The organism is Acinetobacter sp. SwsAc6 (genome assembly GCF_013391565.1).
GTDB classification, from domain to species: Bacteria; Pseudomonadota; Gammaproteobacteria; order Pseudomonadales; family Moraxellaceae; genus Acinetobacter; species Acinetobacter cumulans.
This window is the reverse complement of the sequence record NZ_JACAXE010000031.1, coordinates 1-47,703: the sequence shown is the minus strand read 5'-3', so window position 1 is coordinate 47,703 and position 47,703 is coordinate 1. Positions and strand designations below refer to the sequence as shown.

Genomic DNA, 47,703 nt, shown 5'->3' with positions numbered 1-47,703 from the left:
GTTCGTTTCCGTCTATCTCGTCGGTATGGGATGCATTCTAGACCATTTCGAAATCATTGCAAGCACTAATTAACGATATATTTCACGTATGTACTTTTTTTCTACAGAAATGATAAAAAAAGCGCTTTTTTATCTATTTTTTAACCATTTTTATTTAAAAAAACCTTTTATTAGGATTTTATTTTTCAAATTATCCATTTCACGCAAAATCATATTCGAGCTAATTTAGCCATAAAATGTATAAGTGATCAAAAAGACATCACATTCAACTATCAGAACGAGTTTTATATCTTCCCACGTGCTTCATAACATCAAATATTCAATCCATTTAAAGTTTTCACTAGACTAAAAACGCTTTGTTTAAATATTTTGAAGACATTGTGCTTTCAAGTCCTATTTTTAAAGCTCATATTTATTCTTCCCACAAATTTAATTTGCCACTCAATCTATACATCACATCCTTAATGCATCTATTCACGTATAGATATTTTTTAGGCTTGATTTGCATCTTATTCAGCTAACTTGATAGCAATAGACATTAAAAAAACAAAAGCATTTTAACGCCCATGTAGCCAAAACGCGTGAATCACCCTTTCTTCTTTATGCCTTCTGACTGACTCTATGTAGTCATCAAACATCGCTCAGCGACCGGTCGCTTACATACATGCGCCATCACTTCCAATACCGTCTGATGCTTGCCTTGATAATCCTCAGCACAAAACATCATTTTTGCCCGCATGGGTAAACGCTCATGAATAAAAGCAAACAGCTGATAATGCGCGCCAACATCCATATTTAAGAAGATTTCTTGTATTTGCTTATATTGTGCCTGTTTCACTGCTTCTGGCTGATATTGAAATAAACAACGCATCACTGCATCAATCTGTTCATCATTATTGTCTGTATTGTAATACGCCATGTCTCCCCCGCTTTTTTATTGATTTATTTATCTATAAAGCCAAAGCTTCTGCCTCAGAAGCTTTGATTGCACGATCTTCTAGCGTGCAGATCGCATGTGCAATCATCATATATAACAATGGTTCGATAAAAACCGCCATATTTTATCCTTAAGGCGCATAGAGCCGATTTATTTTTTTACATAGACTGCTTTTTATTTTTTGAACCCAAACTTATGCCTGTGCATTTCATCCCCCGCTTGATCCTACTACTGAGTGGCCTTGCGCTGATGGCATTTGGTGTCACGATGTCTATTCATTCCAATCTTGGCACATCGCCTATTTCGTCCGTTCCTTATAGCTACAGCTTCATCTTGAATATGAGTATTGGCACATTGACCGTGCTCATGCATATTCTGATGATTCTGATACAAATGGTACTACTCGGTAAACGGTTTCAATGGCATCAATGGTTGCAATTACCTGTAGGCATGATTTTTGGCACGTTCATTGATGTACTAATGTGGGCGACGCAAGGCTGGTCTATGCATGTTTATGCGCTACAAATAAGCGCCTGCTTATTCAGTTGCCTCATCACAGCCATCGGAGTATGCCTTGTCGTGAAAGCAAATTTGGTGTTTTTAGCAGGTGAAGGCTTATATGCTGCCATCTCACAACGCTTTGGCTTTGAGTTTGGTCGCTGTAAAACCTATGGTGATATTGTATTGGTGTTGATTGCAGTCATCAGCGCATGGTCTGTACTGGGTGAAATTATTGGAGTTCGCGAAGGCACAATCATTAGCGCACTGGCCGTCGGCAGTCTAGTTAAACAAATGCTACCCAAGTTCGGCTTTCTTCAGTTTAATGAATAACAAAAATAGCACTACGGTCCTCAGCAAGTCTGGGGATTTTCATTTTTAAGCGCTAAAATTATGAGTTTGCAGAAATTTAAGAAAATAAAAAGGAAGAGATCTCTCCCAAAATCCCTCCCTCGGAGTTGAATCTTTATTCGATCCATCATGTAGTTATTATAGTTATTCTGCAGTATTTAAAAAAAGTCCCTTGGGGAAGAGACTAATAAATTGTGGAGTAATTATTATCTGTACCCTCTAGATATGCTAAAAATTTCTAGATGAATAAATACTATACATAAGGTATATAAAATGCAAGTTATTCGGAAAAATTTAATTGTTGTTTTTATAAGGTTTTTTTGAATTTACTTATCTAATTTACTAATATAAATATTCAATAAAAAAAGCAAGCCGAAGCCTGCTTTTTAATTCAATCACTTATATCAACTTAAGCGCGCTATCAGTCTACAAATATCACTTTAGCAATGGCCTTTTTGCTCGATTGCACGATTAAAGTCACGTTCTCTTTCACAGAAAAAGAGGCGTCTACTTCTTTCCAATCGACTTTTACAGCACCACGTGCAACTGCATCTTTGGCTTGAGCTGCATTTTTTACTAGACCTGCCGCACGCAAAATTGATGCAATAAACATTTCGCCACCAAATTCTGCACGTGATACGGTCACTTCTGGCGTACCCTCTGGTAATTCACCTTCAGTGATTAAGTTACCCGCACCTTTATGTGCACTGGCAGCCGCTTCACTACCATGGAAACGTTCCACCAATTCCAATGCAAGAATCTTTTTCACTTCTTGTGGGTTACGGCCTTCCGCCACTTCTTTTAAAAGTTGCTGAATTTCTTCAATAGATTTGAAACTTAACAGATCAAAGTAACGTTCAATCAAAGCGTCTGGCATTGAAAGTACTTTTTGGTACATCGCACCCGGTGCATCAAATACCGCAATATAGTTGCCTAATGATTTAGACATTTTATTTACGCCGTCTAAACCTTCAAGAATAGGCACTGTAATGCAGACTTGTGCTTCTTGGTCATAACGACCTTGCAATGTACGGCCCATTAACAAGTTAAAGGTCTGATCCGTACCACCCAGTTCAACGTCAGCTTGCAATGCAACCGAGTCATAACCTTGTACCAATGGATACAAAAATTCGTGAATAGCGATCGGCTGATGATTGTTATAGCGCTTAGTAAAGTCATCACGCTCCAACATACGCGCCACAGTTTGCTGTGAAGCCAATTGAATTAAATCAGCAGCAGTTTTTTGACCAAACCATTCAGAGTTGAAAACCACTTTGGTTTTTGCTGGATCAAGAATTTTAAATACTTGTTCTTGATAAGTTTTTGCATTTTCCAAAACTTTTTCACGTGACAAAGGTGGGCGCGTTGCGCTTTTACCTGTTGGGTCACCAATCATCGCAGTATAGTCGCCAATCAAAAAGTAAACTTCATGACCTAAATCTTGGAATACTTTTAATTTATTAATTAAAACTGTATGACCTAAATGCAAATCAGGCGCTGTAGGGTCAAAACCCGCTTTAATTTTTAAAGGACGATTTTGCTTTAACTTCTTCAGAAGGTCTTCTTCAGAAATAATTTCGTGAGTGCCTCGTTGGATGAGGGCAAGTTGTTCTTCAGCCGGCAGGAAATTTGACATCTCAAAACCCAAATACATCAGTTATTCAATTTGTGCGATATACTAACACTTTTTCAGCACTTTGCAGGCTTAAGAATAATCATGACCGCGATCTATATTGGAGTAATGACGGGCACCAGCATGGATGGCGTCGATATTGCCGCTGCTTCTTTTGATCCCTTGCAACTACATGCCACACTCACCCTTGAGTTTGATCCCGATTTACGTGATGAACTGATGGCGCTCACCTTACCAAGTGACAACGAAATTGATCGCATGGGGAAAGCAGATGTCGCTTTGGCCACCATGATTGGTGAAGGCATTAATCGCTTAATTGCAGAAAATAATTTAGATAAAACCCAAATTAAAGCCATTGGCTCACACGGACAAACCATTCGTCACCGCCCTGAACATGGTTTTACCCTACAAATTGGCGACCCCAATATCATCAGTGAAATTACGCAACTCCCTGTTATTTCTGATTTTCGTCGCCGTGATATGGCTGCCGGTGGCCAAGGCGCGCCATTAGTCCCTGCCTTTCACCAAGATGTTTTCCAACACAATAGCATTCATCGTGTGATTTTAAATTTAGGCGGCATTGCGAACGTCAGCCTTCTACCCGCAGGTAATCCAGATGGCGTGTATGGCTTTGATACTGGTCCTGCAAATATTTTAATGGACGCTTGGTGCCATCGTTATACGGGTCAAGCTTATGATGAAAATGGCAATTGGGCGGCCTATGGTACGCCTATTCGTAGCCTACTCGATCGACTTCAAGCACACGACTTCTTTGCCAAAGAACCACCAAAAAGCACAGGCCGTGAAGACTTCAACTTAGAGTGGTTAGACGAACAAGTTGCTGATTGGCGTAGCGATCTTGAATATGATGAATTAGAAGATACACCTGAAAATATTCAAGCAACCTTAATGAAGCTCACCACCCGTGCAATTAAAAAAGCGATTTACCGCTCAGACATGCCTACAGGTGAAGTCTATGTATGTGGAGGTGGCGCGTATAACTCACATTTACTTGAGCAATTACGCTGGCGTTTACGCAAACACCAATGGACAGTACAAAGCACAGCCGATCTTGGTTTAAGTCCAACATGGGTAGAAGCAACTGCCTTTGCATGGCTGGCGATGCGCTTTGTTCAGCAACAATCTGGCAACCTTCCCGCTGTGACGGGTGCAAAAGGCTATCGCGTACTGGGTACAATTACCGCGGTATAAAAGCCAAAATATGGCATAAAAAAGCCTGCTGATGCAGGCTTTTTAAGTTAATGCGAAAAACTCATTTTAAAATGAATTTTGCGTTTTCAGTTCGAAATGCTTTTAAAACCACTTGCCCAGCACGACCCGTCGGACTTAAACCCAACTTCATTTGTTCTTGGCGAATCGCCTGACGGGTTTTATCACCAATTAAGCCATCCACATTGCCAATGTCATAGCCTTTATTGAGCAAATATTGCTGTATTTCACGGCGCTCTGCTCGTGAAGTCCCTGCATCATCTGTTGGCCATGCAGTACTAAACGAACCTTTACCCTGTAAACGATCTGACAAATGTGCAATTGCTAAGGCATAACTTTCAGCTGCGTTATAACTATAAATAGCATCGAAGTTTTTAAAGACTAAAAACAGCGGGCCATTTTCACCTGCTGGCATCATTAAACCGGCTTGTGAGCTTTCAGTTAGGTTGCCTTGAATGAGCGGTGAACCGTCTGCGCGTAATACACCACGATTGACCCACGATGCCAATGATTTTTTATTGCGTCGGCCTTCGCCCCCTAAATAAGTTCCTGCTGGCACTTTAACTTCAAAGCCCCAAGGTTGCCCTGTTTGCCAACCGCGCTTACTCAAAAAATTCGCTGTAGATGCTAAGGCATCAGGCACACTGGAGACCAAATCACGTCGACCATCGCCATCAAAATCAACAGCAAGCTCATCATAAGTGGATGGCATAAATTGCGTATGACCAAAAGCACCCGCCCATGAACCCTTTAATTGGTCTTCACGAACATCACCACGTTGTAATAAACGCAGTGTAGTAAAGAACTCGCCACGGAAAAATCCCTGACGACGCCCCTCACAACTTAAAGTGCCTAAAGCCTGTAATAAAGGATAAGAACCCGCTATTTGTCCAAAATTGCTTTCTACGCCCCACACAGCAACCACAGTTTCAGCAGGAACACCGTAAGCGCTCGCCACTCGGTTTAATACATCTTTATGTTGCTGAAGCTTTTGCAGTCCAACCTGTACACGCTCATCGTCAACCAATCCAGATAAATAATCCCAAATTGGCGTTGAAAACTCTGGCTGGTAATTGAGTTTTTCTAAAACTGAATAATCTGGACTTAAATTTTGAGTATAGCGGTCATAAGTATTACCAGATACGCCACTCGCAAGGGCTTGCCCACGTAATTGGCTCAAACATGCTTGAAAATTTTGAGTTTGGGCTGGAGATTGAAATTCAGTTGAAGCTGTAACGACTTTTTGCCCATTAATAATTAATTCAGCATGCGCTGTCGTCAATGCAAACAATGTGCTGGTACACAATAAAATGAAAGAACGCATATCCGCCTTATTTTTCTGGATTTGTATTTAATTCTTAGCTTAACACCAGATGATGTATTTTTATGAGGGAATACGTAACTTTTGAATTCATTTTTAAATTTAAAGTAAAGTTTCAATTTTAAATTCAAAAAACTTCCCCACAGATCAGACTTAATGTTTTTAAATTCAAAACACCAAAACAAAAATGAATTTAAATTTATTTTTAATAAATTTTTTTAAATTCAAACTTTTATCCACAAGCCATTTAATCACAAGATTTTGATAAATATATTATTTTTAAATGCATTAAACATGCTTTTGTTTTGAATTTAAACTGCAATAAATTTAAATTCAAAACTTTGAATTTAAAAGTAGTGTTTTAAATTTGAATTTGTTTTTGAATTTAAATTCATTGTTGATATTTTGAATTCAAACTTAGCTTTTATTGTTCAATGCGTCTGAATAAAGAGGCAAGTTCGCTAAACAGTCTTTCAATTAAGTCGCACAGCAAGATGCCAATATATATAGCAAATAGGTGAATTTATAATCAATTGCTTTACCAGCAAAACCGACCAAAGGCCTGTCTGCGTAAAAGAGGCGCAATGATGCCCGAAGTTAAGGTATAAAAAAAGCGACCACTGACGTGATCGCTTTTTTTTACAGCAACTGTACGTTTAGATGCTCATATCTTCGCTAAGCGCTAAAGGATTCGGTAAAATCTTCGCCAATTGACGGCATAAAGTGGTCAATTCAGCGCTGTCATTGGGCATTAAGGTAATATGGCCAATCTTACGACCTTCACGCTCTGACTTATTATAAAGGTGTAAATGCGCACCTTCTAAAGCCAAAACATCTTCAGATTTTGGATGTTGACCAATAATGTTCACCATTACAGTCGGACGAACCACAGCCGTTGAACCTAAAGGTAAACCTGCAACAGCACGAATATGGTTTTCAAATTGAGAGCATACTGAGCCTTCAATTGACCAGTGACCTGAGTTATGCACGCGTGGTGCCATCTCATTGGCATACAAGCCTTTGTCAGTCACGAACAGTTCAAGTGTTAATACACCGACATAATTCAAATGATTGAGCAGGCGAGTGATGTAGTCTTGCGCCACAGGCTGTAAATCAACACTGTTGGGTGCTGGAACAATCGAATGCGACAAAATGCCATTATGATGATGGTTTTCAGCCAAAGGCCAAGTACGTACATCACCATCTTGGCCACGCACCGCAATAATTGACACTTCACGAGAGAAAGTCACAAAGCTTTCTGCAATGAGTTCACCCGCAGGGCCAAGCTCAGCCCACGCTTGCGCAATTTGATCTGCAGTGCGCAATACAAATTGGCCTTTGCCATCATAACCGCCACGTGATGTTTTGAGTACGATAGGTAAACCCAATTCAGCCACAGCAAGGTTTAAACCCTCAAGTGAAGTCACGGCTTTATACGGCGCAACTGGAACTGAAAGTTCATCAAATAAAGCTTTTTCAGACAAGCGATGTTGTGCAATTGCCAAGGCTTGACGTGGTGGGTGCAACGTTTTGCTTTTCGTTAGAACATCGACATCCGTTAATGGCGTATTTTCAAACTCAAGACTAAATACATCTGCACTGGCGATAAACTCTTGCAAGCCATTTTCTGCTTTGGTCGAAAATACTGGACCAAGCGCTGCCGATGGGCAATCTGTACTTGCTTCAAAAAAGGTGCATTGCACATTCAGTGGTAGGGCTGCTTGCGCCATCATACGACCCAACTGGCCACCACCAAAAATACCAATGGTTTTATCCATGATATAACTCCCGTATTAAGCTTGCTCTTAGTTCTGACCAGGAATGTTTTTGCTCGCAACTTTTTCAGTTTGAGCCGCACGGAAATCTACAACATTTTTTGCAATTTCAGGACGTGTTAAACCTAAAATTTGCGCTGCCATGATTGCAGCATTGGTTGCGCCAGCAGGACCAATCGCCAATGTACCCACTGCAATACCTGCAGGCATTTGTACAATCGAAAGCAATGAATCAACGCCGTTCAAAATTGAAGACTTCACTGGAACACCCAGTACTGGAAGATCAGTTTTGGCTGCACACATACCTGGCAAATGTGCAGCACCACCAGCACCCGCAATAATTACTTGAATACCGCGATCACGGGCTTGCTCTGCATATTCAAAAAGACGGTCTGGCGTACGGTGCGCAGATACCACTTCCGCTTCAAATGGGACGCCAAGTTGCTTAAGCATATTGGCAGTGTGTTCGAGAGTTGCCCAATCTGATTGAGAACCCATGATAATTCCAACGAGAGGTGTGTCTTGTGAAGCGGCCGCATTCATTGCAATGTTTCCAGAGATTAGTTAAGAGAGATAAATCTCGACTAGAGCCAAGCTTTAATAAGAGCCCCATATTATAGACTGAATTTTCAGCTCACCAAAATCTTAGAGTCAAACTAAGCGCAGATTTTTATTATTTTTTTATCAAGCTTGGCAAAACTTAAATAAAAATAGGGCAGTAGCCCTATGATTTAAATTATTGGCTACGAAAGACAAAATACACACAGCCCAATAGACACAAGCCAGCCCACACATAATCGAGTTTAAATGGCTGTTTAAACAGAAAAATCATAAAAGGTACAAAGACCAGTAAAGTCACAACTTCTTGGGTAATTTTCATTTCCCCCATAGACCAACCTTGTTGGGCAAGGTAGCGCGTTGCAGGAATCATAAAACTATATTCTGCTAAGGCAATGATCCAACTTAATAATATAGCCTTCCATAGAGGCGCATCGTGCGGTAAAAACTTTAAATGACCATACCAAGCCAAAGTCATAAAACAGTTCGCAACAATCAATAATATAAAGGGCAGATACATTGGCTCAAATGTCTAGCAATAAGTGTGGCCATTTTACGTTTTTTCTCACAAAATTTTTAACCTGTTACTATTTTTTTATAACACAAAAAAAAGCGCAAAATCACGCAAGAATATTCTATGTCCAGTGACAAGAAAAACTATCTTTTCCCCAAGAGCCTTGCTATCGTTGCTTTCACATCAAATTAATCACGACAACAGCACCAATAATACGTGATGTGTCTATAAAAGCAGTGGAGTGAGCGTATGCATCTGCATATTTTAGGTATTTGCGGCACCTTTATGGGTTCTTTGGCGCTACTGGCGCGAGACCTTGGCCATAAGGTGACGGGTTCAGATCAAAACGTTTACCCTCCAATGTCGACCCAGCTAGAAAATGCAGGCATTACTTTAATTCAAGGCTATGACCGTAGCCAGCTACAACCACAACCTGATCTTGTAATTGTGGGCAATGCCATGAAACGTGGCATTGATGTTGTGGAATACATGCTCAATGAAGGCATGCCTTATATTTCTGGCCCGCAGTTCCTCGCAGACTATGTCTTACAAGGTAAACACGTGCTGGGCGTAGCAGGGACGCATGGCAAAACCACAACAACGACGATGCTGGCATGGGTACTCGATCAAGCGGGTCTTGAACCAGGCTTCCTGATTGGTGGTGTGCCTTTGGGCTTTAGCGAAAGTGCACGCTTAGGCGCTGGGAAATACTTCTGTGTAGAAGCAGATGAATACGATTCAGCGTTTTTTGATAAGCGCTCTAAGTTTGTGCATTACCATCCAAAAACAGCGATTCTGAATAACCTTGAATTTGACCATGCTGATATCTTTGATGATTTAGCCGCGATTCAAAAACAGTTCCATCATTTAGTCCGTACTATTCCAAGTGAAGGTCGCATTATTGCACCAATTACAGAAAGCAATATTGACGAAGTATTAGCACAGGGATGCTGGACGCCAGTCGTACGTACCTCTTTAGAAGCAAATGAAAAAGCAGAACTTTATGCTGAGCAACTCTCTGCTGATGGTTCACATTTTAAAGTGCTACAGCACGGCACAGTCAAAGGCGAAGTGAAATGGAACATGACAGGCCAACACTCTGTAGCCAATGCCTTAGCAACGATTGCAGCAGCAGAGCACGTCGGTGTATCCATTGAAACTGCCTGCGAAGCACTGTCCAATTTTGGCGGTGTAAAACGCCGTATGGAATTGCTTGCTACCGTACGTGGCATTGAAGTTTATGATGACTTTGCACATCACCCAACAGCAATTGACACAACCCTAGAAGGTGCACGCAAACGCCTAGGCGAACGTAAGCTCTGGGCGATTATTGAACCACGCTCAAACACCATGCGTATGGGCAGTCATAAAGATGGCTTAGCACATTCAGCACGACTGGCCGATGAAGTTATTTGGTATCAACCTGAAGGTTTAGATTGGGACTTAGAGCCTGTCATTCAGGCTTCACCGAATAAAGCGATGGTTGCGCGCACATTGGATGAAATCATTCAAAAAGTGACTACAGAAGCAGGCGAGGGTGATGCTGTGGTGATTATGTCGAATGGTGGTTTTGGTGGTCTGCATCAAAAATTAATTACGGCCTTAACAACCTAATCTAAAACATGGTGTAGCCGTTTTAAAGAAGCCCGTGAAGCGGGCTTTTTTTTATTTTTAGATATCTAAATCGATTAAAGATAAGGTTTATATCCTCGTGTGCGGTAACCTTGCATGCGTTTGAGTTTCGGCTCGCTATTCTGTAACCTTAGTAATAATTCTAAAAATACAGTAATTTGTTCTGTCTTCAGTTCATGTGGTAAAAATGCATTCAATCCGAACCTTTTGAACAGCGTTCCGATCGAACTATGTTTATTTACATATTTCATAGACCATTCAGAAAAATGAAGCCGATCAATCACACGATTTTCAAAACGGATGAGATTTGTGTGGCGAGGATCGCTCGCAATTTTAGCGTAGACTTTTTCTAAAATTTCCGCCTCTGCTTCAAGACATTGGAAGAATCTACCTTCCGCATAGTACAGTACCCCATAGATTGCATGTGCCTGATTAAAATTTCGAGCAGAAACTAAAATACCACTCAGATCCTCAAGTAAATCCTTTTGATTCTCCTGACGAGTACTGGCATAGCACAGCTGCATCATAAGTTTAATCCTTAACTGAGCGCGAAGCGCTTCGATTTTTAAAATTCTAATTTGTTTATTTTTTAATCAAATGTAATTTTATACTTACGTCCATTTATGCCAACTACATCTCAATTTTGCAAACAACTTTAGATAAAATAGGCTCAATATTACACACTGGTCTTTGCTGGTGCTTTTACCTCAAAAACAATAAAAGAGGTTATCTATGCTCCCCAACATCTTTAAAACATTTGGATTAATAACAATTGCAGGCATTTTGGTACTGGTTTTTCATCATTTAGGCCTCAATGAACTGCTAAATGTCCTTATTACTTCGATTGCACTCGGTGCATTACTTCGTTATTTCATTGGCCAACGTGGCTATTTGATTGCAACAGTTGCAGGCTTCAGCGCAGTGCTGTTTTATCACAGCGCATTTGATCTGCTTCAAATGATGTTAGCGAGCATACTACTGGGCTACAGCGCAATTGATATGTTGCAATGCTATACTCAATCTCGTAAATCACAACGTCGCTTGCCACTGAGCCCTGACCGTGAGTTTTTAAATTATTAACTGTCGCGGAATAATTTTTATTACGTATATCGAGTGTTGCAACATTTTATGAAGCACCTCTATAAAACCCAGCGCTACTTCCAGAAGCTGTTTAAGCACGCAAATCCGCAAGGCTTTTGTCGCGTTTAAACATCACATCAACATAAGAGCACGCTGGAATAATTTTCAAATGCTTTTCACGCGCATAATTAACCAGACTATCGAGCATTTCACGGGCAGCGCCCTGACCACGTAATGAATGATCCACCCATGTATGATTGGCAACAATTTTATGTTCGTCATTCCATATATAGCTAATTTCTGCGACACGCTCGCCGTCTTCATTTAACTTGAAAAATTCACCCTGCTGACCATTGTCTTGATGCTGAAGTTGCATTGTTATACTCCTGAATGCCGTCCAAATGACATTTTTTAAATAAATGAATTAATCGACTAAACCATTAAAAAACGTTAAAAAATACCTGATTTCAGTGATATCAAATCTGACTAATTTTCTCTAAATTCATCAACTAAAGCTGTTCTTTTTTTGTTTTGATATTTTTTGGGGATTTCAATGGATTTATATCTTGCTACTGTAGGATTTCTTATACTGATTGCAATCTTGCTGGCTGTATCAATGTACCGCTCACGCTTTTAAGTGAAATGCCTGCGCGAATGCAACAGACATTTTGCGACCTCATTGATGTGTCAGACTGAATAATACAATATTCAGTTGTAATCCGTTTAGATGTCTATTTTTCAGAGACTGTCCAAGGTATTAGCCACGTTCAAATTACTGAAACAGCGTGGTTTAAACCAGCACATCACGAATTTCTGGATCTTTGTCAAAAACAGATTTGGCAAAAGGGCATAGCGGTATAATTTTCACCTGATGCTCCCGTGCAAATTGCACCGCAGCATCAACCAAATGTCGACCCACACCTTGCCCACGTAAACTATCGCTGACCGCGGTATGATCAATAATAAATTTGTCTGTACCAGCCCAAGAATACGTCATCTCAGCTAATCGTTCACCCTGCTGTTCCACATAAAAAGCGCCTTTACTGCCATTTTCTAGATGCTGTACGATCATGTATCCGCCTATTTTTGTATGTGTGAAAATATAGAATCATTGATTTGTTCTTTGGTATTTTTTATTGATATTGATGTAGATATTCAATAGCGCTTAACAATTCTTCACCATAACCCTAGAATGGCGAAAATTCCCCAAATACCCGACTATGTCTAGCCCCAATTCCGATACATCTGCTACCCGTCAGTGGATCAGCGTGATTACGCTCGCTTTCGCTGCATTCATTTTTAATACCACGGAATTTATTCCCGTAGCACTGCTGAGCGATATTGGTAAAAGCTTTGATATGCCTGCCACCGAAACGGGCATTATGATTACATTATATGCATGGGTGGTCGCACCAATCTCTCTGCCGATAATGCTACTGACCAAGAATATTGAACGGCGCTTTCTACTCATGGCACTGTTTAGTGTATTTATTGTGAGTCATGTGCTGTCATATTTTGCATGGAGCTTTAATACACTACTGATCAGCCGTATCGGCATTGCATTTTCACATGCATTATTCTGGTCAATTACTGCGTCACTTGCTGTTCGTGTCGCGCCTGAAGGCAAAGCATTTCAGGCATTGGGACTGCTCGCAACGGGTACGGCGCTGGCCATGGTACTGGGTATTCCTTTTGGGCGTATGGTGGGTGAAGCCTATGGCTGGCGTAATACATTTGCACTAATTGCTATCGGTGCCACAGTCGTATGCCTAACACTGGCTAAAACTCTGCCATTGCTCCCAAGTCAAAATTCGGGCTCTTTGAGTAGCTTAAAAGAATTTATACACCGGCCTAGCCTCATGCTGGTGTTTGCACTGACCGTGATTGTGATTACAGCGCAGTTTACGGCTTATAGCTATATTGAGCCTTTTGCACTCAATGTAGCGCAGTTAAGCTCCACAGAAACCACCGCACTCTTATTAATCTATGGCGGGGCAGGTTTTATCGGCTCTTATCTGTTTGGTAAATTTGGCGCCAAATATCCACGTGTCAGCATTCCGATGTTCACGCTGCTATTGGCTGCTTCTATGCTATTAATGCTTCCTGCTTCTGCTAGTTTTATCAGCTTTAGCGCATTAAGCCTATTTTGGGGCATCGGCATTATTGGTTTTAGTCTGGCACTACAGTCACAAACCTTAAATTTAGCTTCTGATGCAACGGATGTAGCCATGGCAATTTATTCAGGCTTATACAATGTCGGCATCGGGGGAGGTGCCTTACTGGGTGGCATCGTTTCACTACAATTCGGGCTGAGTAATATCGGTATTATGGGTGGCATCTTGGCTGTAATAGGCACAGTACTGGCCGCCGTATTCGCACGGCGCAAAGATTTTCAAACTTAGGCAAACAGACCTACAAAAAATGCACAGATAAAGTTTGCTTCCTCAAGCAAAATCTGAGAAGATCGCCACAGATTTGAACACGCTTCAATCACTAAATTATGCAAGACAAGGGGAGTAGCCTCCTCCAAACCTAATCATTACATCAATGCTTAGGTGTCAGAATATCGTCATTACACTTTGCAAAAAGTCGGTATCTGAGCATTTTAGAGGACAAAATGTCCATACTAAAATGTAGGCAAGACCTTGATCATGTTGTTACAGATGTTTTTATTCATCTGGCAACAGGTCAAGGTTTTTTTATGGCCGGTTGTTAGATGTGGAGGATACACACATGGAAACAATCGGCTCACTCTGGCTGTATTTGGCATTTTTCGGTTTAGTCACCGTGATGCTCATCATCGACTTTTTAGGCTTTAAAAATAACCAAGGCCAAGAAGTTAAAGTAAAAACAGCGGCCTATTGGAGTATTGCTTGGGTCTCAGTCGCAACACTATTTGGTGGCGGACTCTGGCTCTACTTACAACAAACCGCAGGTGTGGCTGTGGCAAATACCAAGGTCATGGAATACTTTGCAGGTTATCTGTTAGAAAAATCTCTTGCAGTGGATAACGTCTTTGTCTGGCTGATGATTTTTGCTGCTTTTGCAATCCCACCCGCATTACAACGTAAGCTTTTACTGTACGGCGTATTAGGTGCAATTGTCCTACGGACCATCTTTATCTTTATTGGTGCATGGTTTGTACAAGAATTTTCTTGGGTGCTGTATATCTTCGGTGCGTTCTTGGTTTATACCGGCTTCAAGTTCTTAAAAGGACAAGAGGAAGAAGATACCAATATCGAGGATATGGCCATTTTAAAATGGTTACGCAAGCACATGCGCATTACCCCGCAAATGCATGAAGATAAGTTCTTTGTCCGTCAAAATGGCGTGCTTTGGGCGACACCTTTATTTTTGGTGCTTATTTTAGTTGAAGCTTCGGACGTGATTTTTGCGGTGGATTCTATTCCTGCAATTTTTGCAGTCACCACAGACCCGTTTATTGTATTAACCGCGAATTTAATGGCTATTTTGGGTTTACGTGCCATGTTCTTCTTATTGTCTGGTGCAGCTTCAAAAATGCATTATCTACCTTATGGTTTAGGGCTGATCTTGGTGTTTATCGGTTTCAAAATGTTGATGCTTGATGTCTTCCACATGCCGATTTGGATTTCTCTCGGCTTTATTGTGATTACCCTTGCGATTACCGCTTGGCTGTCCATTCGTCATAGTAAAAAATACAACGAAACGACCCTCTAAAGTGCGCAAAAAGCCTTCTTTCATAGAAGGCTTTTTTATGTCTATCTCGTCATCACCCACAGTAAAAAAAATAAGATACGCCTGAAATCCCATACCAATAATAGGCCAATCATTTAGGCCATACCGAAGCATTAAAGATTATGTGATGAATCCTCGTATGCTTGAGTTTTTCAGGTACAATCAATTGAAAAAATTCAAACATACAGGTTTAAAATGTCTTCTGTAATTGCAACGACAGCGATCCGTGGTCGCTTCCTCGACATTCAGAATACAGTTGCCCAAGCACGTGATATACACGACCAAGTGCGATATGTAGAGGATGGTCTACTCATCAGCCAAAATGGCAAAATTCAGTGGTTTGGCACTTGGCAAGACGGGCAGGCACACTTACCTGCACAAGTCGACGTTCAACATTATCCAGATCAATTGATCGTCCCTGGTTTTATCGATACACATATTCATTTTCCACAAACTGAAATGATGGGCGCTTACGGCGAACAACTTTTGGAATGGTTAAATACCTATACTTTCCCAACCGAATTACAATTTTCAGATCCTGCTTATGCTAAAACCATTGCAGAATTTTTTGTGCATGAGCTCCTTAAAAATGGCACCACCACAGCTTTAGTGTTCTGTACTGTACATCCTGAATCAGTAGATGCCTTATTTGAAGCTGCAAGCAACTATCAGATGCGCCTGATTGCAGGTAAGGTCATGATGGACCGTCATGCACCCGATGATTTATGTGATACCCCAGAACGTGCTTATAGCGAATCAAAAGCTTTAATTGAAAAATGGCATGGCAAAGGCCGTAACCTATATGCCATTACGCCACGTTTTGCTCCAACCTCGAGCCCAGAACAACTCAAACGGGCAGGGGAGTTAAAAGCAGAATATCCAGATGTGTATGTTCATACACATTTGAGTGAAAATAAAAGCGAAATTGAATGGGTGAAAGCGCTTTTCCCTGAGCAAAAGGGCTATTTAGATGTCTATCATCATTATGGCTTAACTGGCAATAAATCAGTCTTTGCACATTGTGTGCACTTAGAAGATGATGAATGGAACTGTATGCATGACACAGATTCTGCCATCGCTTTTTGCCCAACCTCTAACTTATTTCTCGGCAGTGGATTGTTTCCCTTACATACTGCATGGGAAAAACAGGTCAAAGTGGGCTTAGGCACAGACATTGGTGCAGGGACTTCCTTCAACCAACTACAAACCATTCAAGAAGCCTATAAAGTTCAACAGCTACAAGGCAATAAACTGTCTGCATACGAAGCGCTGTATCATGCAACATTAGGTGGTGCAAAAGCTTTAGATTTAGATCAGACCCTAGGTAACTTTAATACAGGTAAAGAAGCCGATTTTGTGGTGTTGGATTTAAAAGCCACAGCATTACAGCAGCTACGCCAATCACGTGCCAAAGGCTTAGAAGATGCCCTATTTGCGCTTATGCTGATGGGAGATGATCGGAATATTCACGCAACCTATGTGTATGGTCAACGGGTTTATCAGGCTTATTAAATTTACATTTTCCCACAGCATGGTTAGGCATTCATCAGCATGCAAAGTAATTTGACCTGATTAAATATGAGTAAAATCAATGTGCCTAACCATGTTGCTTACATTTTCAACAGAAAAAATAATGCAAGGGCATCCAAGTTGTATTAAAATTAAGGCATATTTTTAGGTGTTGCTGGTCAACGCCTTTTTTATTTTTGTATTTTAGGTATCTACCCATGACAGTTCAAATGAGCGTGTTGATCTCCACTGAAGAAATTCAAGCCAAAGTTAAAGCACTAGGTGCGCAAATTGATGCACACTATGCCAACAGTGATAAAGAATTAGTTCTGGTGGGCCTGTTACGTGGGTCTGTTATTTTTATGGCAGATTTATGCCGTGCAATTAGCAAAGTTCATGAATTAGATTTTATGACCGTATCAAGCTATGGCAGTGGCACAGTATCAACACGTGACGTAAAAATTTTAAAAGATTTAGACGGCGAAATTCGTGGTAAAGATGTGCTTGTGGTTGAAGACATTATTGACTCAGGCAATACCTTGAGCAAAGTGTTAGAAATTTTACAAACACGCGGACCGAACTCAATTGAATTATGTACTTTAGTCAGCAAACCTTCACGTCGTGAAATCGACCTCGATGTCCGCTTTTTAGGTTTTGAAGTTGAAGATAAGTTCATCGTGGGTTATGGCTTAGACTATGACCAAAAATATCGCCACATTCCATTTATTGGTGAAATTGGTCTGTAATTCTATACCAGACATTTAAAAGTGGCCGAAGGCCACTTTTTTTTATTTCTTAAATTAATATGAACAAAAAAACAACAGTTTTTAGCTAAATTCAACTATTTATAGATGACCAATTAACTCAAGATGAAATAGAAACATGATGTAAAAACAATTACATGATAAGAAAAGGAGCTCACTTATGTGGTCACTCATTGTCGCGATTGTTGTTGGTTTTATCGCAGGTTTAATTGCCCGTGCGATCCATCCAGGCGAAGATAAAGCCGGCTTTATAGTGACGACTTTATTGGGTATTGCGGGCTCACTACTCGCCACGTACGGCGGTCGCTTACTCGGTATTTACGGCGAAAACTCAGCAGCTGGCTTTATTGCCTCAGTCATTGGTGCAATCATTATTCTCTTCATTTATAACATGGTCACCAAAAAATCCAGTGCTTAAAACGCAAACTGACGAAGCAAAAAAATACCCGTTTCGCACGGGTATTTTTTATCGTGTTTGCTCAAGCTAAATATTCAGCTTATTGACCAATTTGCTTTAAGCGCGCTTCGATCTCTGTAGCAGGATAAGCACCTAACATTTTCGCACCATCCGCAAAAATAATAGCAGGTGTACCATTTAAACCCAAAGTACGCGCCAATTGAATATTACGCTCAATCGGATTTGCACACGTTTTACTACTGGTGGGTTGTACGCCTTTACTAATCAAATTAGTCCAAGCATAAGCTGGGTCTTTTTCACAAAACACTTGTTTAGACGGCGCTACAGATTGTGGCTTTAAAGGCAAAATAAATGTGTAAATAGTGACATCATTCAGCTTATTCAATTCTACTTCAAGTTGTTTGCAATACGGGCAATTTGGGTCAGAAAAGATCGCCAACTGGCGCTTACCAGTACCTCTTACAGTTTTAACTGCATCTTTGAATGGCAGGGCTTTCCAATCCACTTGTCCTGGTCGATACATAAGTGATTTGGTTAAGTTTTCCTGATCCTTAAGACGAATCATATTACCTGCCAATACATATTCTGCATCTTCAGTGATATAAACAACCGTGTCTCCAGCATAACCGCTATAAATTCCAGGCACTTCAGTTTTTTTAACTTGTTCGATATTTAATGCAGGATAGTTTTTTACCAGCAAAGCTTGTACAGAAGCTGCATCTGCCAACGCCCATTGCGACATTATACCCGCAATAATTAAGGCACAGGTCTTTTTGATCATTACGTTCACCACGTCATTTTTATGTTAAAGATTCTACTGATATTTATTGATTAGTTCGAAGTTTATTTTCAAATCCTTACCCAATTGCAACATCGTTTCACGTGGAACATACTGCTGTAGCCAAAACTTGAATAAAAATATGCATCATAAAAATAAATCCAAAGAAGCAGAGACTTGTTCATTTGAAAGAATTACTCATATACTCCCTTATAGTATATGAGTAAGGAATCAAACATGAGCCATTTACACCAAGATAAGAAGCTTTTAAACCGTGTCAAACGACTCCAAGGTCAAATGAATGCGGTAGAGCAAGCACTGCAGCACCCAGAGGCCGAGTGTATCAGCGTACTGCAACAAGTTGCTGCCATTAAAGGCGCCGTACATGGCTTAATGAATGAATTAATAGAAGCGCATTTACGCCATCATGTAATTGGCACACAGACTGAAACTAATGAAGAAGAATTGGCTGAGTTTATGCAACTCCTGAAACGCTATAGTTAAGATTTTACACAGGATAAATTGACCCTAGACACAGATCGCCAGTACACTGAGCAAACACCCGCCCATTTCTCATGTTCTGCATTTTTTAGTCAGAAATGAGCCTATAAATGCGACCTGTTTCATGACAAATTCTCAATCTTGGCGCCCATTTATAATGGTTAGCCTTGCCCTGATTATGGGTACCATCGGCACAGCACTTGCCAGCCCGTTGTATCCAATTTATCAGGAACTTTGGCATTTGCTACCGAGCCATATCACCTATATTTTTGTGGCTTATATGTTTGGTTGTCTGGCAACACTGCTATTTTTAGGCCGCGCCAGCAATAGTTTTGGCTTTCTTAAAACTTTACAAGCAGGCATGATTTTTGTCATTGCTGGCCTAGCACTCTCTGCCATCGCTCCAAATGCACTGTTTTTATCCTTCGCACGCTTTTTAGTCGGTATTGCTTCTGGCCTCATTAGTACTTCAGCGATGCTCGGTCTGATTTACACCATTCCAACCAGCCATAAGCAAAGTGCACCACAAATGAGTTCGATTATTACCATTATCGGTTTTGGACTTGGGCCATTGATTGGCGGTGTAATTGCTCAGTTTTCTGCTCAGCCACTCATCACACCTTATCTTCCTATCATTGTAGGGGCGATTCTATGCTTGATTGGACTTTTTACAGTGAAGCATGTCCCTGCAGAAAAACAACCATTTTCAATTGCACCACATCTAGAATTGCCAGACAAAAAATATCACGGCCTGTTTTATATCGCAGGTTTTGCAGCATTCAGTGCCTTCGCATCTTTTAGCTTATTTGCATCCTTAGCACCGTCTTTTGTGAAAGATATTATTCCATGGCATGGCCCAATCGTCAGTGGTACATCTATTGCCAGCATTTTATTGGTATCAGCACTGTCGCAATACGCTGCCAAAAAAATGCTACCGCGCAAGTCGTTGAGATTGGGCCTCTCTACACTGATCGTGGGCTATATTCTGCTATCGCTCTGTGTTTCATTTCACCGGGGCGTGCTGTTTTTTATGAGTGTGTTCAGTGCTGGAATAGGGCACGGTTTGAGCCTACTGGGCGCATTTGGAATGATTCATAGTATGACTCAAACAGAGAATCGAGCAGCGGTGATGTCGACGTATTTGTTTATTGGTTATTTGGGCACAATTCTACCGATTATTGGTGTGGGGTACTTATCCGACCATTTTGGCTTTAGCATCGGTATTATCGGTTTTTGTATCTCAGTCGGTGCCCTGTGCCTCAGTTTATTGTTCTGCCAACGCAGCATGACCACGCCACTACAGCACTAAGCACAAACATACTTTCAAATAAAAGCCCTCAAATGAGGGCTTTTATTTTTAAAACAGCGAGGGAAACTGGCTTATTTTCCAATACAAAACGATCCAAAGATCTTGCCCAATAAGTCATCAGCACTAAAATCACCGGTAATTTCACCGAGTGCATTTTGTGCAAGGCGAAGCGACTCTGCGACCAATTCACCTGCGTGGTAAACCACCAATTGCTCACGTGCCTCTGCAAGATAGTGCTGAGTGCGCTTCATTGCGTCCAAATGGCGTGTTCGTGCAATAAAGGTATCTTCTTCTGGTTGGAAGCCTGCATGCGCTGTAACAGCATCTATCAGTGCTTGAACGCCTGTTTCTTGCTTCGCAGACACCGTAATATGGCGAAAGCCTTGATAATCGCTCAATGCTGACGTTGTTGCAGTTAAATCACATTTATTCCCAATCAACATTAAGCGCTTAGGCTCAATGTGTTCTGCAAAATAATCTTGCGCTAATTGTAGTGGATCTTCACCCTGACTTAAGTCATAAACCAAAAGCAATAAATCCGCCTGCTCAATTTCCTTAATCGCACGGCGTATGCCTTCTTTTTCAACCACATCACCCGTTTCACGCAGACCTGCAGTATCTGTTAGCGTAATAGGTAAACCATTCAGCGTGATTTTTTCATGTAAAACATCACGTGTCGTGCCCGCAATATCGGTCACAATCGCACGTTCAACACCTGCTAGAGCATTGAGTAAAGATGATTTACCAGCATTGGGTTTACCCGCAATCACCACTTGTAGGCCTTCACGGAGCAACTGTCCTTGGCGTGCTGATTGTTGCACAGCGCTGACAGAAGCACTCACCCCATCCAATAAACCTAAAATTTTACCATCAGCCAAAAAGTCAATTTCTTCTTCTGGAAAATCAATGGCCGCTTCTACATGTAAACGTAAGTGAATTAGATTTTCTAATACCGCATTCACTTTAGTTGAAAATGCACCTTGCAAAGAACGTACGGCCGAACGTGCTGCAGCTTGTGAGGTAGCATCAATCAAATCGGCAATGGCTTCTGCTTGTACCAAGTCCATTTTGCCATTTTCAAAGGCACGCATTGAAAACTCACCCGCTTTGGCAGCTACCGCACCGAGCTCTAGTAAGCGTGCAAGGAGTGCATTTTGAATGACAGGCCCACCATGACCTTGCAATTCAACAACGTCTTCACCTGTAAATGAATGCGGATTTGGGAAGCAAATCACCAAGCCCTCATCCATAATTTCGCCGTGAACATCTAAGAACTTACGAAAGCCTGCATAACGTGCTTTAGGCAATTCAGATTGGCACAGCGCCTCTGTAATTGCATACGATTTTGGCCCAGATAGGCGAATTACACCGACACCACCACGACCGGGCGGGGTTGCAATGGCAGCAATAGTGGTTCGGTTTTGCATAACATTCACCTAAAAAATTCTCAAATTACAAGCAAAGAAAAATCCGCCTAAGATTACCATCTTAAGCGGATTTATTCAGCCCATCAGCACTGCTTAGTTTGCTGAATCTGCGCCTTCACGTTTTAAACGGTCTTTTTCAACGCCTTTATTAATCAGGCCTTGTTGCAAGATCGTAATACTGTTGTTACAGATCCAGTACAGCACGAGGCCTGCAGGGAAGAACAACATAAATACCGTAAAGATGATTGGCATGATTTTGAACACTTTAGCTTGCATAGGATCTGCAGGCTGTGGGTTCAAACTTTGCTGGATAAACATCGTCAAGCCCATCAACAATGGCAGGATAAACCAAGGGTCCATTGCAGATAAATCTTGAATCCAACCTAACCATGGTGCATGACGAAGTTCAACTGACTCCATCAATACCCAATACAACGCAAGGAAAATCGGCATTTGTAATAACAATGGTAAGCACCCAGAAAGAGGGTTAACTTGCTCACGCTTGTACAAAGCCATCATTTCTTGAGAGAAGCGCATACGGTCTTCACCGAACTCTTCTTTCATACGTTGCATTTCAGGCGCAATCACACGCATTTTCGCCATAGAGCGATAGCTCTTCGACGACAACGGCCAAAGAATTAATTTCACTAGAATCGTCAATAAAATAATTGACCAACCCCAGTTGCCCACTAAACCGTGGAAGAACTGTAAGCCTAAGAATAAAAGCTTCGCAATTGGCCACAACCAACCATAATCTACAGTTTGGTTTAAACCAACAGCTAAATCTTTTAATTCAGACTGAATTTTTGGTCCTGAGTAGAATGTTGCATCTAATTCAGCAACCGTACCCGCAGGAACATTAATTGTTGGCGAAGTAAAACCAATGATGTTCATGTCATCTGTTGATTTACGTGATTCCAACTTCGCTGCATAAGGCTGACCATTGGCTTGCGTTAATTTAAGCTCGCCCGGAATCCATGCACTTACAAAATAATGTTGTACCACAGCAACCCAACCGCCTTTTGCTTCAACATTCAACTTTTCTTCATTGAAGTTAGCAAATTTTAGCTTGTTGTAATGCTCATCCGGTGTACCCCATGCGCCGCCAAGGAAGGTGCCCAAAGTGAAAATCCCTTGATCCGATTTACCTGGATCTTCTGAATTATCACGTTTGATTTGACCAAACATTTGACCTTGCCAATTTTGTGCACTGCGGTTCACCACTTTGTGATTCACAATAATCGGGTAATCACCTTGAGTGAACGTAAATGACTTGATAATTTCAATGCCATCTGCAGTTTTATACACCATTGGTACAGTAAGGACTTTGACCGCTTTACCATCTTTATCTTTAGACGCTTTTGCATCAGCTAAAGTATATGCTGATTTTTCAATCTCATAAGATGGTCGACCTGCACGGCTACTGTCGGGACCGTTTAGACCAATTAAGCCTGATTGTGCTACATACGTACGTTTTGCATCACTTTCGAGCATTACAAAAGGTTGGTCACTGTCTTTATTCTTGTCATGGTTGAGTAATTCAACACGAACAATATCACCACCCTTTGGATTAATCCAAAGATGATAAAGGTCAGTTTTTACAGAAATAAGCTGTTGGCTTACTGGTGCTGTTGCATCTGCTGTTTGTTGTGCTGGCACATTTGCTTGTGGCACATCAGTGGTCGCTGACGCCGCTGTTTGAGCATTTGGCAAATCGGCAGAGACTTCATGCGAAACAGCAGCAGCGGTTGGCTGTGCTTTAACTTCTGCATGACCGTAGTCTTTTTGCCAAGCCAAAATAAGCAAATAAGCGACAACAAACATGGCTCCTAGAATGGCAATCCTGGCCCATTGTTGCATATCTATTACCCCAAGTGGTTAGAGTGTTTTTGGTTCAATAAACGATCACGAAAGGGTACAGCAACGTGACGCGTTTGAGAATCTATTTGCTGAAATGAAATAAAACGAACTGCTTTGGCTGGCACTGGGTCATACCCTGAGCCACCCCAAGGATGACAGCGACAAATACGATGAACAGACAGCCAGACACCACGCACAGCACCATGCCGATGGATTGCTTCCAAAGAATACTGAGAACAGGTTGGAATATAGCGACAACGAGGCCCAAGTAAGGGACTAATCACTATTTGATATAAACGAATGAACCAATGCAGTAGACGTACCATTGGTTGTCTCTACTTTTTCTGTGAGGAGGGAGCTGTTTTTGAATGCTTTTTGGCAATACGTTGAAGCTTTTGCCAAGCAAATTGTAATTGCTGATGCAATTCTGCATTTGGGACTGCTTCTATACCTACTTTAGGCATCACCACAATATCCAATACATCTAATTGCTGCTGATGCAAGCGAAAGCTTTCGCGAGCCAGACGTTTTACTCGATTTCTTTCATGTGCACGACGTACTTTTTTCTTAGCAACAACAATACCCAAACGGCTTTTAGGCTGTTCGGAAATTTTCGCAAGAAATAAGAAATGGGGCTGATGCACTTTAAAAAGCGCACCATCGAACACACTTTTATAGTCGTCAGCACAGTGTATGCGAACATCTGTGCTAAACCCATAAAGTGTTGTCATAACACCCAAGTCGTGTATAGCTTTAACAGATTAAACAGTTAAGCTATGACGGCCTTTTGCACGGCGACGAGCTAATACTTGACGACCAGCTTTAGTAGCCATACGAGCACGGAAGCCATGAACGCGTTTACGTTTTAGTTCAGAAGGCTGGAAAGTACGTTTCATATCGAAACTCCAAAAATGATCTTTCTATGAAGGTTCGCGATTTTAGTGCTCATTGCTTGAGCTGTCAATTAAAAACCAACTTTCTTTTAAAAACAAATTAAGTTAAGACAATAAAAGTGATCAAAATAAAAATGTGTTGTTTTATCGAATATCGGTTTACACACAGGATAAATCATTGTTTATTATGATAAAACAAGATATTAACAACTTTAACCACAAAGTTATCCACAATAAGATTTAAATTTAAATTCCAACTTAGTTTTAAATTTGAATTTAAATCGCAATCTTAGTTATCCCCAGAAAATCGAGTTTCTATAAATAAATTCAAATTTATAAATTTAAATTTATTATTATTAGTGTTGAGTTTTTCTGTGGAAATCGTATTTTAAAATATAAAAAACAAATGTTTAAATTGTGAATAACTATGTTTTTATTTTTTTGATACATTGTGGATAACTTTATGTTATATTTTATCCACAGCTTGCGGATAAACTTATCCACACACGGTTTAAATTTAAATTTATGATCTAAAAATGGCTTATTTGATTAATTTCTGCTGAATTGTTCATGACAGATGTGGATAACTTGGTTAGAATGGCGACCCGCTTTGCGGGCTAGCATATTTTTTTATTGGCACAATGGAATGAATAGGGGTTTCACATGCTTTGGACAGACTGCTTAAATCGCTTGCGACAAGAGCTTTCGGGAAATGTCTTTACGATGTGGATCCGTCCGTTGGTGGCTGAAGAGTCAGAAGACACATTGCGCTTATATGCGCCCAATCCGTATTGGACGCGTTATATTCAAGAACATCATCTTGAGCTCATTACTATTTTAGCGGAGCAGTTGTCTGAAGGTCGGGTACGTAAAGTTGAAATTCAAGTCGATTCTCGTCCTGGGGCTATTTTATCTGCCAGTGAGCAACCTGCGACAACAACAGCAGCTTTAACACCTAGTCCTGCACCGATTGCGAAACCTAAAAAAGAACGTGAAGACAGTAGTGCAAAACAGATTCGTAAGCGTCAATTAAACCCTTTATTTAGTTTCTCTTTATTTGTCGAAGGTCGTTCGAACCAAATGGCAGCAGAAACTTGTCGTAAAGTGTTAACGCAATTGGGTGAATCTCAGCACAATCCATTATTTTTATATGGCCCGACGGGTTTGGGTAAAACACACTTAATGCAAGCTGTGGGTAATGCCCTATTACAAGCAAAACCGAATGCGCGGGTCATGTACATGACAGCTGAAAGTTTTGTGCAAGATTTTGTGAGCTCATTACAACAAGGCAAAGTTGAAGAGTTTAAAAAGAATTGTCGTTCATTGGATTTACTGTTGGTCGATGATATTCATTTGCTTGCAGGTAAAGAAGCCAGTTTGGTGGAATTCTTTTACACCTTTAATGCGTTATTGGATGAGTCGAAACAAATTATTCTAACGTCGGATCGTTATCCTAAAGAGCTTACTGAACTCGATCCACGTTTAGTTTCACGTTTTTCTTGGGGCTTGTCTGTGGGTGTGGAACCTCCAGATATTGAAACTCGAATTGAAATTTTGTTAAAAAAAGCCGAAAGCAATGATGTGGAATTACCACGAAATTGTGCTTTGTTTATTGCACAACAAGTTGTAGCCAATGTTCGCGAATTGGAAGGCGCTTTAAATAAAGTCGTTGCGATTTCACGTTTTAAAGGGACACCAATTGATTTGGATGTTGTGCGTGAATCCTTAAAAGATGTTTTGGCCATTCGCGCACGAACTATCAGCACTGAAAATATTCAGCGCGTGGTGAGTGAATACTTCCGAATCCCATTAAAAGAGTTAGTTGGTCCAAAACGTACACGTATTTATGCGCGACCTCGTCAGCTTGCAATGGGGCTTGCACGTGAGTTAACAGGGGATAGTTTCCCTGAAATTGGTATGGCTTTTGGTGGGCGTGATCACAGTACTGTGATGCATGCGTGTGAAAAAGTTCAAAGCTTGCGTGAGGAAGATCCAATCTTTAATGAAGACTATAAAAACCTTCTTCGCTTGCTTCAAAGCTAAGGTGTTTTTGGTTAAATTCTATTCTTGCAATGTGGCCTTATCTGCCGCATAGTACACTGCTAAAAAATTAATTTTATTTGTTCTTAATCTTCAGTTTTTAGAGGAATGCATCGTGCGTTTAAAAATCGCGAAAGAAAGCTTACTGAATGTTCTATCACATGTCGTAGGAGCGGTTGAACGTCGCCATACCCTCAACATTTTATCAAACCTAAAAATTCAGGTGACTGAGCAAGCCCTGACCATTACTGGGTCGGATCTTGAAGTTGAACTTGTGGCATCAACCACTTTATCTGAAGGGGCGTGCTTACAAGCAGGTGAAACCACTGTTCCTGCACGTAAGTTGGTGGATATCTGTAAATCTTTGCCATCTGCAGCATTAGTTGATTTACAAATCACAGAAGATCAACGTTGTATTTTAAAGTCTGGAAATAGTCGCTTTGTGTTGGGTACTTTACCTGCAGAAGATTATCCATTGTTGACTACAGAAAATACGCAAGGGACAGAAGTTACAGTTACACAGCGTGAATTAAAACGTTTATTTGAAAAAACCGCATTTGCTATGGCGGTGCAGGATGTTCGTTTTTATTTAACGGGTACATTGTTGGAAATTGATCAAAATCAATTGCGTGCAGTGACGACAGATGGTCACCGTTTAGCATTGTGTGAAACGACTGCTGTTTCTAATGCGTCACAGTTGGTACAAGCGATTGCACCGCGTAAAGCAGTAGGTGAGTTACAACGTTTGTTGAGCGTTGAAGATGAGCAATTGGCTTTGTTAATTGGTCGTGAATTGTTAAATGTGACGATTCGTATCCCAAGCCGCGACAAAGAACAACATGACATTATGGTGCGTTTCACGACCAAATTGATTGATGGTAAATTCCCAGATTATCGCCGTGTGATTCCACGTGGTGGCGACAAAAATGTACGTATTGCACATGATGTATTTAAGCAATCATTGCAACGTGTTGCGATTTTAAGTAACGAAAAACTGCGTGGTGTATTCTTGCATTTTAATGAAGATTCATTGCAATTGCGTGCGAATAACCCAGAGCAAGACGAAGCTGTTGAAGACTTAGCGATTCAATATTCAGATGCATCGATGGAAATGTCGTTCAATGCACAGTATTTGTTGGATGTATTGAGTGTGCTGGATGGTGATGATGTATTGATGACCATGACTGAGGCGAATCAGTCGGTATTGGTACAAGATCCACTACATCAAGATCAAACTTATGTTGTGATGCCAATGCGCGTTTAATTGATTTTTTAGACGTCCATTTATATGCATATTACGCGTTTACATATCGAACGTGTACGGAACTTAAAAACGGTTGCACTCTCAGGATTGCAGCCGTTTAATGTCTTTTATGGCCAAAATGGCTCGGGTAAAACCTCTGTTTTAGAAGCCATTCATTTGTTGGCAACAGGGCGTTCTTTTCGCACGCATATCCCCAAAAACTATATTCAAAATGCCTGTGCTGATGCCATTGTTTTTGCACAATCTGATACTGATAAAATTGGTATGCAAAAAATGCAAAGCGGTGAGCAACTGATTAAGGTGAATGGGGATCTGGTTGCAACTCAAGGTCAGTTGGCCAAAATCTTACCTCTACAACTGATTGACCCACAAAGTAGCGATATTATTGACTACGGTGCTAAGCCAAGACGACAAATGTTGGATTGGATGATGTTCCACGTGGAACCCGAATTTTATCCTGCTTGGCAATACTATTCACGAGCACTCAAACAGCGTAATAGTTTGCTCAAAGCACAGCGTCATTTAAGCCTCAGTGATTTAGAGCCGTGGAACCAAATGCTGAGTGATTATGGCGAAATTTTGCATCGCCAGCGTCAGGCTGTTGTGGAGCTGTGGAAGGGATATTTACAACAGGATTTAGCGCAGCTCTTGCCTGATCTGGAAATTTGCATGGAATACAGTGCGGGCTTTCATAGTGAAACTGGATTGTTAAATGATTTGACCAATGCGCACTATAAAGATCTAGAAAGACGTTATACCGAGCATGGTCCGCATCGTGCAGATTTACGTTTAAAAACCCCGATGGGGGATGCTGATGTGGTGCTGTCGAGAGGGCAAAAAAAGCTCCTGATCATGGCTTTAAAACTGTCACAGATTGCAATGCTACATGCGTGTAATAAGGAAACTGTGGTATTATTAGATGATCTTACAGCAGAATTAGATTTAACCGCACAACAACGTTTAATTGAGCGATTAAGCCAACTTGGTAGCCAGGTTTTTATTACCACTTTAGATTGTGACGCAGTGCAACAGCACATGCATGATTTGTCTATTTCTTATCAATTATTCAATGTTAAAGACGGTAGCGTTCAGCTTGCTGTGCAATGACGATTTACCCATTTTTGGGATAGACCTATTTTTCACTAGGGAGAAACCATGAGTTCAGAAGAGCAATCTGTCTCTAATACAGAACAAACCAATGAAAAAGCTTATGATTCCTCTAGTATCAAAGTATTGCGTGGCCTAGATGCTGTTCGTAAACGTCCAGGCATGTATATTGGTGATACTGATGATGGCACAGGCTTGCATCACATGGTGTTTGAGGTCGTCGATAACTCTATCGATGAAGCTTTAGCGGGCCATTGTGATGAAATTCAAGTGACTATTCATGAAGATGAATCGGTTAGTGTATCGGATAACGGCCGTGGTATTCCAACCGATATTCACCCTGAAGAAGGTGTTTCAGCTGCAGAAGTTATTTTAACCATTCTGCATGCGGGCGGTAAGTTTGACGATAATAGCTATAAAGTTTCTGGTGGTTTGCACGGTGTTGGTGTTTCGGTTGTAAACGCTTTATCTGAAAAACTGCTACTTAATATTAGCCGTGCGGGTAAAACCTACGAACAAGAATATCACCATGGTGATCCTGTTTATAAGCTACGTGAAACAGGCGTAACAGATGCTTCAGGCACAACTGTACGTTTTTATCCGAGTGCAGAAACGTTTAGCCAAACGATTTTTAATGTCGATATTTTGGCTCGTCGTTTACGTGAATTGTCTTTCTTGAATGCAGGTGTGCGCATTGTTTTACGTGATGAGCGTATTAACTTAGAACATGTGTATGACTACGAAGGTGGCTTGTCTGAGTTTGTTAAATATATTAACCAAGGCAAAACGCATTTAAATGAAATCTTCCATTTCACCACCCAAGCAGAAAACGGCATTGGTGTTGAGGTTGCATTGCAATGGAATGATACCTACCAAGAAAATGTACGTTGTTTTACTAATAATATTCCACAAAAAGATGGTGGTACACATTTAGCAGGTTTCCGTGCGGCATTAACGCGTGGCTTAAATAGCTACATGGAAAGCGAAAGCTTACTCAAAAAAGAGAAAGTTGCAGTTTCTGGTGATGATGCACGTGAAGGCTTGACGGCGATTGTTTCGGTTAAAGTTCCAGATCCAAAATTCTCTTCACAAACCAAAGAAAAATTGGTGTCGAGTGAAGTGAAAACTGCGGTTGAGCAGGCCATGAATAAATCGTTCTCTGAATATCTTTTAGAGAATCCTCAAGCAGCAAAAGCCATTGCAGGCAAAATCATTGATGCTGCCCGTGCACGTGATGCTGCGCGTAAAGCACGTGAAATGACACGTCGTAAGAGTGCGCTTGATATTGCAGGCCTTCCTGGTAAATTGGCAGATTGCCAAGAGAAAGATCCTGCACTTTCAGAATTGTACTTGGTCGAAGGTGACTCTGCAGGCGGTTCTGCAAAGCAAGGCCGTAACCGTAAGATGCAAGCAATTTTGCCATTGAAAGGTAAAATCCTTAACGTGGAACGTGCACGCTTTGACAAGATGATTTCATCGGCTGAAGTGGGTACGTTAATCACAGCGTTGGGCTGTGGTATTGGCCGTGAAGAATACAATCCTGATAAATTGCGTTATCACAAAATCATCATCATGACCGATGCTGATGTCGATGGTTCGCATATTCGTACTTTGTTGCTGACCTTCTTCTTCCGTCAAATGCCTGAGCTTGTGGAACGTGGTCATATCTATATTGCGCAGCCACCGCTGTATAAGTTGAAAAAAGGTAAGCAAGAACAGTACATCAAAGATAATGATGCGCTTGAAACTTATTTAATTTCAAATGCGATTGATGAGCTCGAACTTCACGTGAGTGCAGAAGCGCCAGCCATTCGTGGTGAAGCTTTAGCTGGTGTGATTGCGGATTATCAAACATCACAAAAAAGCTTGCACCGTTTAACTGTGCGTTATCCAGCAAGCTTGTTAGATGCTTTGATTGCTGTGGAAGGCTTTAAGCTAGATCAAACTATTGATCGTGCTTATGTGGAGCAATGGGGCGAGAAAATTTGTGCTGCAGTTGCACAGAAACAGCCAAGCTTGCGTCCAGAGTTAACGCTTGAGGTGTTTGAAAAAGAGCTGGCAGATGGTCAAAAAGTTGAAACCTATTTGCCTCGTATCACGATTTATATTCATAACTTACCGCACCCTTATTTATTAGATGCAGGTCTGTTGGGTTCTGGTGAATACGCTCGATTATTGAAGAACTCTCGTAGTTGGTTCACGCTGTTGGAAGAAGGTGCATACTTGCAAAAAGGCGATCGTAAAATTACGGTAAGTACTTTCCATCAAGTATGGCAACACATTTTGCAAGACTCGCGTCGTGGCATGATGATCCAACGCTATAAAGGTTTGGGTGAGATGAATGCGGAGCAACTCTGGGAAACTACGATGGACCCAGAAAACCGCAACATGCTACAAGTGACTGTGCAAGATGCAATTGAAGCAGACCGTATGTTCTCTTGCTTAATGGGTGATGATGTAGAGCCTCGTCGTGCCTTTATTGAAGAAAATGCTTTAAACGCAGATATTGACGCTTAATATTCAAGTAAAGAAGTTAAAAAAAGCACCCAATATGGGTGCTTTTTTTATGCTAAATTAATCTAAATTTGTATAAAATATAATCATCTTGATTTTATCAAACTGACGCATTGCTATGTCATGATGTTCTTAAAATGAACGCAATGCTGTAAAAATGAGAGGTTGATATGATGGATAATCAGTTAGAACACATACGTGATATTTGGGTAAATGCTTTTTTTATAGGCAATTATGAGGTGCTTTTGCAGTATGAGGATGAGCATTTTAAAGTTGTTTATGAGCAAGACGGGCGTACTGAAAGCAACTTCACACGCTACGATCGCATTGCACATGCTGTTAAAAATGGTGTGTGGAAACCTAAAAAACCCGATGTCGAATTTGAAGCTTATGAGTTTGATCGTGACCAAACCTCATGTAAAATTTTGATTGGGCTTGCCGAAAACCAGCAACAAATACAAGAATTATGGCAATTTGAAGAGACATGGAAAATAAAAGAATTGCGATTTTTAAAACAGAAAAGAGCAAAATAAAGCCTTAAAATCTATGTTTAGATCATTTTATTAAAAGTAATATGTGTAAAAATTGTGGATATGTATAATAGTTATCCATAGAATTATTATGTGAAAAATAAAAAATATCCACAACATGAGGGTGTTTTGAGTAATTTTTATTGTGATTTATTTTTTGAATTTAAAAGTATGTTCACTTACGAAAAGATTTGAATTTAAAACTCTTTACTTGGCACTTTTTAAATTCAAAAGATTTTTTAAGGATGAATGGGTTTGTGCTTATCTTTGCTTGGTGAATGGATTGAGATGTAATGGGTCAAAAATAGCTGAATGAATTGTCTATATTGAGTCTTTATTTGGGTGAATTTTATTGTTTAGTTGAATTAAAAAACCGCCGTGGAACATTAATTTCACGGCGGTTTATTTGTTTTAGTTAGACTAAACAATAGGTTTTAATTGTCAAAACTACTTTCCAATTCCTCTAATTCCATCATTAATTCAAGCATTTGCTCTTCTGCTTGTTCTAATTTGGCTTTGAGTTCAGTTTGTTCATTCATTAGCTTCAGTAAATCGTCCTTACGGCTAGCATCATATAAGCCGGCATCACCCAGTAAATTTTCAATTTCTGTTAAGCGTGGTTGTAGTTTCGAAATTTGGCTTTCACATTTTTCAATATTTTTACGAATCGGGCGAGTTTGCTCACGTCGTTGTGCAGCTTCTTTACGTTGAGCTTCTTTATCACCTTTAGAGCTAATGACTTTGTTTTGTACTTCCGATTTGATTGGTGTAGCAGGTACATTCGCGGTTTTAAGCATTTCAGCTCGGGCTTGACGTAACCAATCTGCATAAGCACTTAAGTCGCCATCAAATTCACGGCATTTGCCTTGATGCACAAGTAATAGCTCATCACAGACACTGGCAATCAATTGACGTTCATGCGATACCAAGACCACAGCGCCTTCAAAATCAGTCAATGCCATCGTGAGGGCATGACGCATATCTAAATCTAAATGGTTAGTCGGTTCATCGAGAATAAGGACATTTGGACGTTGCCAGACAATCAGTGCTAAGGCTAAGCGTGCACGCTCACCGCCTGAAAAGCTTTCACTTGGCGTGTCCATCCGTTCACCACTAAAGCCAAAACTGCCCAAGAAGGAGCGGAGTGTTGCTTCACTAATGGTTTTTCCTGCAATACGTCCCAGTTGTAACATTGGGCTAGCATTGCCATCTAAGGCATCCATTTGATGTTGGGCAAAATAACCAATATTTAAAAGTTCAGAGGCTTTGCGTTGACCTTTGAGTAAGTTTAGATCGCCCACCAAAGATTTAATGAGCGTTGATTTACCTGCACCATTCATACCCAGTAAACCAATGCGACTATTTGGCGTAATTTGTAAGCCAACATTGGTCACAATGAGTTTATCTCCATAGCCAATATCTGCATGTTCTAGTTGCAATAGTGGTGAACTCATTTTAGTGGGTTCACGGAAGCTGAAGGTAAATGGAGTGTCCACATGTGCCGCAGATAGTTCCTGCATGCGTTCTAATTGTTTAATACGGCTTTGTGCTTGTTTTGCTTTGGTGGCTTTGGCTTTAAAACGGTCAATAAACTTTTGTAAATGTGCACGAGCTTCTTGTTGTTTTTCAAAAGCTTGTTGTTGTTGAGCTAGGCGTTCACTACGTGTAGTTTCAAAAGTTGAGTAGTTGCCTGTATAGAGCGTTAATTCCTGATTTTCGATATGTAAAATATGATCGGTGATCGCATCCAGAAAATCACGGTCATGTGAGATAAGCACCAAGGTGCCTTCATAGGCTTTTAACCAATCTTCTAGCCATAAAATCGCATCTAAGTCTAAGTGGTTGGTTGGTTCATCAAGTAATAATAGGTCTGAACGGCTCATTAACGTACGTGCCAAGTTCAAACGCATACGCCAACCACCAGAAAAGCTTGAAACATTCAATTGTGATTGATGCTCAAAAAAGCCTAAACCAGCCATAAGTTGCGATGCTTTAGACGGTGCAGAATAGCCACTGATTTCATCAAAACGACCATAGAGGTGCGCAAGTTCGTCATTGCCCAATTGTTCTGGATGTTCGAATTTATGCTGAATATCCCAATACTCTTCGTCGCCAGACAATACAAAGTCGATGGCTTTCATATCTAACGCTTTAATTTCTTGAGCCATGTGTGCCACGGTCCAGATTGCTGGACGGGTTAAAGAACCATTATCAGATTCAATTCCACCCAATAAGGCTGAAAATAAAGTGGATTTACCTGCACCATTGACACCTGTTAGGCCAATTTTCCAACCTGGGTGAAGTTGCATGGATGCTTTTTGAAATAAAACACGGCCACCGCGACGTATAGAAAGTTGGTCTAACTGAATCATGAAATTAAAAACACAGCAAAAAGATGGCGCTATTCTAAAGGAAGCCTTCCAAAAAACAAAAAAACCGCAAGGCTTTGTAGCGAAAGTTGCAAGTGAATGTAAAAGTGGGGTGATTCAACAGATTTTAATAAAATATGTGAAATCCTCTAGGTTTATTACAAGAAGATGCTTATATTGTGAAAAATAAGTTTAAAAAATAAACAACACACATCAGAAAATAGGATAAAGCGTATGCAAAAAGGATTTTTGGCATTGTCTGTAACCACAATATTCATGTGTTCAATGGCTGTGCAGGCGAAACCCACGGTTTGTGTCTTCGATTTATTAGGTAAATCTGGAGAGTCTTATAAATTGTTGGAGGAGTGGTCGCTTGCCAGTAAAACTTGGGGTACAGATATTCAATTGGTGTCTTATCAAGATGAAGCGAAAGTAGATAGTGACTTTAAAGACGGTAAATGCGATGGTTTTTATATGACCTCCATGCGTGCACGGGCCTATAATAAATTTGCAGGTTCTATTGATGCTTTGGGGGGAGTGCCAAACAATGAAATTGCTCAAAAAGCCATTAGTTATGTACTTGATAAACGTAATAACCGTCGATTAATTAGTAAAGTGGGTAAAGAGAGCTACGAAGTTGCAGGCATTGGTCAGATCGGCTCAGCTTATATTTTTGTGAAAGATCGCAATATGAATCGGGTTGAGCAAGCCAAGGGTAAAAAATTCGCCATTTTACATTATGATCGCGCACAAAAACGCATGGTTGAACGTATTGGTGCTGTGCCTGTTCTGTCCGATATTTCTAATTTTATTCGTAAATTTAATCAAAACGAAGTGGATATTGTGGCGGCACCTGCCTATGCCTTTAAACCTTTAAACCTTTAAACCTTTAAACCTTTAAACCTTTAAACCTTTAAACCTTTAGAAATTGCGAAAGGCTTAGGGGCACAAGGTGCAATGATTGATTTTCCAGTAGTCAATGTGACTGCAGATTTGATTATTCGTCCTGAAGCTTTTCCAGAAGGTTATGGGCAAAACTCTAGAGCATGGTTTGTGAAGCAACTCCCGAAAAGCTTTGCGATGGTCAAACGTATGGAAGCTGAAATTCCTGCCAAATATAAAGTTGCGCTGAGCAAAGAATCACGAGATGAATATCAAAAACTTTTACGAGATGAACGTATTCAGTTAACTCAAATGGGAATTTATGATGCCACTATGATGACGGTGCTAAAAAAAGCGCGGTGTACAGTTGAGCGGACTAACTTTGAGTGTTCACTCGGTGGTGAGTAGTCATCATGTATTTTCTTTGTAAAGATTCATGAGCATCTTATAAATTTTGCTTTTCGATAAAAGTGCTAAGTATATTGATTTAAAATATATTTTATTTTTTTGCTGTGATGAAAATCATTAAAATTGGCAAAAGAGACCAAAATGACATGAATTAATTGAGTAAATGCTCTATTTTTTTAAAAATAACTTGCTTAAACTTTGTCATGAATGGATACCCATGAACAAAAAAATCTCAAAAGGATAAATACAATGAAAAAAGCCCTTCTGTCTTTGGCAACTTTCTCTGTGATTGGTTTCGCTAGTACAGCACAAGCAGAAAAAGTAGATATTTGCGTATTCGACTTGCTAGGTAAGTCGGGTGAGTCTTTCCAAATGGCGCAAGAATGGGCGCTGGCGGCGAAAGGCTGGGGCGCAGATATTAATCTGATTGCACGTCAAGATGAAGCAGTTGCAGATAACGACTTTAAAGCTGGAAAATGTGATGGCGTATTTATGACCGCAATGCGTGCGCGTCAATACAATAAATTTGCAGGCTCAATTGATGCACTCGGTGGTGCACCAAGCAATGAAATTGCAAAACGTGCCATTACTTTTGCTTTAGATAAGCGTAATGAAAGCAAAATGATTAGTAACTTAGGTGGTAAGAAGTATGAAGTTGCAGGGATTGCACCTTTAGGCTCAGCATTTATTTTCGTACGTGATAAGAGCATTAACTCAATTGAAAAAGCTGCGGGTAAAAAATTCGCAGTGTTAGGTTATGACGATGCACAAAAAATTATGGTGCAACGTGTAGGCGCTCAAGCGGTAATTTCTGATGTATCTAACTTCGTAGCGAAGTTCAATAATGGTCAGGTTGATATGGTGGGTGCACCTGCTTATGCGTATAAACCTTTGGAAATTTACAAAGGCTTAGGTACGAATGGTGCGATGTTTAACTTCCCAGTACTTCAAGTAACCGCTGACTTTATTATTCGTCCTGATCAATTCCCAGCAGGTTTTGGTCAAAAATCTCGTGATTGGTTCATTCAAAACTTACCAAAAGGTTTTGCAATGATTAACCGTTTAGAGGCGGGAATTCCAGCAAAATACAAAATGAATTTGACTGCAGAAGACAAAACCAAATATCAAAAACTTTTACGTGATGGTCGTATGGATATGACTAAACGTGGCATTTATGATCCTGCGATGATGAGTGTATTGAAAAAAGCACGTTGCTCTGTCGATAAGGCGAATTTTGAATGTTCACTTGGTGGTGAATAATTTGATTTTTAAGAAAAAAGCCTAGTTGTTCTAGGCTTTTTTTTATGCATATTTAAAGGCAGTTTTGCAATTGTATCTGGCCCAAAATTCTTAGATGATGCAGTTAAACAGCGTCAGTCCTATAGATGAATTGGCGAACTTGTCTGGCATGGTTTGGTTGTTTTAAGCCATGCATATAAACACAATAATGAACTGATAAAAACAATGTAACAAGGATGAAAAAAATGCATAAAGTAAAAGCATTAAAAGTGTTAGGCCTCGGTGCAGGTTTAATGTTTGCCATGAATGCAGCTCAAGCTAAACAAGTCATGTGTGTATTTGATTTGGTTGGTAAAAATGGCGATGTATTTACACTCATGAAAGACTATCAATTGGCAGCCAAAAATTGGGGTGCTGATATTGAGCTACGTGTCGGCCAAAATGAAGCGGTAATCGCAGAAGATTTTAAAGCTGGAAAATGTGATGCGATTAGTGTGACAGGTATGCGTGGCCGTCAATTCAATGGATTTACAGGTTCATTAGATGCGATTGGTGCAATTCCAGACTTAAAATTAGCGGTAAAAATCATGCAAGGTTTGGCGAGCCCGACATTTGCCAAAAGCATGGTGAATGGCCGTTATGAGGTCGCTGGGGTTATTCCTGTTGGTGATGCATATTTATTGGTAAATGACCGTAGCATTAATACCGTTGCTAAAGCAGCAGGTAAAAAAATTGCGGTTTTAGACTATGATGAAGCACAAAAAATTATGGTACAGCAAGTTGGTGCACAAGCCGTAAGTGCTGATGTAACAAACTTTGGTGCTAAGTTTAATAATGGTCAGGTTGATATTATTGGTGCACCTGCAGCGGTGTTTAAACCTTTAGAATTATATAAAGGTTTAGGAACTAAAGGCGCGATTGTCAATTATCCAATCTTGCAGGTTACGGGGAATATTATTATTCGCCCAGATAAATTCCCAGAAGGTTATGGGCAAAAGTCACGTGAATGGGTGAAAACACAATTACCACGTGCATTTGGTATTTTGGGTAAAATGAAGTCGGATATTCCAAGTAAATATTGGATGGATGTACCTGCAGCAGATCGTCCTGGTTATCAAAAAATGATGCGTGAAGCGCGTATTGATTTAACCAAACGTGGTGTATATGACAAGCGCATGATGAAGCTATTATGGCAATTCCGCTGTAAAGAAGATGCGAAAAACTTTGAATGTGCATTGCAGGATGAAAACTACAAATAAACCTGATAAATTTACTCTGATTTAACTTTGTTTTGCAAAGTATGACCATAGTTCGAGTATGCTATACTTGAATCATGGTCTTTTTTGATTTAAGACATCCCATTCAATTAGAGGAATCCACCATGAATGCACCTGCACTTGTGTTGACTGACAATGCCGCAAATAAAGTGCGCCAATTGCGTGACAGTGAAGGAAACCAAGACTTAATGCTCCGTGTATATGTTACTGGTGGCGGTTGTTCAGGTTTCTCTTATGGCTTTAACTTTGCAGAAAGCCAAAATGAAGATGATGCAGAATTTTTAAATGGCGACGTAAAAATGTTGGTGGACTCACTCAGCTATCAATATTTAGTTGGCTCAGTGGTTGATTATTTAGAAGGTTTGGAAGGTTCGCGTTTTGTGGTGCAAAACCCAAATGCGACGACAACTTGTGGTTGTGGTTCTTCATTCTCTATCTAAGCCTTTTTTGCATTAAGATTCGCATAAAAAAGCCCTCTTCATGAGGGCTTTTTACTTTTTAATCTTTGGCATCAAATTTGATGGCTTCTAAAAGATCCAGCACAATGGTAGTGACATCTTGACTAAGGTCACGATTGTTAAAAATTTCATAGGCTGTAATTGAAACATCGGTATCACTTGGTAACAGCTTTTGTTCTTCTTCAATCAAATCTTGAATTGGCAATAAGGTTTGTTTGATTTCTAAATGCAAAATATCCTTAAATTCAATATTTTCATCTTCGAGTTCAATCATTTGCTCATTAAAAAATGGCAATAAGATTGAGTGGAGATATGGTTGAATTTCTGTGATATTAAAAATTTCGATATCACGAGTCTGTTCAATTGTGCTGATGTGGTCATTCACTTCAATAAGAATATGGTAGTAACTCACATTGCTCTCCAGTTATATATTCAGGCGGTGTGTATGATTTTAGATTAACATGAAATATAGGCTTTGTTGTGAAAGCTTATAGAAAACCTTATAAAAAATAAGGAATTTATAACTGCTAACGCGCCGTTAAGAGTGCTAAATCTGAAGGCTGTAATTGAAAATGCGCCAGATCTTGTGCCCCAAGCATCGGATACATTAAAGCTTTAGGATCTGAGTTATGCCCAAGTCCAAGTGCATGCCCTAATTCATGTGCTAGCGTTAAACGTAAATCATCTTGATTCTCAAATTGATAAATTTGAATTTCTTGCCCCATAAATACACCTTTGTGAAATTCGCGAGCAGGGAAACGCTGTTTAGCATGCGTAACATCTTGGTTAAAGCGATGAATATTGTGATTGTATTGCTCGACTTGTTGATTGTATTGAGCATTCAATTGATTGAAGTAATCAATATCATTTTTGAGTTGCTGACTTTTCTCTTTGAGTTGTTGATATTGCAGGTCAATGCGTCTGCGATTTTCCCCCTGGCTGTCTTCAAGGCGACTCCAGCTCAGCCGTTGCTGATTCAGGCTTTGATATTCAGCATCGATCAGCACACGGCGCTGTTGAATGCTTGTGTGAAGTTGCTCTAAATAGGCTTGTGACGTGTTTAAGTTTTCAGAGACGCGTTGGTTTTTATTTTGCTCAGTATTGAGCGTTGTCTCCATTTTTTTAAATGCATTAAAGTTATCTTGTCGTTCATCATACACAAGATGAATTTTGAGTTGTGCGTCAGGGTCATAGACAAAGAGCTTTTGCCCAGAGGCATTTTGCCAGAGATCGGCGGCTTGTTGAGTCAGTTCAATCAGTTCTTGCTGGCTAATACCAAAGCGTGGATCGACTTCGGCAATTTGATAGCGTAAGCGCGTGTCAAAAGGGTGGAGTATACGATCGGCCAGCGAGTTATAACGCAATTGATCATGTGTTTTGAGTTGATAACTCAACAGTCCAACAAATAACAGCACAATAGCAAGAATGAAGAAGCGCATAATGCAAGCACATGAACAATATAAGCTTAATGTATAATATTTAAACAAAAATAAGTAGTGATACCTCGCTTAAAGCATCGCTTTTTAATCGGCCTTACGATCATTCAGTACCGATATATTAGGCATAAAAAAACCGCGCTTTCGCGCGGTCTTTTATTTAAAGCGACAAATTATTTTTTGTCATCTTTAACTTCAGTGAACTCAGCATCTACAACGCCGTCGTCTGCTTTTTGCTGTTGTTGGCCAGCAGCATCACCTTGGAAAGCGTTCGGGTCGAAACCTTGAGCGCCACCTTGGCCTTGAGCAGCTTCATACGCACGTTGCGTAATCGGCATGATGATGTTTTGAAGTGCTTCTGTTTTTGCTTTGATTTCTTCTACGTCATTTTCTTTCGTAGCCGCTTCAAGCTCAGCTGATGCAGTTTCAATTGCAGTTTTTTCGTCAGCAGTTACTTGCTCGCCAAGATCTTTCACTGCTTTTTGAGCAGAAGATACAAGCGCATCAGCTTCGTTACGTGCTTTCGCTAATTCTTCAAATTTGCGGTCTTCTTCAGCATTCGCTTCAGCATCTTTAATCATCGCTTCAATTTCAGCATCGCTCAAACCTGAGTTTGCTTTAATTTGAATTGATTGTTCTTTGCCAGTGCTCTTGTCTTTCGCAGATACTTTCAAGATACCATCAGCGTTGATGTCGAAAGATACTTCAATTTGTGGCACACCACGTGGAGCAGGTGGGATATCGCCTAATTGGAAGTTACCCAACAATTTGTTTTGCTGCGCCATTTTACGTTCACCTTGGAACACAGAAATGTCTACAGCAGGTTGGTTGTCAGCAGCAGTTGAGAACACTTGAGATTTCTTCGCAGGAATCGTTGTGTTTTTCTCGATGATTGCAGTTAACACACCACCCATTGTTTCAATACCAAGAGTCAATGGAGTTACGTCAAGTAAAAGTACGTCAGTTTTGTCACCTGAAAGTACCGCACCTTGAATCGCAGCACCCATTGCTACAGCTTCGTCAGGGTTCACGTCTTTACGTGGTTCACGACCGAAGAAGTCTTGTACTTTTTGTTGTACAAGTGGCATACGAGACTGACCACCCACCAAGATCACGTCAGAGATGTCAGAAGTCGAAAGACCTGCATCTTTAAGCGCAATACGGCAAGGTTCGATTGTGCGTTCAACTAAGTCAGCAACTAAACCTTCAAGTTTTGCACGAGTTACGTTGATCACTAAGTGTTTAGGACCAGTCGCATCTGCAGTGATGTATGGCAAGTTGATTTCAGTTGCGTTAGAAGAAGAAAGCTCGATTTTCGCTTTTTCAGCAGCTTCTTTTAAACGTTGAAGCGCAAGAGGATCTTGTTTCAAGTTTACGCTTTGCTCTTTCTTGAATTCTTCTACAAGGAATTCAATTAACGCGTTATCGAAGTCTTCACCACCAAGGAATGTATCACCGTTTGTAGACAACACTTCGATTTGTTGGTCGCCATCAAGGTCAGCGATTTCAATGATTGATACGTCGAAAGTACCACCACCCAAGTCGTAAACCGCAACTTTACGGTCGCCTTCTTTTTTGTCCATACCGAACGCAAGAGCCGCAGCAGTTGGTTCGTTGATGATACGTTTAACTTCTAAACCAGCAATTTTACCAGCATCTTTAGTCGCTTGACGCTGAGCATCATTGAAGTAAGCAGGAACGGTAATTACCGCTTCAGTTACTGTTTCACCTAGGTAATCTTCAGCTGTTTTTTTCATCTTTTTCAAGATTTCAGCAGAGATTTGCTGTGGAGCAAGTTTTTTGTCGTTTACATCAACCCAAGCATCGCCATTGTCTGCTTTGATGATTTTGTAAGGTACAAGACCGATGTCTTTTTGTACCGCTTGGTCTTGGTACTTACGACCGATCAAACGTTTGATCGCGAATAATGTGTTTTTAGGGTTTGTTACTGCTTGACGTTTTGCAGATTGACCAACAAGGATCTCGCCATCTTTATACGCAATAATAGATGGAGTTGTACGAGCGCCTTCAGCGTTGTCGATTACTTTAACTTTGTCGCCTTCAAGTACTGCTACGCAAGAGTTAGTTGTACCTAAGTCAATACCAATGATTTTCGCCATTTGGATGTTTCCTCTAAAATTCTTTTGTTCCCAAACTTTTCCCTTTATCAAAGGGAAATTAAAAGGGATTTACTTGTTATCCGATATGAGAGCCAATCAAAAATTTTCAAGTTTAAATTCAGAAATATTTTTAAAAACTCTCGAATTTCTTGGGCTTATGCGCCAACCATAACCATAGCTGGACGTAATAAACGACCATTTAGGCTGTAGCCTTTTTGCAAAACAGTACCAATTTCATTGACTTTTGCAGTTGGATCAATACCTACAGCTTGATGAAGATCTGCATTGAAGCCATTCGCAGTATCTACCGCCACCACACCAAATTTCTCTAAAGTAGTGAGTAGAGATTTAAGTGTTAGTTCAACACCTTCAGACAGTGAGTTTTTCTCATCGCCTGCTGCTGCAATTGCACGTTCAAGATTGTCAACTGAATCAAGAAGTTGTTTAGCAAATTTTTCAAGCACAGTATCTTTGTGCTTTTCAGATTCACGCTGAATACGCTCAACACTTTTTTGTGCTTCATATACGGCATTTGCTGTACGTGCTTTTTCAAGCTTTAAGTTTTCTTCTAAATTGGTGATTTGCGCTTGTAAATCCTCAACTGAAACTTCTGCTTGCTCGTTTTCAGCTTGAGTTTGCGCTTCTGCTTGCTCTTGCTCTAATTCTTGAGCGTTTGGGTTTTGCTCAGTTGTCATTGATTTACTCCGTTTAAAAGGGTTCTTAAACATGTACAGTCCTTAGGCGTCAGGTCTAACCTCGTTAATTCTGAACTGCCATGATTTACTAAATGTCATGATTAAAGAAGAAATCGGGGCTGCTGTTAAAAATTCAAGCAGAGGCATGATAATTTTTACGCATCTTGTGAGAATTTATACAGAAATGAGCGATTTATTGATAACAACGCGATCTTAAAAATTACAATTTAGATTAAAAAGCATAAAAGGATCTAATAAAACGATTAATATCATAATTTTTATCAGTTTTCATTTTACTGTCATACAAGGCAATATAATCGAATCAACAGTCGTCATATTTTGAAGAGAGAGCGAGATATGGCTTCTGTTTCCTTATTTGTACTGTATAAATTTTACACTGGCTAATATTTATACATAAAAACGATTAAAACGATTAAAACTATTTTATAAAGTATTTCTCAAAATTGTTATACATCTCTACTATAGATCTCAGATTCTATCGCTGTAGTTTCTTCTTTTAGTATATTTTGAATGTGTTTTTCAATGCTTATCCAACCTCTGGATAAGCTTTTTTTTTGCTTCATGTAAATGTCATTGGTATTGCAGGCGGTGCAGGCTAGGTTTGGTAGAGCTTTAACAAAATCATGCGAATACAGATGAACTATAGAATTAATATAACGTTGCAGAAGGTGTACTGGTCTACCTTCAAATTACTACTCAGTAGGTGGGTAGTAGGGCTATATTTTTTTCATAATCAGCATCGCAAAGAAACAACTTTGCGCTTTATTTGAATATGAAAGGAATTAAATAACGATGAAGAAAACAATGTTTATGCTGTCATTACTCACAGGCTTTACTTTATTTGCTGTGGGATGTTCATCTCAAGATACGGTGTCAGCACCTGAAACTTCACAATTAAATAGTGCACCTGCTCCGCAAGCGCAATCAACAGCAACCGTACAAGCCGATCCGAGTGTGCAAAGTTCAGATGGTATTCAATCTGCACCTGCTTTAGAGGGGCAAGCACCACAAGCGACTGCGCAATAAACCGCATTTATCTCCGCATCAACTTTAATTTATTAGGTTGATGGTCCATTCAAAATAGACAGAAGAAAAGATGCCTCTTCTGTCTATTTCGCTCTGTATTATTATGCAATCCATACGAACCTAAACACTACGCTGTCACATAGGATAAAAATACTCGGCACTTTTATACGATTGTAGTGGCCATTATAAAAGTGATAGACCAATTATGGCCTAATGGTGGTGTATGAGAATGAGGCAAGGTTGCCATAAAAAAGCCTATAGCAATGCTATAGGCTTTTTTTTGAAGTAATAACGCGATTTAATCTCGATTATCTTGTCGACGATCTTCCCAACGTTTACGTTGTTCATCACGTTGCTGATCTAGACGTTGACGGCGTTGATCAGCAGTTTGTTTGCGTTGCTCATAGTTACGGTCTTGTTCACGTTTTTTACGCTCCCATTCGGCACGCTTTTCACGTTCTTTTTGGGCTTGTTGGCGTTGTTGTTCATTTCGTTGGCGCTCAAGCTCATTTTGTCTGCGCTCCTGAATTTGTTGTTGCTGACGCTTTTGTTCCCATTGCTGACGTTCATAGAGCTGTTTACGTCGTTCTTGTTCTAGACGGTTACGTTGCTGTTGATATTCCCAGCGCTGGCGGTCTCTTTCACGATCGTATCGTGCATCATAACCGCGATCGGATTGGCGTTGATCGTAACGACCATCGTAATAACCATCTTCTGGAAATGCCACACATCCTACAGCCATAAACGCAGTGGCCAATGAAACTGCAATAATTTTAGTCGTCATAGTGATGTCCTCTATAAATGGGAGCAGCAAAATAACTCCACAAATTAAGAAATAATTGTCAATGACAAGTGATTTAAATAAGCTTAGCTTAATGAAATGATATCTGTGTATGCAGATGTTGTGACTTGTATACAAGTATGGTCACATAAGCATTGATCATGTAGAAAGTATGAAGAAAGCCAAGGAAAAAAATAGCAATGACCGCTTTTAATCAAAACTTGCAACAACTATTAGAAAAAGGCCAAGGCACGGCTGCACGCGCACTCGATAAACTTCCGAGTTTCGTACAAGATAGTTTAGCCAAAGCATTGGGTTATCCTTATATATTTCCAGATCTTGATCCTTTCATTAAATGCATGATGGCAGCTCAGCTGAAGCAGGGTCGTCAGGGTTTTATTGGCGCAGATTATGAAAAATCGCGTAAGCAATTTGATTTACAAATGCAGTCGTTACGCAATAAAGTTACTGCGGTGAAACATGTAGAGGACTTACGATTACCATTACAGAGCGGCACTGTTTTTGCGCGCCATTATCATCCTGCGCCAGGCAAAAAACTGCCTTTAATCGTGTTTTACCATGGCGGTGGTTTTGTTGTTGGAAGTTTGGATACACATGATGAAGCATGCCGTTTATTGGCTGTCCATGCGAAAGCACAAGTGTTAAGTATTGATTATCCGTTGGCGCCAGAAGCGAGTCCAAAGCAATTAATACAATGTTGTGAAGATGCATTGGCTTGGGTATTTCAAAACAGCAAACAATTAAAAGTTTTAAAAGGGCGTATTGCTGTTGCGGGAGATAGCGCAGGCGCCAATATTGCAACAGTTGTTGCACAGCGTACAGCACAAAAAGCTTATGCACCTCATGCGCAATTGTTGATTTATCCTGTTGTTGATTTTAAAAGCCGTCATCCTTCATTTTTTGCTTATAAAGATGGTTTAGTGTTGACGGGTGGCGATGTTGATCACGTCACTGCTTTTTATGCAGAGCAACATCAAGTTGAACTTGATGATCCACTCATTTCACCGACTTATGGCAAATTAAAAGGGCTTGCGCCAGCTTTTATTGTTACAGCAGGGCATGATTTATTGCATGATGAAGGCGAGATTTATTCACACAAATTACGCCAACAGGGTGTCGCTTTACATTATCAAGAATACTTAGACCAAACGCATGGTTTTATTAACTTAACGACTGTCTCTACACGTGCGAAAAAATATCACATCGAGCTGAGTAAGAATTTCCGTAAATTTTGGGATAAGAAAAATAGCTAAAGACATGGTTTCACGTGAAACCATCTTATCTGTCTTTTATTTTAGCTTCAGGAAATAGCAGGCTAAATTTCGGCACAAAAAAGCTCTGTAATAAGCGTGCTTGAGAAAAGTCTGGAAATAGCCCTTGGCTATCTGACCATTCTACGCCAGCTAATTTTGCAATATGCCCTCTAAACTGGGGGGCAAAGCTGTAGCGTTTATTTTGCCAAGTTTGTCGGATTTGCAAAATTGAAGATGGAATGTGATGACTATTAATATAAAACAGCTTAGGTTTTTTTGCTTTATATAGGGTTAAGGTGAAGTGTTGGCCTGCAACACGAACTGTACACGTGAGGCCAAGTTTTGTATCTCGCCATTCAAATTGTGCCAGTTCTTTTGGAATTCCCCAAAGAGTCTGTCCGTGAGTGACTGAAGCAAGTGTAGAAACATAGATTTTAGGAATAGAACTTAACACTCTCTTACTAATCAGTGGGTGATCCAAAATCAACAATTCATCATAAGCACCAACAGGTGAGCTTTCATAACGAACCAACATTATTTGAATCATTCTCCCAATTGGGGAAGGGGAGTGATGGAGGATAGCTGATTGTTGAATAAAACGAGGCGTTACCCAGTAATTTAAAATAAAACCAGCGCCTTGTAGTTTCCAAGGAGGCGGGGATTGAATCACTTCTGTAGTCATTGCTGGTATCTGCATTTTTTTCTCATTTTGATTAATGCTTTATTTCTCATGAAAGACTAAAATACATACAGTGACAAGCACAACTTCATATAGATGAGTGAGCAAATGTTAAAACATACTTTTTTTGTATTGACGGCAACGTTAAGTAGCTTTGGTGTATTCGCACAAAATACATTGGTGGAAATGAATACCAACGTGGGGAATATTGAGATTGAATTGTTTAACGACAAAGCGCCAATTTCAGTAAAAAACTTTGAAGACTATGCAAAATCCGGTTTTTATAATGGCACAGTGTTTCATCGTGTCATTCCAGGCTTCATGATCCAAGGTGGTGGCTTAGAAAGTAATTTGGTCGAAAAGACGATAGAAAAAGCCCCTATTAAAAATGAATCTTCAAATGGTTTGAAAAATAAACGTGGCACATTAGCGATGGCTCGTACAAACGATCCTAACTCCGCACGTAGCCAATTCTTTATTAATACCGTGGATAACGACTTTTTAAACAAAAGTGCGATGAATGCTGGATATGCCGTGTTTGGTCAAGTGACAAAAGGTATGGATATCGTCGAAAAAATTGAAAAAACAGCAACTGGCAATCGTGGCATGTACCAAAATGTACCAACACAATCGATTGTTATTCAAAGTGTGAAGATAAAAGCACCAAAAGATAGCAAGTAACCAAAAAAAAAGCCCATTCATAAAAAATTAATATTAAATGATTAAAATCATGTGTTTGGGCTTTATTGTGTATAAATATAAAACAAAATAGTGTGTAAAAAAGAAACACACGATAAAACAAGTGATTAAAAGCACTTGCAATGATTTCGAAATGGTCTAGAATGCATCCCATACCGACGAGATAGACGGAAACGAAC

45 protein-coding genes and 1 pseudogene are annotated in these 47,703 nt (G+C 40.2%); 24 read left to right on the top strand and 22 right to left on the bottom strand.

Annotation, left to right across the window (positions count from 1 at the left end; translation table 11 throughout):
- Positions 1 to 619 precede the first annotated feature (619 nt).
- Positions 620 to 919, bottom strand: a complete 300-nt coding sequence (locus HYG93_RS16210; protein WP_120364853.1) for a hypothetical protein — start codon at positions 917 to 919, stop codon at positions 620 to 622.
- 213 nt (positions 920 to 1,132) lie between these two features.
- Between HYG93_RS16210 and HYG93_RS16205 the strand changes: the two genes are divergently transcribed.
- Positions 1,133 to 1,768 (top strand): YitT family protein, encoded by a 636-nt coding sequence (locus HYG93_RS16205; protein ID WP_106986162.1) that lies wholly within the window; start codon positions 1,133 to 1,135, stop codon positions 1,766 to 1,768.
- A 439-nt stretch (positions 1,769 to 2,207) separates the two neighbouring features.
- Here the strand turns inward: HYG93_RS16205 and tyrS are convergent, their stop codons facing one another.
- Entirely contained in the window at positions 2,208 to 3,440 is a 1,233-nt protein-coding gene (gene tyrS / locus HYG93_RS16200) for a tyrosine--tRNA ligase (RefSeq protein WP_162368848.1), read from the bottom strand.
- Positions 3,441 to 3,503: 63 nt separating this feature from the next.
- Here tyrS and HYG93_RS16195 point away from each other — a divergent pair, with 63 nt between their 5' ends.
- Complete coding sequence (locus tag HYG93_RS16195; protein WP_106986164.1) at positions 3,504 to 4,631, top strand: anhydro-N-acetylmuramic acid kinase; 1,128 nt, start codon at positions 3,504 to 3,506, stop codon at positions 4,629 to 4,631.
- Positions 4,632 to 4,692: 61 nt separating this feature from the next.
- On the opposite strand, the gene HYG93_RS16190 is transcribed toward HYG93_RS16195, so the two are convergent.
- From HYG93_RS16190 to HYG93_RS16175, 4 genes are all read right to left on the bottom strand, one after another.
- The gene (locus HYG93_RS16190) at positions 4,693 to 5,973 is read right to left on the bottom strand and encodes a lytic murein transglycosylase (protein ID WP_106986165.1); all 1,281 of its coding nucleotides are present in this window, start codon (positions 5,971 to 5,973) and stop codon (positions 4,693 to 4,695) included.
- Between the two features lie 653 nt (positions 5,974 to 6,626).
- A complete protein-coding gene (locus HYG93_RS16185) occupies positions 6,627 to 7,748 on the bottom strand; it encodes a 5-(carboxyamino)imidazole ribonucleotide synthase (RefSeq protein ID WP_178962674.1) in 1,122 nt (373 codons plus the stop codon).
- A gap of 27 nt (positions 7,749 to 7,775) precedes the next feature.
- Positions 7,776 to 8,288: a 5-(carboxyamino)imidazole ribonucleotide mutase gene (purE, locus tag HYG93_RS16180; protein ID WP_106986167.1), complete on the bottom strand. Its 513-nt coding sequence runs from the start codon at positions 8,286 to 8,288 to the stop codon at positions 7,776 to 7,778.
- 193 nt (positions 8,289 to 8,481) lie between these two features.
- Positions 8,482 to 8,823 (bottom strand): DMT family protein, encoded by a 342-nt coding sequence (locus tag HYG93_RS16175; protein WP_106986168.1) that lies wholly within the window; start codon positions 8,821 to 8,823, stop codon positions 8,482 to 8,484.
- A gap of 243 nt (positions 8,824 to 9,066) precedes the next feature.
- Here HYG93_RS16175 and mpl point away from each other — a divergent pair, with 243 nt between their 5' ends.
- Positions 9,067 to 10,431: a UDP-N-acetylmuramate:L-alanyl-gamma-D-glutamyl-meso-diaminopimelate ligase gene (gene mpl / locus HYG93_RS16170; RefSeq protein ID WP_106986169.1), complete on the top strand. Its 1,365-nt coding sequence runs from the start codon at positions 9,067 to 9,069 to the stop codon at positions 10,429 to 10,431.
- Positions 10,432 to 10,505: 74 nt separating this feature from the next.
- Here mpl and HYG93_RS16165 read toward each other — a convergent pair whose 3' ends face one another.
- Positions 10,506 to 10,976 carry a BLUF domain-containing protein gene (locus tag HYG93_RS16165; RefSeq protein WP_178962673.1) on the bottom strand — a complete coding sequence of 157 codons (471 nt, stop codon included), beginning with the start codon at positions 10,974 to 10,976 and terminating at the stop codon, positions 10,506 to 10,508.
- 205 nt (positions 10,977 to 11,181) lie between these two features.
- Between HYG93_RS16165 and HYG93_RS16160 the strand changes: the two genes are divergently transcribed.
- A complete protein-coding gene (locus HYG93_RS16160; RefSeq protein WP_106986171.1) occupies positions 11,182 to 11,529 on the top strand; it encodes a hypothetical protein in 348 nt (115 codons plus the stop codon).
- Positions 11,530 to 11,620: 91 nt separating this feature from the next.
- Here the strand turns inward: HYG93_RS16160 and HYG93_RS16155 are convergent, their stop codons facing one another.
- Positions 11,621 to 11,905: a GNAT family N-acetyltransferase gene (locus HYG93_RS16155; RefSeq protein ID WP_106986172.1), complete on the bottom strand. Its 285-nt coding sequence runs from the start codon at positions 11,903 to 11,905 to the stop codon at positions 11,621 to 11,623.
- Between the two features lie 414 nt (positions 11,906 to 12,319).
- Complete coding sequence (locus tag HYG93_RS16150) at positions 12,320 to 12,601, bottom strand: GNAT family N-acetyltransferase (protein ID WP_106986173.1); 282 nt, start codon at positions 12,599 to 12,601, stop codon at positions 12,320 to 12,322.
- A 148-nt stretch (positions 12,602 to 12,749) separates the two neighbouring features.
- Here HYG93_RS16150 and HYG93_RS16145 point away from each other — a divergent pair, with 148 nt between their 5' ends.
- The 5 genes from HYG93_RS16145 (at position 12,750) to HYG93_RS16125 (ending at position 17,937) form a co-directional block, all read left to right on the top strand.
- Positions 12,750 to 13,931 carry a sugar transporter gene (locus HYG93_RS16145; protein WP_106986174.1) on the top strand — a complete coding sequence of 394 codons (1,182 nt, stop codon included), beginning with the start codon at positions 12,750 to 12,752 and terminating at the stop codon, positions 13,929 to 13,931.
- Between the two features lie 331 nt (positions 13,932 to 14,262).
- A complete protein-coding gene (locus HYG93_RS16140; protein WP_106986175.1) occupies positions 14,263 to 15,228 on the top strand; it encodes a TerC family protein in 966 nt (321 codons plus the stop codon).
- A 213-nt stretch (positions 15,229 to 15,441) separates the two neighbouring features.
- A complete protein-coding gene (gene guaD, locus HYG93_RS16135) occupies positions 15,442 to 16,758 on the top strand; it encodes a guanine deaminase (RefSeq protein ID WP_106986176.1) in 1,317 nt (438 codons plus the stop codon).
- 215 nt (positions 16,759 to 16,973) lie between these two features.
- Positions 16,974 to 17,501, top strand: a complete 528-nt coding sequence (gene hpt / locus HYG93_RS16130; RefSeq protein WP_106986177.1) for a hypoxanthine phosphoribosyltransferase — start codon at positions 16,974 to 16,976, stop codon at positions 17,499 to 17,501.
- A gap of 178 nt (positions 17,502 to 17,679) precedes the next feature.
- Positions 17,680 to 17,937 (top strand): GlsB/YeaQ/YmgE family stress response membrane protein, encoded by a 258-nt coding sequence (locus HYG93_RS16125; RefSeq protein ID WP_106986178.1) that lies wholly within the window; start codon positions 17,680 to 17,682, stop codon positions 17,935 to 17,937.
- Between the two features lie 79 nt (positions 17,938 to 18,016).
- Here HYG93_RS16125 and HYG93_RS16120 read toward each other — a convergent pair whose 3' ends face one another.
- Positions 18,017 to 18,718, bottom strand: a complete 702-nt coding sequence (locus HYG93_RS16120) for a DsbC family protein (RefSeq protein ID WP_106986179.1) — start codon at positions 18,716 to 18,718, stop codon at positions 18,017 to 18,019.
- A 234-nt stretch (positions 18,719 to 18,952) separates the two neighbouring features.
- On the opposite strand from HYG93_RS16120, the gene HYG93_RS16115 reads away from it, so the two are divergent.
- Together HYG93_RS16115 and HYG93_RS16110 are read left to right on the top strand one after the other, a co-directional pair.
- Positions 18,953 to 19,219, top strand: a complete 267-nt coding sequence (locus tag HYG93_RS16115; RefSeq protein WP_106986180.1) for a metal/formaldehyde-sensitive transcriptional repressor — start codon at positions 18,953 to 18,955, stop codon at positions 19,217 to 19,219.
- 154 nt (positions 19,220 to 19,373) lie between these two features.
- Positions 19,374 to 20,525, top strand: coding sequence for an MFS transporter (locus HYG93_RS16110; RefSeq protein WP_178962672.1), 1,152 nt, complete (start codon positions 19,374 to 19,376; stop codon positions 20,523 to 20,525).
- Between the two features lie 71 nt (positions 20,526 to 20,596).
- On the opposite strand, the gene mnmE is transcribed toward HYG93_RS16110, so the two are convergent.
- The 5 genes from mnmE to rpmH form a co-directional block, all read right to left on the bottom strand.
- Entirely contained in the window at positions 20,597 to 21,952 is a 1,356-nt protein-coding gene (gene mnmE, locus HYG93_RS16105) for a tRNA uridine-5-carboxymethylaminomethyl(34) synthesis GTPase MnmE (protein ID WP_106986182.1), read from the bottom strand.
- A 93-nt stretch (positions 21,953 to 22,045) separates the two neighbouring features.
- Complete coding sequence (gene yidC / locus HYG93_RS16100; RefSeq protein WP_106986183.1) at positions 22,046 to 23,812, bottom strand: membrane protein insertase YidC; 1,767 nt, start codon at positions 23,810 to 23,812, stop codon at positions 22,046 to 22,048.
- Between the two features lie 5 nt (positions 23,813 to 23,817).
- Entirely contained in the window at positions 23,818 to 24,138 is a 321-nt protein-coding gene (yidD, locus tag HYG93_RS16095; RefSeq protein ID WP_178962671.1) for a membrane protein insertion efficiency factor YidD, read from the bottom strand.
- Positions 24,139 to 24,147: 9 nt separating this feature from the next.
- Complete coding sequence (rnpA, locus tag HYG93_RS16090) at positions 24,148 to 24,543, bottom strand: ribonuclease P protein component (RefSeq protein WP_106986185.1); 396 nt, start codon at positions 24,541 to 24,543, stop codon at positions 24,148 to 24,150.
- 30 nt (positions 24,544 to 24,573) lie between these two features.
- On the bottom strand, positions 24,574 to 24,708 hold the full coding sequence (gene rpmH, locus HYG93_RS16085; RefSeq protein WP_000831329.1) for a 50S ribosomal protein L34: 135 nt from the start codon (positions 24,706 to 24,708) through the stop codon (positions 24,574 to 24,576).
- 660 nt (positions 24,709 to 25,368) lie between these two features.
- On the opposite strand from rpmH, the gene dnaA reads away from it, so the two are divergent.
- The 5 genes from dnaA to HYG93_RS16060 all read left to right on the top strand — a co-directional run bounded on the left by dnaA (position 25,369) and on the right by HYG93_RS16060 (position 32,163).
- A complete protein-coding gene (dnaA, locus tag HYG93_RS16080; protein ID WP_117007991.1) occupies positions 25,369 to 26,748 on the top strand; it encodes a chromosomal replication initiator protein DnaA in 1,380 nt (459 codons plus the stop codon).
- A 112-nt stretch (positions 26,749 to 26,860) separates the two neighbouring features.
- Complete coding sequence (gene dnaN / locus HYG93_RS16075; protein ID WP_106986187.1) at positions 26,861 to 28,009, top strand: DNA polymerase III subunit beta; 1,149 nt, start codon at positions 26,861 to 26,863, stop codon at positions 28,007 to 28,009.
- A 24-nt stretch (positions 28,010 to 28,033) separates the two neighbouring features.
- The gene (gene recF / locus HYG93_RS16070; protein WP_178962670.1) at positions 28,034 to 29,116 is read left to right on the top strand and encodes a DNA replication/repair protein RecF; all 1,083 of its coding nucleotides are present in this window, start codon (positions 28,034 to 28,036) and stop codon (positions 29,114 to 29,116) included.
- 48 nt (positions 29,117 to 29,164) lie between these two features.
- Positions 29,165 to 31,633: a DNA topoisomerase (ATP-hydrolyzing) subunit B gene (gyrB, locus tag HYG93_RS16065; protein ID WP_120364844.1), complete on the top strand. Its 2,469-nt coding sequence runs from the start codon at positions 29,165 to 29,167 to the stop codon at positions 31,631 to 31,633.
- Positions 31,634 to 31,800: 167 nt separating this feature from the next.
- Positions 31,801 to 32,163: a hypothetical protein gene (locus HYG93_RS16060; RefSeq protein ID WP_106986190.1), complete on the top strand. Its 363-nt coding sequence runs from the start codon at positions 31,801 to 31,803 to the stop codon at positions 32,161 to 32,163.
- Positions 32,164 to 32,594: 431 nt separating this feature from the next.
- Here the strand turns inward: HYG93_RS16060 and HYG93_RS16055 are convergent, their stop codons facing one another.
- Positions 32,595 to 34,532: an ATP-binding cassette domain-containing protein gene (locus HYG93_RS16055; protein ID WP_178962669.1), complete on the bottom strand. Its 1,938-nt coding sequence runs from the start codon at positions 34,530 to 34,532 to the stop codon at positions 32,595 to 32,597.
- On the opposite strand from HYG93_RS16055, the gene HYG93_RS16050 reads away from it, so the two are divergent.
- The 5 genes and pseudogenes from HYG93_RS16050 (at position 34,531) to erpA (ending at position 38,775) form a co-directional block, all read left to right on the top strand.
- Positions 34,531 to 34,719, top strand: a complete 189-nt coding sequence (locus HYG93_RS16050; protein WP_117007989.1) for a hypothetical protein — start codon at positions 34,531 to 34,533, stop codon at positions 34,717 to 34,719. The two genes, HYG93_RS16055 and HYG93_RS16050, sit on opposite strands and share 2 nt — an antisense overlap.
- A gap of 44 nt (positions 34,720 to 34,763) precedes the next feature.
- Positions 34,764 to 35,819: pseudogene (locus HYG93_RS16045) on the top strand (putative solute-binding protein).
- Between the two features lie 249 nt (positions 35,820 to 36,068).
- Positions 36,069 to 37,079 carry a putative solute-binding protein gene (locus HYG93_RS16040; RefSeq protein WP_117007988.1) on the top strand — a complete coding sequence of 337 codons (1,011 nt, stop codon included), beginning with the start codon at positions 36,069 to 36,071 and terminating at the stop codon, positions 37,077 to 37,079.
- A gap of 224 nt (positions 37,080 to 37,303) precedes the next feature.
- A complete protein-coding gene (locus tag HYG93_RS16035; protein ID WP_106986193.1) occupies positions 37,304 to 38,317 on the top strand; it encodes a putative solute-binding protein in 1,014 nt (337 codons plus the stop codon).
- A 122-nt stretch (positions 38,318 to 38,439) separates the two neighbouring features.
- The gene (erpA, locus tag HYG93_RS16030) at positions 38,440 to 38,775 is read left to right on the top strand and encodes an iron-sulfur cluster insertion protein ErpA (RefSeq protein ID WP_106986194.1); all 336 of its coding nucleotides are present in this window, start codon (positions 38,440 to 38,442) and stop codon (positions 38,773 to 38,775) included.
- Positions 38,776 to 38,833: 58 nt separating this feature from the next.
- Here erpA and HYG93_RS16025 read toward each other — a convergent pair whose 3' ends face one another.
- From HYG93_RS16025 to grpE, 4 genes are all read right to left on the bottom strand, one after another.
- Positions 38,834 to 39,217, bottom strand: coding sequence for a hypothetical protein (locus HYG93_RS16025; protein WP_162368850.1), 384 nt, complete (start codon positions 39,215 to 39,217; stop codon positions 38,834 to 38,836).
- A 103-nt stretch (positions 39,218 to 39,320) separates the two neighbouring features.
- Positions 39,321 to 40,232: a matrixin family metalloprotease gene (locus HYG93_RS16020; RefSeq protein ID WP_106986196.1), complete on the bottom strand. Its 912-nt coding sequence runs from the start codon at positions 40,230 to 40,232 to the stop codon at positions 39,321 to 39,323.
- 170 nt (positions 40,233 to 40,402) lie between these two features.
- On the bottom strand, positions 40,403 to 42,349 hold the full coding sequence (gene dnaK / locus HYG93_RS16015) for a molecular chaperone DnaK (RefSeq protein WP_106986197.1): 1,947 nt from the start codon (positions 42,347 to 42,349) through the stop codon (positions 40,403 to 40,405).
- A 155-nt stretch (positions 42,350 to 42,504) separates the two neighbouring features.
- Positions 42,505 to 43,044, bottom strand: a complete 540-nt coding sequence (grpE, locus tag HYG93_RS16010) for a nucleotide exchange factor GrpE (protein WP_106986201.1) — start codon at positions 43,042 to 43,044, stop codon at positions 42,505 to 42,507.
- Positions 43,045 to 43,857: 813 nt separating this feature from the next.
- On the opposite strand from grpE, the gene HYG93_RS16005 reads away from it, so the two are divergent.
- Complete coding sequence (locus HYG93_RS16005) at positions 43,858 to 44,091, top strand: hypothetical protein (protein WP_106986198.1); 234 nt, start codon at positions 43,858 to 43,860, stop codon at positions 44,089 to 44,091.
- A gap of 298 nt (positions 44,092 to 44,389) precedes the next feature.
- Here HYG93_RS16005 and HYG93_RS16000 read toward each other — a convergent pair whose 3' ends face one another.
- Positions 44,390 to 44,875, bottom strand: coding sequence for a hypothetical protein (locus tag HYG93_RS16000; protein WP_106986199.1), 486 nt, complete (start codon positions 44,873 to 44,875; stop codon positions 44,390 to 44,392).
- 197 nt (positions 44,876 to 45,072) lie between these two features.
- On the opposite strand from HYG93_RS16000, the gene HYG93_RS15995 reads away from it, so the two are divergent.
- Positions 45,073 to 46,146 carry an alpha/beta hydrolase gene (locus HYG93_RS15995; RefSeq protein ID WP_106986200.1) on the top strand — a complete coding sequence of 358 codons (1,074 nt, stop codon included), beginning with the start codon at positions 45,073 to 45,075 and terminating at the stop codon, positions 46,144 to 46,146.
- Positions 46,147 to 46,171: 25 nt separating this feature from the next.
- Here HYG93_RS15995 and HYG93_RS15990 read toward each other — a convergent pair whose 3' ends face one another.
- Complete coding sequence (locus HYG93_RS15990) at positions 46,172 to 46,843, bottom strand: acetoacetate decarboxylase family protein (protein ID WP_178962668.1); 672 nt, start codon at positions 46,841 to 46,843, stop codon at positions 46,172 to 46,174.
- 90 nt (positions 46,844 to 46,933) lie between these two features.
- On the opposite strand from HYG93_RS15990, the gene HYG93_RS15985 reads away from it, so the two are divergent.
- Complete coding sequence (locus HYG93_RS15985; RefSeq protein ID WP_178962667.1) at positions 46,934 to 47,506, top strand: peptidylprolyl isomerase; 573 nt, start codon at positions 46,934 to 46,936, stop codon at positions 47,504 to 47,506.
- Positions 47,507 to 47,703: the final 197 nt, after the last annotated feature.

Coding starts and splice junctions, on each gene's coding strand:
- HYG93_RS16210 (WP_120364853.1), bottom strand. CDS start 919: ATGGCGTATTACAATACAGACAATAATGATGAACAGATTGATGCAGTG.
- HYG93_RS16205 (WP_106986162.1), top strand. CDS start 1,133: ATGCCTGTGCATTTCATCCCCCGCTTGATCCTACTACTGAGTGGCCTT.
- tyrS (WP_162368848.1), bottom strand. CDS start 3,440: ATGTATTTGGGTTTTGAGATGTCAAATTTCCTGCCGGCTGAAGAACAA.
- HYG93_RS16195 (WP_106986164.1), top strand. CDS start 3,504: ATGACCGCGATCTATATTGGAGTAATGACGGGCACCAGCATGGATGGC.
- HYG93_RS16190 (WP_106986165.1), bottom strand. CDS start 5,973: ATGCGTTCTTTCATTTTATTGTGTACCAGCACATTGTTTGCATTGACG.
- HYG93_RS16185 (WP_178962674.1), bottom strand. CDS start 7,748: ATGGATAAAACCATTGGTATTTTTGGTGGTGGCCAGTTGGGTCGTATG.
- purE (WP_106986167.1), bottom strand. CDS start 8,288: ATGAATGCGGCCGCTTCACAAGACACACCTCTCGTTGGAATTATCATG.
- HYG93_RS16175 (WP_106986168.1), bottom strand. CDS start 8,823: ATGTATCTGCCCTTTATATTATTGATTGTTGCGAACTGTTTTATGACT.
- mpl (WP_106986169.1), top strand. CDS start 9,067: ATGCATCTGCATATTTTAGGTATTTGCGGCACCTTTATGGGTTCTTTG.
- HYG93_RS16165 (WP_178962673.1), bottom strand. CDS start 10,976: ATGATGCAGCTGTGCTATGCCAGTACTCGTCAGGAGAATCAAAAGGAT.
- HYG93_RS16160 (WP_106986171.1), top strand. CDS start 11,182: ATGCTCCCCAACATCTTTAAAACATTTGGATTAATAACAATTGCAGGC.
- HYG93_RS16155 (WP_106986172.1), bottom strand. CDS start 11,905: ATGCAACTTCAGCATCAAGACAATGGTCAGCAGGGTGAATTTTTCAAG.
- HYG93_RS16150 (WP_106986173.1), bottom strand. CDS start 12,601: ATGATCGTACAGCATCTAGAAAATGGCAGTAAAGGCGCTTTTTATGTG.
- HYG93_RS16145 (WP_106986174.1), top strand. CDS start 12,750: ATGTCTAGCCCCAATTCCGATACATCTGCTACCCGTCAGTGGATCAGC.
- HYG93_RS16140 (WP_106986175.1), top strand. CDS start 14,263: ATGGAAACAATCGGCTCACTCTGGCTGTATTTGGCATTTTTCGGTTTA.
- guaD (WP_106986176.1), top strand. CDS start 15,442: ATGTCTTCTGTAATTGCAACGACAGCGATCCGTGGTCGCTTCCTCGAC.
- hpt (WP_106986177.1), top strand. CDS start 16,974: ATGACAGTTCAAATGAGCGTGTTGATCTCCACTGAAGAAATTCAAGCC.
- HYG93_RS16125 (WP_106986178.1), top strand. CDS start 17,680: ATGTGGTCACTCATTGTCGCGATTGTTGTTGGTTTTATCGCAGGTTTA.
- HYG93_RS16120 (WP_106986179.1), bottom strand. CDS start 18,718: ATGATCAAAAAGACCTGTGCCTTAATTATTGCGGGTATAATGTCGCAA.
- HYG93_RS16115 (WP_106986180.1), top strand. CDS start 18,953: ATGAGCCATTTACACCAAGATAAGAAGCTTTTAAACCGTGTCAAACGA.
- HYG93_RS16110 (WP_178962672.1), top strand. CDS start 19,374: ATGGTTAGCCTTGCCCTGATTATGGGTACCATCGGCACAGCACTTGCC.
- mnmE (WP_106986182.1), bottom strand. CDS start 21,952: ATGCAAAACCGAACCACTATTGCTGCCATTGCAACCCCGCCCGGTCGT.
- yidC (WP_106986183.1), bottom strand. CDS start 23,812: ATGCAACAATGGGCCAGGATTGCCATTCTAGGAGCCATGTTTGTTGTC.
- yidD (WP_178962671.1), bottom strand. CDS start 24,138: ATGGTACGTCTACTGCATTGGTTCATTCGTTTATATCAAATAGTGATT.
- rnpA (WP_106986185.1), bottom strand. CDS start 24,543: ATGACAACACTTTATGGGTTTAGCACAGATGTTCGCATACACTGTGCT.
- rpmH (WP_000831329.1), bottom strand. CDS start 24,708: ATGAAACGTACTTTCCAGCCTTCTGAACTAAAACGTAAACGCGTTCAT.
- dnaA (WP_117007991.1), top strand. CDS start 25,369: ATGCTTTGGACAGACTGCTTAAATCGCTTGCGACAAGAGCTTTCGGGA.
- recF (WP_178962670.1), top strand. CDS start 28,034: ATGCATATTACGCGTTTACATATCGAACGTGTACGGAACTTAAAAACG.
- gyrB (WP_120364844.1), top strand. CDS start 29,165: ATGAGTTCAGAAGAGCAATCTGTCTCTAATACAGAACAAACCAATGAA.
- HYG93_RS16060 (WP_106986190.1), top strand. CDS start 31,801: ATGATGGATAATCAGTTAGAACACATACGTGATATTTGGGTAAATGCT.
- HYG93_RS16050 (WP_117007989.1), top strand. CDS start 34,531: ATGAAATTAAAAACACAGCAAAAAGATGGCGCTATTCTAAAGGAAGCC.
- HYG93_RS16055 (WP_178962669.1), bottom strand. CDS start 34,532: ATGATTCAGTTAGACCAACTTTCTATACGTCGCGGTGGCCGTGTTTTA.
- HYG93_RS16040 (WP_117007988.1), top strand. CDS start 36,069: ATGAAAAAAGCCCTTCTGTCTTTGGCAACTTTCTCTGTGATTGGTTTC.
- HYG93_RS16035 (WP_106986193.1), top strand. CDS start 37,304: ATGCATAAAGTAAAAGCATTAAAAGTGTTAGGCCTCGGTGCAGGTTTA.
- erpA (WP_106986194.1), top strand. CDS start 38,440: ATGAATGCACCTGCACTTGTGTTGACTGACAATGCCGCAAATAAAGTG.
- HYG93_RS16020 (WP_106986196.1), bottom strand. CDS start 40,232: ATGCGCTTCTTCATTCTTGCTATTGTGCTGTTATTTGTTGGACTGTTG.
- dnaK (WP_106986197.1), bottom strand. CDS start 42,349: ATGGCGAAAATCATTGGTATTGACTTAGGTACAACTAACTCTTGCGTA.
- grpE (WP_106986201.1), bottom strand. CDS start 43,044: ATGACAACTGAGCAAAACCCAAACGCTCAAGAATTAGAGCAAGAGCAA.
- HYG93_RS16005 (WP_106986198.1), top strand. CDS start 43,858: ATGAAGAAAACAATGTTTATGCTGTCATTACTCACAGGCTTTACTTTA.
- HYG93_RS16000 (WP_106986199.1), bottom strand. CDS start 44,875: ATGACGACTAAAATTATTGCAGTTTCATTGGCCACTGCGTTTATGGCT.
- HYG93_RS15995 (WP_106986200.1), top strand. CDS start 45,073: ATGACCGCTTTTAATCAAAACTTGCAACAACTATTAGAAAAAGGCCAA.
- HYG93_RS15990 (WP_178962668.1), bottom strand. CDS start 46,843: ATGCAGATACCAGCAATGACTACAGAAGTGATTCAATCCCCGCCTCCT.
- HYG93_RS15985 (WP_178962667.1), top strand. CDS start 46,934: ATGTTAAAACATACTTTTTTTGTATTGACGGCAACGTTAAGTAGCTTT.